General features: G+C 65.0%; 50 protein-coding genes, 1 tRNA gene and 1 pseudogene. 40 read left to right on the top strand and 12 right to left on the bottom strand.

The genetic code is table 11. From position 1 onward, the window contains the following. A partial coding sequence (locus tag AAGA68_22135) for a hypothetical protein (protein MEM9387770.1) occupies positions 1–186 on the bottom strand: 186 nt, incomplete at its 3' end. Positions 187–433: 247 nt separating this feature from the next. Between AAGA68_22135 and AAGA68_22140 the strand changes: the two genes are divergently transcribed. After that, a complete protein-coding gene (locus tag AAGA68_22140; GenBank protein ID MEM9387771.1) occupies positions 434–793 on the top strand; it encodes a metalloregulator ArsR/SmtB family transcription factor in 360 nt (119 codons plus the stop codon). Positions 794–853: 60 nt separating this feature from the next. Here the strand turns inward: AAGA68_22140 and AAGA68_22145 are convergent, their stop codons facing one another. After that, positions 854–1,558, bottom strand: coding sequence for a pirin family protein (locus tag AAGA68_22145; GenBank protein MEM9387772.1), 705 nt, complete (start codon positions 1,556–1,558; stop codon positions 854–856). Between the two features lie 144 nt (positions 1,559–1,702). Here AAGA68_22145 and AAGA68_22150 point away from each other — a divergent pair, with 144 nt between their 5' ends. The 3 genes from AAGA68_22150 to AAGA68_22160 all read left to right on the top strand — a co-directional run bounded on the left by AAGA68_22150 (position 1,703) and on the right by AAGA68_22160 (position 4,617). After that, entirely contained in the window at positions 1,703–2,629 is a 927-nt protein-coding gene (locus AAGA68_22150; GenBank protein ID MEM9387773.1) for a LysR family transcriptional regulator, read from the top strand. Between the two features lie 109 nt (positions 2,630–2,738). Further along, positions 2,739–3,734, top strand: coding sequence for a DnaJ C-terminal domain-containing protein (locus AAGA68_22155; protein ID MEM9387774.1), 996 nt, complete (start codon positions 2,739–2,741; stop codon positions 3,732–3,734). Beyond that, positions 3,727–4,617: a hypothetical protein gene (locus AAGA68_22160; protein MEM9387775.1), complete on the top strand. Its 891-nt coding sequence runs from the start codon at positions 3,727–3,729 to the stop codon at positions 4,615–4,617. Before AAGA68_22155 ends, AAGA68_22160 begins: the two co-directional genes overlap by 8 nt. Here AAGA68_22160 and AAGA68_22165 read toward each other — a convergent pair. Further along, a tRNA-Leu gene (locus AAGA68_22165) sits at positions 4,596–4,682 on the bottom strand. The genes AAGA68_22160 and AAGA68_22165 overlap by 22 nt on opposite strands. 189 nt (positions 4,683–4,871) lie before the next feature. Here AAGA68_22165 and rnr point away from each other — a divergent pair. The 7 genes from rnr (at position 4,872) to dnaB (ending at position 11,872) form a co-directional block, all read left to right on the top strand. Then, on the top strand, positions 4,872–7,160 hold the full coding sequence (gene rnr, locus AAGA68_22170; protein MEM9387776.1) for a ribonuclease R: 2,289 nt from the start codon (positions 4,872–4,874) through the stop codon (positions 7,158–7,160). Between the two features lie 32 nt (positions 7,161–7,192). Then, positions 7,193–7,990, top strand: coding sequence for a 23S rRNA (guanosine(2251)-2'-O)-methyltransferase RlmB (rlmB, locus tag AAGA68_22175; protein ID MEM9387777.1), 798 nt, complete (start codon positions 7,193–7,195; stop codon positions 7,988–7,990). Between the two features lie 212 nt (positions 7,991–8,202). Then, on the top strand, positions 8,203–8,679 hold the full coding sequence (gene rpsF / locus AAGA68_22180; GenBank protein ID MEM9387778.1) for a 30S ribosomal protein S6: 477 nt from the start codon (positions 8,203–8,205) through the stop codon (positions 8,677–8,679). A gap of 62 nt (positions 8,680–8,741) precedes the next feature. Then, a complete protein-coding gene (rpsR, locus tag AAGA68_22185) occupies positions 8,742–8,966 on the top strand; it encodes a 30S ribosomal protein S18 (protein MEM9387779.1) in 225 nt (74 codons plus the stop codon). A gap of 144 nt (positions 8,967–9,110) precedes the next feature. After that, entirely contained in the window at positions 9,111–9,929 is an 819-nt protein-coding gene (locus AAGA68_22190) for a hypothetical protein (protein MEM9387780.1), read from the top strand. A gap of 64 nt (positions 9,930–9,993) precedes the next feature. Next, a complete protein-coding gene (gene rplI / locus AAGA68_22195) occupies positions 9,994–10,446 on the top strand; it encodes a 50S ribosomal protein L9 (protein MEM9387781.1) in 453 nt (150 codons plus the stop codon). Between the two features lie 25 nt (positions 10,447–10,471). Further along, entirely contained in the window at positions 10,472–11,872 is a 1,401-nt protein-coding gene (gene dnaB / locus AAGA68_22200; protein ID MEM9387782.1) for a replicative DNA helicase, read from the top strand. 40 nt (positions 11,873–11,912) lie between these two features. Here the strand turns inward: dnaB and AAGA68_22205 are convergent, their stop codons facing one another. After that, positions 11,913–12,818, bottom strand: a complete 906-nt coding sequence (locus tag AAGA68_22205; protein MEM9387783.1) for an FHA domain-containing protein — start codon at positions 12,816–12,818, stop codon at positions 11,913–11,915. Positions 12,819–12,834: 16 nt separating this feature from the next. Continuing rightward, positions 12,835–13,659: a Stp1/IreP family PP2C-type Ser/Thr phosphatase gene (locus AAGA68_22210; protein ID MEM9387784.1), complete on the bottom strand. Its 825-nt coding sequence runs from the start codon at positions 13,657–13,659 to the stop codon at positions 12,835–12,837. 291 nt (positions 13,660–13,950) lie between these two features. Between AAGA68_22210 and radA the strand changes: the two genes are divergently transcribed. Further along, on the top strand, positions 13,951–15,318 hold the full coding sequence (gene radA / locus AAGA68_22215; GenBank protein ID MEM9387785.1) for a DNA repair protein RadA: 1,368 nt from the start codon (positions 13,951–13,953) through the stop codon (positions 15,316–15,318). 23 nt (positions 15,319–15,341) lie between these two features. Here the strand turns inward: radA and AAGA68_22220 are convergent, their stop codons facing one another. Next, entirely contained in the window at positions 15,342–16,655 is a 1,314-nt protein-coding gene (locus tag AAGA68_22220) for an HlyC/CorC family transporter (GenBank protein MEM9387786.1), read from the bottom strand. Positions 16,656–16,760: 105 nt separating this feature from the next. Next, on the bottom strand, positions 16,761–17,594 hold the full coding sequence (ccsA, locus tag AAGA68_22225; GenBank protein MEM9387787.1) for a cytochrome c biogenesis protein CcsA: 834 nt from the start codon (positions 17,592–17,594) through the stop codon (positions 16,761–16,763). A 138-nt stretch (positions 17,595–17,732) separates the two neighbouring features. Between ccsA and ffh the strand changes: the two genes are divergently transcribed. The 12 genes from ffh to AAGA68_22285 all read left to right on the top strand — a co-directional run bounded on the left by ffh (position 17,733) and on the right by AAGA68_22285 (position 30,848). Then, positions 17,733–19,091: a signal recognition particle protein gene (ffh, locus tag AAGA68_22230; protein ID MEM9387788.1), complete on the top strand. Its 1,359-nt coding sequence runs from the start codon at positions 17,733–17,735 to the stop codon at positions 19,089–19,091. A 141-nt stretch (positions 19,092–19,232) separates the two neighbouring features. Next, the gene (gene rpsP / locus AAGA68_22235; protein MEM9387789.1) at positions 19,233–19,520 is read left to right on the top strand and encodes a 30S ribosomal protein S16; all 288 of its coding nucleotides are present in this window, start codon (positions 19,233–19,235) and stop codon (positions 19,518–19,520) included. A gap of 30 nt (positions 19,521–19,550) precedes the next feature. After that, positions 19,551–20,087, top strand: a complete 537-nt coding sequence (gene rimM / locus AAGA68_22240) for a ribosome maturation factor RimM (protein ID MEM9387790.1) — start codon at positions 19,551–19,553, stop codon at positions 20,085–20,087. Between the two features lie 38 nt (positions 20,088–20,125). Further along, entirely contained in the window at positions 20,126–20,878 is a 753-nt protein-coding gene (trmD, locus tag AAGA68_22245; GenBank protein ID MEM9387791.1) for a tRNA (guanosine(37)-N1)-methyltransferase TrmD, read from the top strand. Positions 20,879–20,984: 106 nt separating this feature from the next. Then, positions 20,985–21,329 carry a 50S ribosomal protein L19 gene (rplS, locus tag AAGA68_22250; protein MEM9387792.1) on the top strand — a complete coding sequence of 115 codons (345 nt, stop codon included), beginning with the start codon at positions 20,985–20,987 and terminating at the stop codon, positions 21,327–21,329. 185 nt (positions 21,330–21,514) lie between these two features. Beyond that, a complete protein-coding gene (gene htpG, locus AAGA68_22255; protein MEM9387793.1) occupies positions 21,515–23,398 on the top strand; it encodes a molecular chaperone HtpG in 1,884 nt (627 codons plus the stop codon). 19 nt (positions 23,399–23,417) lie between these two features. Further along, a complete protein-coding gene (sppA, locus tag AAGA68_22260) occupies positions 23,418–25,310 on the top strand; it encodes a signal peptide peptidase SppA (protein MEM9387794.1) in 1,893 nt (630 codons plus the stop codon). Further along, complete coding sequence (locus AAGA68_22265; GenBank protein MEM9387795.1) at positions 25,307–26,623, top strand: efflux RND transporter periplasmic adaptor subunit; 1,317 nt, start codon at positions 25,307–25,309, stop codon at positions 26,621–26,623. The genes sppA and AAGA68_22265 overlap by 4 nt, the downstream gene beginning before the upstream one ends. Positions 26,624–26,675: 52 nt before the next feature. Next, positions 26,676–27,410, top strand: coding sequence for an ABC transporter ATP-binding protein (locus tag AAGA68_22270; GenBank protein ID MEM9387796.1), 735 nt, complete (start codon positions 26,676–26,678; stop codon positions 27,408–27,410). Further along, positions 27,407–28,564: an FtsX-like permease family protein gene (locus AAGA68_22275; protein ID MEM9387797.1), complete on the top strand. Its 1,158-nt coding sequence runs from the start codon at positions 27,407–27,409 to the stop codon at positions 28,562–28,564. Before AAGA68_22270 ends, AAGA68_22275 begins: the two co-directional genes overlap by 4 nt. A 2-nt stretch (positions 28,565–28,566) precedes the next feature. After that, a complete protein-coding gene (locus AAGA68_22280) occupies positions 28,567–29,748 on the top strand; it encodes an ABC transporter permease (GenBank protein MEM9387798.1) in 1,182 nt (393 codons plus the stop codon). Positions 29,749–29,780: 32 nt separating this feature from the next. After that, positions 29,781–30,848 carry a glycosyltransferase gene (locus AAGA68_22285; protein MEM9387799.1) on the top strand — a complete coding sequence of 356 codons (1,068 nt, stop codon included), beginning with the start codon at positions 29,781–29,783 and terminating at the stop codon, positions 30,846–30,848. A 14-nt stretch (positions 30,849–30,862) separates the two neighbouring features. Here AAGA68_22285 and AAGA68_22290 read toward each other — a convergent pair whose 3' ends face one another. Continuing rightward, a complete protein-coding gene (locus AAGA68_22290; GenBank protein ID MEM9387800.1) occupies positions 30,863–31,303 on the bottom strand; it encodes an HIT family protein in 441 nt (146 codons plus the stop codon). 29 nt (positions 31,304–31,332) lie between these two features. Here AAGA68_22290 and AAGA68_22295 point away from each other — a divergent pair, with 29 nt between their 5' ends. Next, positions 31,333–32,613: a hypothetical protein gene (locus AAGA68_22295; protein MEM9387801.1), complete on the top strand. Its 1,281-nt coding sequence runs from the start codon at positions 31,333–31,335 to the stop codon at positions 32,611–32,613. Here AAGA68_22295 and AAGA68_22300 read toward each other — a convergent pair. Then, positions 32,610–34,280, bottom strand: coding sequence for a GMC family oxidoreductase (locus AAGA68_22300; protein ID MEM9387802.1), 1,671 nt, complete (start codon positions 34,278–34,280; stop codon positions 32,610–32,612). The genes AAGA68_22295 and AAGA68_22300 overlap by 4 nt on opposite strands. Further along, entirely contained in the window at positions 34,270–34,896 is a 627-nt protein-coding gene (locus tag AAGA68_22305) for a gluconate 2-dehydrogenase subunit 3 family protein (protein MEM9387803.1), read from the bottom strand. The genes AAGA68_22300 and AAGA68_22305 overlap by 11 nt, the downstream gene beginning before the upstream one ends. Positions 34,897–35,018: 122 nt before the next feature. On the opposite strand from AAGA68_22305, the gene AAGA68_22310 reads away from it, so the two are divergent. The 8 genes from AAGA68_22310 to AAGA68_22345 all read left to right on the top strand — a co-directional run bounded on the left by AAGA68_22310 (position 35,019) and on the right by AAGA68_22345 (position 45,895). After that, the gene (locus AAGA68_22310; GenBank protein ID MEM9387804.1) at positions 35,019–35,615 is read left to right on the top strand and encodes a sigma-70 family RNA polymerase sigma factor; all 597 of its coding nucleotides are present in this window, start codon (positions 35,019–35,021) and stop codon (positions 35,613–35,615) included. Beyond that, positions 35,608–36,504, top strand: coding sequence for a hypothetical protein (locus tag AAGA68_22315; GenBank protein ID MEM9387805.1), 897 nt, complete (start codon positions 35,608–35,610; stop codon positions 36,502–36,504). The genes AAGA68_22310 and AAGA68_22315 overlap by 8 nt, the downstream gene beginning before the upstream one ends. Then, positions 36,501–38,063 carry a HEAT repeat domain-containing protein gene (locus AAGA68_22320; GenBank protein ID MEM9387806.1) on the top strand — a complete coding sequence of 521 codons (1,563 nt, stop codon included), beginning with the start codon at positions 36,501–36,503 and terminating at the stop codon, positions 38,061–38,063. Before AAGA68_22315 ends, AAGA68_22320 begins: the two co-directional genes overlap by 4 nt. Positions 38,064–38,212: 149 nt before the next feature. Further along, entirely contained in the window at positions 38,213–40,168 is a 1,956-nt protein-coding gene (locus AAGA68_22325; GenBank protein MEM9387807.1) for a GGDEF domain-containing phosphodiesterase, read from the top strand. A 49-nt stretch (positions 40,169–40,217) separates the two neighbouring features. After that, positions 40,218–40,640: a S4 domain-containing protein gene (locus AAGA68_22330; GenBank protein MEM9387808.1), complete on the top strand. Its 423-nt coding sequence runs from the start codon at positions 40,218–40,220 to the stop codon at positions 40,638–40,640. A 6-nt stretch (positions 40,641–40,646) separates the two neighbouring features. After that, positions 40,647–41,117 (top strand): NUDIX hydrolase, encoded by a 471-nt coding sequence (locus AAGA68_22335; GenBank protein ID MEM9387809.1) that lies wholly within the window; start codon positions 40,647–40,649, stop codon positions 41,115–41,117. A gap of 121 nt (positions 41,118–41,238) precedes the next feature. Next, entirely contained in the window at positions 41,239–44,454 is a 3,216-nt protein-coding gene (putA, locus tag AAGA68_22340; GenBank protein ID MEM9387810.1) for a bifunctional proline dehydrogenase/L-glutamate gamma-semialdehyde dehydrogenase PutA, read from the top strand. A gap of 85 nt (positions 44,455–44,539) precedes the next feature. Continuing rightward, entirely contained in the window at positions 44,540–45,895 is a 1,356-nt protein-coding gene (locus tag AAGA68_22345) for an L-serine ammonia-lyase (GenBank protein MEM9387811.1), read from the top strand. Positions 45,896–46,140: 245 nt separating this feature from the next. On the opposite strand, the pseudogene AAGA68_22350 reads toward AAGA68_22345, so the two are convergent. Together AAGA68_22350 and AAGA68_22355 are read right to left on the bottom strand one after the other, a co-directional pair. Further along, positions 46,141–46,287 (bottom strand): annotated as a pseudogene (locus AAGA68_22350) (integron integrase). Positions 46,288–46,784: 497 nt separating this feature from the next. Further along, positions 46,785–47,207 carry a hypothetical protein gene (locus AAGA68_22355; protein ID MEM9387812.1) on the bottom strand — a complete coding sequence of 141 codons (423 nt, stop codon included), beginning with the start codon at positions 47,205–47,207 and terminating at the stop codon, positions 46,785–46,787. 185 nt (positions 47,208–47,392) lie between these two features. Here AAGA68_22355 and AAGA68_22360 point away from each other — a divergent pair, with 185 nt between their 5' ends. From AAGA68_22360 to AAGA68_22390, 7 genes are all read left to right on the top strand, one after another. Next, entirely contained in the window at positions 47,393–47,914 is a 522-nt protein-coding gene (locus AAGA68_22360) for a hypothetical protein (protein ID MEM9387813.1), read from the top strand. A 109-nt stretch (positions 47,915–48,023) separates the two neighbouring features. Then, entirely contained in the window at positions 48,024–48,437 is a 414-nt protein-coding gene (locus tag AAGA68_22365) for a hypothetical protein (GenBank protein ID MEM9387814.1), read from the top strand. A 389-nt stretch (positions 48,438–48,826) separates the two neighbouring features. Next, entirely contained in the window at positions 48,827–49,132 is a 306-nt protein-coding gene (locus AAGA68_22370) for a hypothetical protein (protein MEM9387815.1), read from the top strand. Positions 49,133–49,271: 139 nt separating this feature from the next. Then, entirely contained in the window at positions 49,272–49,661 is a 390-nt protein-coding gene (locus AAGA68_22375) for a type II secretion system protein GspG (GenBank protein MEM9387816.1), read from the top strand. Positions 49,662–49,801: 140 nt separating this feature from the next. After that, a complete protein-coding gene (locus AAGA68_22380; GenBank protein MEM9387817.1) occupies positions 49,802–50,230 on the top strand; it encodes a hypothetical protein in 429 nt (142 codons plus the stop codon). A 213-nt stretch (positions 50,231–50,443) separates the two neighbouring features. Further along, positions 50,444–50,806: a VOC family protein gene (locus tag AAGA68_22385; protein ID MEM9387818.1), complete on the top strand. Its 363-nt coding sequence runs from the start codon at positions 50,444–50,446 to the stop codon at positions 50,804–50,806. 35 nt (positions 50,807–50,841) lie between these two features. Next, positions 50,842–51,393 (top strand): cysteine hydrolase, encoded by a 552-nt coding sequence (locus AAGA68_22390; GenBank protein MEM9387819.1) that lies wholly within the window; start codon positions 50,842–50,844, stop codon positions 51,391–51,393. The last annotated feature ends 1,420 nt before the right edge of the window (positions 51,394–52,813 follow it).

Below are 52,813 nucleotides of genomic sequence, written 5' to 3' on the forward strand. Positions count from 1 at the left end.
CGCGCTCGGGCTGCATTTGACTAACGCGGCGAGGGCGCCCGTGCTACTCGCCCGTCGGGTCTGCCCAGGGGCAGCGTCCGCGGCGTTGCATCGCTTGCCAATGGCGATGCCATTGGCTGCGCGACGCGCCTTGCTGACGCTGCCCCTGCGCAGACTGAGCGTTACCCTATATACCAAGCGGTCCACTAGCGCCCCGTTACCTCTGCGCAGTCGTTCCACAGCGACATAAGCGTCTTCGGCGCGCCCTCCCAAGATCGATTCGACCTGCGTGTAACCGTAAGGCGCTCTCGGACCACCTTGATCTGAGGATGCGGCGCGCTCCGCGTGCGCTTCGACCGAGTGGTCGCAAGCACCGTCGCCGATGGAGCCGACCTGCCAGTCGCTTCGGCGCCGCCGCATAGTTCCCACTGACTCGAACAGATGGACGGAAGTTATGAATGAGGAACGCGCTCTTGCGGCCCTGTCCGCGCTAGCCCAGCAGACGCGCTTGTCGGTGTTTCGCCTGTTGATCAGCGCGGGCAGCGACGGCCTTGCCGCCGGAGAGATCGCTCAGCGCGTAGGCGCCCGGCCGAACACCCTGTCCACCCACCTGCAGGCCTTGCTTATGGCGGGCCTGGTCTCGCGCGAGCGAAAGGGGCGCAGCATCGTGTATCGCGCGCATTTCGGCGAGGTCAGCAGGTTGCTGACGTTCCTGATGCAGGAGGCGTGCGGCGGGGAAGAGCAGATTTGGCAGCCGGTCAAGCAGGCGATGGACAGTCCTGCGCCGTCGCCCGCCCTGTACCAACCTGTTTGATCCGATAGGTGAAGGGGTGACGACGCCAGTCGTCGTCACCACCAGGATAGCTGGGGGCCCTTAGGGGGCCATGTCGAAGACCAACAATTCGGGCGAATCGGCGATAGCGCCGTAGGCGAGGCTCCGCTCATCGCGTAGAGCCGCGCCGTCTCCCGCCTTGAGCAGCTCGCCATTGACCTCTACCGTGCCGCTCACGATCTGCACCCACAGCAGGCGATCCGCACCCACCACGAGAGATCCATCGTCGCCCTCCATCAGCTTGCCGGCGTAGAGGTTGACGTCCTGACTCAGGCTGACGCTCCCCTCGTGCCCTTCACGACTGGCCACTAGGCGTAGGGCACCGGCTAGCTCCTCGTCAGCGAAGTGACGTTCCTCGTAGCTCGGCGATAGGCGCTCACGCTCGGGCATGATCCAGATCTGCAGCATGTGCACCGGCTGCTCCTGCGAGTGATTGAACTCGCTGTGAGAGATGCCCGTCCCAGCCGTCATGCGCTGGACGTCGCCGGGTCGTATTACGGACCCGGACCCTAGGCTGTCCCTGTGCTCGAGGGCGCCTTTGACGACGTACGTGATGATCTCCATGTCGCGGTGGCTGTGAGTGGGAAAGCCGGCGCCCGGGGCAATGTGGTCCTCATTGATGACGCGCAGCGGTCCGAACCCCATGTACTTGGGGTCGTAGTAGTGGGCGAAGGAGAAGCTGTGTTGGGTTTGCAGCCAGCCATGGTCCCCGCCGCCACGCGCCTCGGAACGTCGAACGTCGATCATCTCTTGCCTCCTGCTGTATTGAACGGCACGGGACACCAATGCCGCGCTCGCTCCACGGAAGTGGGGGCCCGATAGCCTGGAACAATGACGCCGCGCAGCCCCTCACCGTCGCGCATTCTGCGACAATCGCGCTGGGAGGTATCCATGGACAAGTTCTCGGCGCTGAAGGCATTTGTCGCCGTCGTGGAGCACGGCAACTTCGCCGCGGCAGCGCGTGCGTTAGGGCTGTCGCGCTCGCAGGTCAATCGTACGGTGATCCATCTTGAGGATGCGCTCGAAGTGCATCTGTTCAATCGCACCACCCGGGCCGTCGCCCTAACGCCGTCCGGCCAGGCTTTCTACGACCGTGTGAAGTCCGTGCTAGCTGATCTGAACGAGGCAGAACAAGCGCTCCGGGCCGATCACGAGGTGCCTCAGGGGGAGATGCGCATCAACGCGCCGATGTCCTTCGGCATCCGTTACCTGGGACCGGCGCTGGCGAGCTTCATGCGCGAGTACCCAAAGGTTCGGGTTCAGCTGTCCCTAAGTGACCGATTCGTCGATCCGGTCGCCGAAGGCTTCGACATGACCGTACGCATTGCCGAGCCCAGCGACTTGCCCTCGTTGATAGAGCATACGATCGTTCCCATTAGGCGCCTGATCTGTGCCTCACCTGCCTTTATTGCTGAGCATGGGAGACCCGAGTGCTTGTCATCACTGGCGGCGCTGCCGTGCCTGCACTACGGTAACCTACCGACGGGAAACGTGTGGCGTCTGCGCCGCGAAGGGGCACCTTGGGAGGACGTACGGGTCAACGGCGTGCTGTGTGCGAACAACGCCGAGGTGTTACGCGATGCGGCCGTGGGCGGTTTGGGCCTCGCCTTGCTGCCCACCTTCGTTGCGCCAGAGGAGCTTGCCGACGGCCGCCTGCAGGCAGTGCTTCGGGATTACTCAGCCGCGCCGATCGCCCTGACCTTGCTGTATCCGCCTAATCGCCACCTATCCGCACGAACGCGCCTGTTCGTGAAATTCATGCACGAGCATTTTGCTTCGCTGGACGAGGATGGCGCGGCTATCGCGCAGGGGGATTGAAATCGCTCTCCTGTGGCACCATTTCCTGCACATCTTTGGATTTGTGTCCCGCGGCGAGCCCCTCTCAGATGGGCGCTCGGGGCATTGGTGAACACGCGAGGGGGCACCCATGCAGTACAAGGACTACTACGCCATCATGGGCGTTGCCCGCGACGCCAGCGCGGATGACATCAAGAAGGCGTATCGCAAGCTAGCGGGCAAGTATCACCCGGACAAGAGCGACCATCCCGATGCGGAACAACGCTTCAAGGAGGTCGGTGAGGCGTACGAAGTACTCAAGGATCCGCACAAGCGCGAGGCCTACGATACGCTCGGGCCGAGTTATCGCCCCGGCCAAGAGTTCCGCCCGCCACCGGGTTGGGAGCAGATGTTCGGTGGCGGCGCTGGTCCGGGTGCTGCCGGCGGTGCCGAGTTTTCGGACTTCTTCCGCTCCCTGTTTGGCGGCGGTGGGTTTCAGGCGGGTGCCGGCCAGGCTGGCGGCTTTCGCCGCGGTTTCGGGGCTGGCCGCGCGGGTCCCTTCGGTGGCGCTGGTGGTGGGCCCTTCGAGCGCACCCAGCACGCTCGGCGGGGGGAGGACGCGCAGGCGCGGGTGCACATCGATATCGAGGATGCCTACGCAGGTAGCACGCGGCAGATCACCGTGAGCGGTAGCCCAAGCGGCGGAGGGCGCACCTTGAGCGTGCGCGTGCCAAAGGGGATTCGTGAGGGTCAACAGATTCGCTTGGCTGGCCAAGGGCAGAGGGGGCTCGGCGGTGGGCCAGCCGGGGATCTCTTGCTCGAGGTGGTCTTTCGCGACCATCCCTTGTGGAGAGTCGAGGGCAGCGATGTGCTGGTCGAGGTACCCGTGGCGCCGTGGGTGGCCGCGCTCGGCGGCACGGCGGCGGTGCGCACGCCCACTGGAGCGATAGACCTGCGTATCCCCGAGGGGTCTCAAGCCGGTCGCCGGCTGCGCCTGCGCGGCAAGGGACTGCCATCGAAAACACCCGGCGATCTCTACGCTGTGATCAAGGTGGAGCTCCCGCCCGCGCGCGAACCGGAGCAGCGAGCGGCTTGGGAGCGCTTCCGCGACAGCTTTGAGGCGCCGGAACAGGCCAGCGATGGCTGAGGGTGATCCCTTCCCGAGTATCGGCGAAGCGCAGGCACGCGGGGAGATTGCGGCGATCTATGCGGATATCCGCCGCACGCTAGAGGCTCCCCTGGTTAACCTGGTGTGGCGCGCTCTCGCCGCCGTGCCTGGCGCTTTGCCTTGGGCGTGGGGCAGTGTGAAGCCGCTGCATGGCAACGGGCGTGCTGCACGGGCTGCAGAGCGCCTCAGGAACACCTTGGTGCTACCGTCCGTGCGCACGATCAGCGCGTGCGATCTGCGAGTAAACGGCGTCTCAGAGATGGCGGAGCGACAGATCGTGCGGACTGTCGTCAGCTATGCTCGAGCGAACTTGATCAACGCGGTCACATTCTCCGCCCTTCAAGTCATGCCCGTTGGGGGGCAAGCGCCTTCAGCGTGGTTGGGTGCGCGGGTGGAGCGGGTCTCTCTGCGCGAAGTCGATGACGAGCCTTTGCCATCGCTTCTAGCGATGGGCGAGATGTCGCCCGCTACGGCCGAACAGGTTCGTCAGGTAAGTTGCCTCGGCAGGGACCCACGAACGGAGGAGGTTCAGGTGAGTCTGCCTCGCCAGCTCGCCCATTGGCCAGGATTCCTCGGGCTTTGGCTTGAGGCGTTCGCCGATGCTGAGCAGGACGGTTCGCTGCGTGAGGCTGCTGACCTGGCCGCGGACGCTGTGCGCACTGAGGGCGGGCGGTTGGCGCAGGGCGCTAGCGCGCTCACGGTGCTATCGGACCCGAAGGGGCAAGCGCAAGCGCGAGCGATCATCGAGGCGATCGTGCCGATGCCGATAGGGCGGATGCTGGTGCTGGTGGAGACGCTTCGCCGAGCACTGGGAGAGCGTGCTTTGCCCCCCCGGAGGAGTGGTGCCGAGGAGAGGACTTGAACCTCCACGGGGTTGCCCCCACTGGCACCTGAAGCCAGCGCGTCTACCAATTCCGCCACCTCGGCCCGCCCGCGGGCACGGCTGGCCGGCGCGGGAAGATCGAGAAAGATAGTGGCGACGTGTAAGCTTGTCAATCGCACCGTACGGGCCAGGGCCTAGTCCGTGGCCCACGCCGATTGTCGCGAGGCGATCGCATCCCCTGTACATCTAGTCAATTCGCCCGGCGCTAGCAATGGCCGCGGCAGGAGGACCATTTGGCGAACAAGAAAAAGAAAAAGATCTCAAAGAAGCGCGCGACGACGAGCAGCATCAGTAAGGGTGGCTGGCAGGAGCGAGATCCCAACTTCGCGCGCGAGCAAGCACGCTACGACGAGCCTATCCCAAGTCGAGAGCTCATCCTCGAAGTGCTTCGCGACTACGCGGCACCGATGAGCTTCGCCGCCCTCACCGGGGAGCTGCAGGTGAAGGGCCAGTCGCGCCGTCATGCGCTCAAGACCCGCCTGCGAGCGATGACGCGCGACGCCCAGATTATTTGTAATCGTCGCGACGAGTACTGCCTGGTGGATTTGATTCCTCTGGTCACCGGCCGCGTAAGCGGCCACCGCGATGGTTACGGTTTCCTCGTTCCGGACGATGGCAGCGACGACATCTACCTCTCGTCGCGGCAGATGCGCGAGGTCATGCACGGAGATCGGGCCGCCGTGCGCGTGCGCGGCTTCGACCGCCGCGGGCGACCGGATGGAGCAATCGCCGAAGTACTCGAGCACGCGAATACGCTGGTCCCGGGGCGCCTCGTGCGCGAGCATGGCGTTGGCTTTGTCATCCCAGACAACCCGCGTCTCACCCACCGCATCATCATCCCAAAGGGCGCGGCCGCCAAGGCGCGGGACCACGAGATGGTGGTGGCGCAAATCACCTCGCCGCCCACGGCCGAGGCGGAGGCGATCGGCCGTGTGGTCGAGGTGCTCGGCAGCCCCGACAAGCCGGGATTAGCCACGGAGATTGCCATGCGCAGTCATGGTCTGCCGTGGGATTGGCCTGGCGCCGTAGCCGCGCAGGCCGCCAAGCTCCCCAAGCGCGTGCCGAGCACGGCGAAGCGAGGGCGGGAGGATATGCGCGAACTGCCCTTAGTCACGATCGATGGGGAGGACGCGCGCGACTTCGACGATGCGGTGTACTGCAAGGCCACCAAGAGCGGTTTTCAGCTTATTGTCGCGATAGCTGATGTGTCGCACTACGTCCTGCCGGGCAGCGCCCTCGATGAGGAGGCTCACGAGCGTGGGACGTCCGTGTATTTCCCCGACCGGGTGGTGCCGATGTTGCCGGAAGCGCTGTCGAACGAGCTCTGCTCGTTGAAGCCAAAGGTGGATCGCCTCGCCATGGTCTGCGACATGCGGATCAGCGCGGAGGGTAAGGTCACGCGGGCGAAGTTCTCCGAGGCCGTGATTCGCTCCCATGCGCGCCTCACTTACACCCAAGTTGGCGCGGCGCTCGGCGGCGATCGAAAGGCGCAGAGCGCCCTCGAACCGCACGTGCGGAGCAACGTGCAGGCGCTGCATGCGATGTACCGCGTGATGGCCAAAGCGCGCCGTCGTCGCGGAGCGATCGACTTCGACATGCCTCAGCTACGCGCGGAACTCGATGATCAGGGGCGAATCACGGGCTTCGCTGTGGCTGAGCGGAACGATGCGCACAAGCTCATCGAAGAGGCGATGATCGCCGCCAACGTGCAGGCTGCGAAGTTTCTGAAGCGCCACCGTATCCCCGCCCTTTACCGTCGCCACGATGTGCCGGATGAAGATCGCATCGAGTCGCTGCGCGAGTTCCTGCGTTCCGTGAACCTACGGTTGGCCAGCACCTCGAAGCTCAAGCCCGGTGACCTGCGCCGCCTCCTTGAGCAGGCCCGCGGTAGGGAAGACGCGGAGCTGATCGAGACCGTGGTGTTGCGTTCTATGTCGCTAGCCATCTACCACCCGATCTCCGACGGGCATTTCGGATTGGCCCTGGCGGACTACGCTCACTTCACCTCACCGATTCGCCGCTATCCCGACCTGTTGGTCCACCGCGGCATTCGTCACGTACTGCGCGGAGGAAAGGCGCGGGACTTCGCCTACGACCGCCAGCGCATGGAGCAGCTCGGCAAACACTGCTCTGCCACCGAAAGGCGCGCCGACGAAGCCACGCGGGAGGTGATGGACTGGTTGAAGTGCGAGCTCATGGCGGACCACGTGGGGGATCACTTCGATGCGGTCGTTACCGGGGTCACCAACTTCGGCGTGTTCGTGCAGCTGGCGGACTCGCGGGTCGAGGGCCTAGTGCACGTGACCGCGCTTGGCCAAGACTACTTCGTGCATCAGCCAGAGTTGCACCGCCTGGTCGGGCGCAGCTCTGGCATGACCTACAGCTTGGCGGATCGCCTTCGGGTGCAGGTAGCCAAAGTGGACATGGAAGCGCGGCGCATCGACTTCGAGCTCGTGGAGGGCGGCGGGCGCTCATCGACGCGAGGGCGCGGCAAGCGTCGACGCGGCGCGCGCGGGCGGTGAGTGAGCGCGAGCGAAACCGCCATGCGCGGCATCTGCGTCGTGAGCGGCGCGGCGGCGCGGCGGTCGATGCCGACGTCGTGTTCGGTCTGCACGCCGTGCGTCACCTGTTGGAAGCGCAAGGTGAGGCGGCAGCTGGGCTGATCAGTCGCCTGCTAGTGCAGACTGGCCGAGAAGATGAGCGCTTGCGCGAGGTGATCGCCCTGGCATCGCAGGTCGGGGTGAGGGTTGATTCGGTGCCGCGTTCGGAGCTAGACCGACGCGTGCGGGGCCGACACCAGGGCGTGATCGCCTGCTACGTGGAGCGACCCACGCTCCCCTTGGACGCGCTCGCCGCCGAGCTGCGCCAACACGATGGCGAGCACCCGGCCCTACTTCTCGTGCTCGACGGCGTGCAAGATCCGCATAACTTGGGAGCTTGCCTACGCTCGGCCAATGCGGCGGGTGTCAACGCTGTTATCGTGCCCCGCGACCGCGCCGCCGGCCTCTCGCCGACCGTCCGCAAAGTCGCCTGCGGGGCGGCGGAGTCGACCCCGTTGGTGACCGTGACTAATCTGGCGCGCGCACTCGGCCAGCTCAGTGAGGCGGGGGTGCGCCTCGTCGGTACCTCCGATCAAGCCTCGGAGCCCTTGTGGCGAGCTGATCTTCAGGGGCCCACGGCGATCGTGATGGGTGGAGAGGCGAGGGGGCTGCGCCGGCTCACCGCGCAGGCCTGTGACCAGTTGGTGCAGCTGCCGATGGCCGGCGTCGTGGAGAGTCTCAACGTCTCAGTCGCGGCAGGTGTTTGCCTGTTCGAAGCAGTCAGGCAACGAAACGGGGCTACCAGTTTCTAGATTAAGTATCATAAAAAGTTCTTAAGCCCTTGTTTTATATATTCTTAAAACTTACCGAGGCGAGGGCGTTGAGCCCTAGGTGATGACCCGTAGACCGGGGCGCTTGTGAGCACCGGGAGGGGCGCGTATCATCCGCCGGCTTCCCGGGACCAGCCCGGGACACTCCTTGCCTCACCCAAACGGGGAGGCCGTCAGTCCGTGAGGAGACACTCTTGCGACATTACGAGATCGTTTTTCTGGTCCATCCGGATCAGAGCGAGCAGGTGCCTGCCATGCTCGAACGCTACCGCTCCATCATCGAGGGAGCCGGTGGCACCATCCACCGTCAGGAGGATTGGGGCCGGCGCCAGCTCGCCTTCCCAATCAATAAGGTTCACAAAGCACACTACGTGCTGCTGAACGTGGAATGCGAGAAGGCGACGCTCGATGAGATCGTCTCTGCCTTCCGCTTCAACGACGCCGTGTTGCGCCATCTGGTGCTAAATCGCGAAGAGGCCGTGACCGAGCCCTCGCCGATGATGCGCAAGGACGAGGAGAAGGACGGCCGCGAGCGCCGTCGGGATCGTCCGGAACGCGGTAGCCGGGAGGGTGACGGAGACGCGCCCGCGCCCCGCCGTGAGGAGGCAACGGCCGAGGAAGCAGCGCCGGCGGGCGACGCGGACGAGGCGGACGCGGACAGCACCGACTGAACCAACTTTCGAGGGCGTAGGCCGCGCAGTCGCGCACGCCCCACTGACCTGGAGGGATTCCCATGGCGCGTTTCTTCCGACGCCGCAAGTTCTGTAAGTTCACCGCCGAGGGCGTGAAAGAGATCGACTACAAGGATCTCAACACGCTGAAGGGCTACATCGGCGAGAGCGGCAAGATTGTGCCGAGCCGCATCACGGGCACCAAAACGCGCTATCAGCGTCAGCTCGCGGTGGCGGTCAAGCGGGCACGCTATCTCGCCCTTCTGCCCTACACTGATAGGCACTGATCACGGCGGTGACCTCACTGGGCACCGGCGCTGCTTCTGCGAGCGTCGGGCACGGGGTAGCGTCGCCTGACGGTCGTATCGGCCGGTCGTGCCACCGCTGACATGAAGGCGATAGCAGAGTGGCTGCTAGCAAAAGGTTGGCGCGTGCCGCTGACTTTCGTGCTGATGGCGGTGGTACCGGACCAAACGGGGCAGTGGCTCGCGCTGCTCTCAGCGATTGCAGGCACCGCGATCCTCGCCCTAGCTACGCTGCGAAGCGGCTTTGGCCGCGGCCTGCAGTTGAGCCTGACCGGCGTGCTAGCCGTGGCGGTCGTTTCGTATGTCATGCAACGGGTGGAGCCGGGCGTGGCGCACCCAGACCTGCTTACTCGAGTCTTGTTGTGGGCACCCGCGCTGGTGAGTGCAAGCGTGGTCAGGCAGACACGATCGCTGACGATGGGCCTGCAGGTCCTGTTGCTCCTCGGCCTTGGGGTGATGGGCTTGGTGTTCCTGCTCGCTGATCCCTACGGCTACTGGCTCAGCCGCGATGTGCCGCCTGAGGATGCGCGCTTGTCCACGGGGATATTCGCGGCCGCGTACGCCCTGTTCGTCGCGGCAGCGTTGTTCGCTGCCCACCACGGCGAGCGCAGCGGTAGGCCGCAGGAGGAGCACTGGGGCTTCGCGAGCCTGGCGATGGGTAAGGGCGTTGCCACGGTCAGCGCCGGCCTTATGCTCGTAGCGCTGCTTTTGCCGGGGTCGATCTACATCGCGAATGCGGTGATCGTGCTCGGCGTCGGCTTCGCGCTGCAGGGCCTAGCGGTGGCGAACGCTTGGATGGAGGGGCGCGGCTTCGCCGGCATGTGGGCGGTAGCCCTATACGCCGGCATGTTGCTTGCGATCATGGTGACCCTGCCCTTGTTGGTCGGCATAGGGTTCATCGACAACTGGCTGCAGCTGCGCCAACGCTGGCGAGTGCAGCGCTAGAGATTACGGCCGGCACCGGGGAGCCCTCGGCGGCGGTTGGTCACAACGAGAGAGGCTTGGAACAATGGAGCTCATTCTGCTTGAGAAGGTCGAGAATCTCGGCGACATCGGTGATCGGGTCAACGTCCGCGCGGGCTACGGCCGCAATTTCCTGCTGCCCCAGGGCAAGGCTGCGACGGCAACGGCCGAGAACATCGAGAAGTTCGAGAAGATCCGGGCTGATCTGGAAGCTAAGGCAGCTGCCGCCCTCGGCGCGGCGAAGGGCCGTGCTGAGAAGCTCGAGGGCCTCGCCGTGACCTTGCCGGCAAAGGCTGGCTCGGAAGGCAAGTTGTTCGGCTCGATCGGTCCAGCCGACATCGCGGACGCGTGCACCCGCGCTGGCGTCGACGTGGAGCGTCAGGAAGTGCGCATGGCCGATGGGCCCTTGCGCGCAGTAGGTGACCACGAAGTGGAGCTACACCTGCACACGGACGTAGACGTCACCATCACCGTGACGGTGGTGGCGGAAGAGGACTGAGGTTCACCCGCGGAGTGCCACGGCGGTGAGCAGCAGTGCCGGCGGCCTGCGAGTGCCGCCGAACTCGGTCGAAGCAGAGCGCTCGGTTCTCGGCGGTTTGCTGCTCGACAACGGTGCCTGGGAGTCCGTTGCGGAAACCCTTTCGGAAGGCGATTTCTACCGTCGCGACCACCAGCTGATCTTCCGCGGCTTCAGCGAACTGATCGAATCCGATCGCCCCGCGGACGCCGTCACCCTGGCCGAGTACCTCGACGCCCAGGGCCTCGCTGAGCAAACCGGAGGCCTCGCCTACCTCGGTCAGCTTACCCAGGACACCCCAAGCGCGAGCAACATCGCCGCTTACGCCGCTATCGTGCGCGACCGCTCCGTGCTGCGTCAGCTGATCGAGGTGGGCGGTCAGATCGCTGGTTGTGCCTACGACACGGAGGGACGGGCGCCCGCCGAGCTCATCGATGAGGCAGAGCGGCTCGTCTTCCAGATTGCCGAGCAGGGGCGGCGTACGGTCTCGGGCCTGCGCCCGCTGAAGGAGTTCGTTCGCAACACGGTCGATGCGCTAGAGGAGCTGCATCGCTCCACGGATCAGATCACGGGCCTGTCCACCGGCTTTACGGAAATGGACAACATGACCTCGGGCCTGCAGGCAGGGGACCTCATCATCATAGCCGGCCGACCGTCGATGGGTAAGACCAGCTTCGCCGTGAATATCGCCGAGCACGCAGCGCTGCACGCGAAGGTCAATGCCGCCGTGTTCAGTATGGAAATGTCGGCGGAATCGCTGGCCTTTCGCCTCATATCTTCCTTAGGCCGGGTCAATCACGGACGCCTGCGCAACGGGTCCTTTGCCGATGAGGATTGGCCGCGGATCACCCTGGCGATCGAACAGATGGCGAAGGCACCGCTGTTCATTGACGAGACCCCTGCCCTCACGCCTACGGAGCTGCGGGCCCGTGCACGGCGCATGGCGCGAGAGCATGGGCTCGGGTTGATCGTGGTGGACTACCTGCAGCTGATGCAGGGCACGAGTGCTGCCGCCGAGAACCGGGCGACCGAGATCTCCGAAATCTCACGCGGCTTGAAGGCGCTGGCGAAGGAGCTGTCGGTGCCGGTGATCGCCTTGTCGCAGCTCAATCGATCCGTCGAGCAGCGCCAAGTGAAACGCCCGCAAATGTCGGACCTGCGAGAGTCCGGAGCGATCGAGCAGGACGCGGACCTGATCTGCTTTATCTACCGCGAGGAGGTGTACGAGAAGGACACCACGCGCAAGGGCATCGCGGACATCATCATCGCCAAGCAGCGTAACGGCCCCGTGGGTGACTTTCCCCTGACCTTTCTCGGCGAGTACACGCGCTTTGAGAACTACAGCCCCGAGGCCGACTACGGTGCTGACGGGGGCGACGACGGCAGCGGCTTCGAGAGTCCCTTCTAGCCGCCTTTCTTCAGGGGCGAGGCCTAGCGGCCCGAATCCTCTAGACCAAGAAGAACCCCATCTTCACCCCCGCCAATTGCACCACGTCGCGGTCCTGCAGCTCGTGGGCCTGCGGTCCTATGGGCTCCCCATTCAGCAGGGGGAAGTCGTTCGCCTTGCCGCTTTCGACGTGCACGATGAAGTAGCCCTCGGCTCTTCGCGAGATGGCAGCCACTTGAATGCCGGGGCGCCCGAGGGTGGTGATCGCCTTCTTTAGCTCCAGTTCCTTGCCGGCGAAGGATCCGCTCAACACCTGGATCTTGCCCAGAGGCAGAGCGGCTGGGGCCGCGCGGCGATCTTCCGAGCGACGGCGCGGCGGCGCGCTCGCATCCAGCTCGCTCGCGGCCGCTGGCTTACGCTCGGGCATGCGCTGGCGCGCGCGCGCGGTCGGGTCATCGTCGAGGTCGTCAACCAGGGCACGGGCCGCGTTTCGCGCCGCCGCAGCGGCTGCGGGTGGCACGGACGGCGCCGGGGCGACCGGGGCCTTCGGCGTTGGCTTTTCGGTGGACGCTGAGTCGGCGACGGCGCGCTTGACAAGCGCTTCCACGTTGGCCGGCGAGTCCACCATGGTGTTCAACACCATGGTGCGCTCGAACTCGTCCGAATCCAGCTCCTCTTCGTGCTCGTCGATGAAGCGCAGCTCATGGCGGCCAATGCGCACCACGTCGTCGTGCTGCAGCGGGTGCTTGGCGATCCGCCGTCCGTTCACGGTGGTGCCGTTGGTGCTGTTGAGGTCTTCCAGGAAGGAGTCGTCAAGAATATTGATGACCAACGCGTGGTGACCGCTCACGCCCGGGTGGTCCAGACGAATGTCGTTGTCTGGAAGGCGACCGACCGTGTAGCGCTCTTTGGTCATGTTGTACTCGGCGAGTTCGCGCCCGTCGAGGCAGAGGACCAGTCTTGCCATAGCTTTCGCTTCCCTATCAGCCGAACCAGTTGACGACTTTGCTGAGCAATCCCCGGTTAGCCGGGAACGGCTTAAGAACTCTGACCATCAGCACCGACACGTTGTCGCGACCCCCGTTGTCGTTGGACAGCTGTACGAGCTGTCGCCCGACCATCCCTAGGTCCGTGTGAAAGGTGCTTATGGTTAAGTGTATGTCATCGTCCTCCACCATATCGCTCAGGCCGTCGGAGCACAGCACGAAAATGTCGTCGGGCTGGGCATCGACTTCCATGATGGCGACTTCGATGTCGGGTTCCACGCCAAGGGCGCGGGTGACGTAGTTGCGCTTGAGCTTGCGCTCTGCTTCCTCGCGCTCCACCACGCCACGATCCACCAGCTCCTGCAGGAGGGAGTGGTCCTGGGTGAGTTGCTCGAAGCGGTTCTGGCGCACGCGGTATAGGCGCGAGTCGCCCACGTGGGCGACGGACAGACGGTTGTCGTACATGAGGCAGCTTACGATGGTGGTGCCCATGCCGGCGCACTCTTCTTGGCTGCGTGCCGTCTGGTGGATGATCTTGTTCGCGCGCCGCACGGCGTCGCGCAGGGTGATGCTCTGGAGCATGAGACCCGTGTGGGGATCGAGGTCGCCGCGGCGATCCTGCGGCATGGTGTTCTGGACCAGGTCGACGGTGGTCTTGACGGCGATGCTGCTGGCCACTTCTCCGGCGTTGTACCCACCCATACCGTCGGCAAGCACGAAGAGGCCAAGATCGATGTCGTAACCGATCGCATCCTCGTTGTGCTCGCGTACACGTCCGGTATCGGTGAGCGCGATGTGTTCGATCTTTCCCTGAAGCGTCATGTGCCGGAAGCCTTGATGGTCAACCCCGTAAGTTCTAGATCTCACGTCCCACAGGCGCCCGCCTGTGCGCGAGTTCACGCCCCGTCAGGCGGGAGCTGGGCGCGCGCCTGGTCGCCTCCCTGGCGTCCCAAGATCGCCTGCCGCAGGACCCAGACCCACCTAGCGTGGCCAGCCTACCATCGCGGAAATTTTTGTCCGAGCGCTCCGTCACGTTTTGCTGGGGCAGGAGGGCTTAGGCGCCCTGGTCGGCGGGTGCCACGCCTCCATCGAGGCTCGCGTACCATCCACCCCATGGCTAAATCGAAGACCCACTACGTATGCGACAGTTGCGGCGCGAGCGCCCCGAAATGGCAGGGGCAGTGCCCTTCCTGTGGGGCTTGGAACACGCTCACGGAGCAGCAGCGTCCGGCGACCGGTGGACCGGCGCGCCAGGTAGCGGTGGGTTACGCGGGGGAGGCCCCACAGTTGCTGCGCGAGGTCACCGACGAGGCGGAGGCACGCTGGCCGAGCGGACTCGATGAACTCGATCGGGTGCTCGGCGGCGGTGTCGTGGCGGGGTCGGTGGTGCTGATCGGCGGCGATCCCGGCATCGGCAAGTCCACCTTGCTGTTGCAGGCGAGCGCCTCCCTGAACGCCAACTCGCGGGTGATCTACGTGACCGGCGAGGAGTCGCTGCGCCAAGTGAGTCTTCGCGCGCGGCGCTTGGGGTTGGCTGCCGAGGAGCTCGGCCTGCTGGCGGAGACTGCCGTCGAACGCATCCTGGCCACAGCCCGAGACCATCGGCCCAAGGTGTTGGTGGTCGATTCGATCCAGACCATGCACAGCGAAGCCCTGCAGTCGGCACCCGGCGCCGTGGCGCAGCTGCGAGAGACCACGGCCGCACTGGTGCGCTTCGCCAAACAGACTGGTACGGCGGTGTTTCTGGTCGGTCATGTCACCAAGGAAGGGCACATCGCAGGGCCTCGCGTGCTCGAGCACATGGTGGATACGGTGCTTTATTTTGAAAGCGATGCCGGGAGCCGCTATCGCATCGTGCGCGCGGTCAAGAATCGTTTCGGTGCGGCGAACGAAATCGGCGTCTTCGCCATGACGGAGCAAGGCCTTCGCCAGGTGCGCAACCCGTCAGCCATCTTCCTATCACGCCACGCGGAGCCCGTCGCCGGCAGCGCCGTATTCGTGACCCGGGAGGGGAGTCGCCCGCTGCTCGGCGAGGTGCAGGCACTTGTCGACGGTGCGTCTCACGGTAACCCGCGGCGCCTCGCGGTCGGTTTCGATCAGCAGCGGTTGGCGATGCTGTTGGCCGTAATGCATCGGCACGCAGGGGTGGTGTGCCACGACCAAGACGTATTCGTGAACATCGTCGGCGGTTTGCGTGTGGCCGAGACCGCGGCGGACCTGGCCGCGGTGGCGGCGGTGCTCTCGAGCCTGCGCGATCAGGCGCTGGCCGCCGGCACGGTACTGCTCGGGGAGCTTGGGCTAGCGGGCGAGATCCGTCCGGTGCCCTTTGGGGAGGAGCGCCTGATGGCGGCTGCCAAGCACGGCTTCACCCGAGCGATCGTGCCCAAGGATAACGCCCCGCGGGGGGCGGCAGGGGCTATCGACGGTCTTAGGATCGTGCCCGCTGGCAGGCTGGAGGAGGCGCTGGAGGCGCTGTTCTAGCGGTTTGCGGTCGCTCTGTCGGTCTAATCCTGCGCGTCTGCTGTCGCCTCGGCAGGTGCCGGTGCGGTGGGCACGGATGGTGGGGAGACGCGCACGGTTTTCACTGCGCTGCCCGAGGTTTGCATGATCTTCAGGGCGTAGCCGGCGAGTTCCAGTTCGGTACCGGGAGGTGGGATCGTCTCTAGGGTCTCGAGGATCAGACCGTTGAGCGTTTTCGGTCCGTCCGTTGGAAGCTGCCACTTCATGCTCCGGTTCAGGGAGCGGATCGTCGCAACGCAGTTGACCACGTAGGTGCCATCGCCTGCGTCGCGTACGTCCTTCGGCAGGGTGGCACCATCCGCGGAGAACTCCCCGACGATCTCCTCGAGGATGTCCTGCAGCGTCACCATGCCGAGGATGTCGCCGTACTCGTCCACCACCAGGCCGAGGCGGCGGCGGGAGTTTTGGAAGTTGATCAGCTGGCGGTTGAGGGAAGTCCCCTCGGGCACGTAGTAGACCTCGTCCACGACCTCACGAACCAGCTCCTTGCTCAGCTCCGCATTGGCACTGGCGCGCAGCAGGCGGCGCAGATGGAGCATGCCGACGACGTTGTCCACTGAGTCCTGCCAGACGGGGAAGCGCGTGTGGTGTGCATCGCGGATCTGCTCGAGGATGGCTGGCCAGTCGTCGCTGAGGTCGATGCCGACGATCTCGTTCCGCGGCACCATGATGTCGTCCACGGTCATCTGCTCTAGGTCGAGGATGCTGAGCAGCATCGTTTGGTGCTGGGAGGGGATCATGCCGCTCGACTCAGCCAGTACCGTGCGCAGCTCATCGCGTGAGAACTTCTTCAGGGCCCCTTCATCCGGGAAGCTCACGCCCACCAGGCGTAGGAGCGAGTTAGCGAACAGATTGATCAGCCACACCAGGGGGTAGCTGATGCGCAGTAGCGGGTAGTAGACGAAGGCCGCGGGCAGGGCCAAGCGTTCGGGGTGGATCGCCGCTAGCGTCTTCGGCGCCACCTCGGCAAAGATCAGCACCGTCAGCGTGAAGGCGGCGATGCCAATCGCTACGCCGCCGGACCCGCCGAGCTCCTGGGCGATGAGGGTGACTAGGGCGGAGGCGCTGAAGTTCACCGCGTTGTTGCCGAGCAGAATCAGTCCGATCAGGCGGTCGGGTCTGGCGAGCAGTTTCTCCGCCAGGGCAGCCGCGCGGTTGCCGTTGCGTGCGTTGTGGCGCAAGCGGTAGCGGTTGACACTCATGAGCGCCGTCTCCGTGCCGGAGAACAACGCTGACAGGATCAGCAGGACGACCAACGATGCGACCGCGATCGCCAGCCTCCACTCTTCGGTACCCAAGCTGGGGGTGCCCTCGTCAACTGCAATGAATAACAGGGTACGGGCTCGCGTGGCCCGGACTCAAGCGTCGCGTTCGCCTCGCGTGACGCAGGTTATCGCCGGTCCCTAGCCCCAGCGCTGGTGGAGCAGAAACTCGAGGATGATGCGGCTGCCAAAGTAGGCGAGGGCTAGGCTGAGGTAGCCGCCGATGGTCCAGCCGAGGGCCACGTGGCCGCGCCAGCCGAAGCGCCAGCGGCCGAGCAGCAGGATGCCGAAGGTCAGCCAGGCTACGATAGACAGCACCGTCTTGTGCGCCAGATGCTGAGCGAACACGTTCTCGATAAACATGATGCCGCTGAGGATCGAGAGGCTGAGCAGCAGAAAGCCGATGGTGATGGTGGAGAACAGCGCTCGCTCGGTAACATCGAGCGGCGGAAGGAGGTTGGTGATGCCGCCGAGGCCCCCGCCGAGGCGCCGAGTGCGCAGGCGCTGGTGCTGAATTGCCATCAGGATCGATAGGCCGGCGCCTAGGGTCAGTGTGGTCCAGGCCACTAGGGAAAGGGCGATGTGGGTGCGGGTTGTCCAAGCGTAAGCCTGGGAGGTCGTGGCATCGCCTGCCCAGCCCGTGGCCAGGGCCATGAGCCCCGCCAGGGGCAGAAGCATCACGGCGAGCCCACGCAGGCCTGGCCGGGTGAGTAGCCATAGGCCCACAGCAGCCATCAGCACGCCTGTCAGGGACAGCGTATCGGTGACACTCAGGGCGCCGTGGCTGGAGGTAGCACGGGCCAGCAGGATCGCGTGCAGAAGCAAACCCAGTGCCGCGGCGATAAGGGGCATGGATGCGGCTAGGCCCGCTGCTTCCCCTTCTGCCGCTGCGGTGCCCGGGCGCAGCTGGCGCCAGGTGAGGATCGAGGCTACCGCGTAGGCGGGCAGCACCAGCAGGGCGGCGAGGGCGGTCACGGCGGCGGGATCCTCCTGGTCGGGCTGGTAACTTGGCGATGCGATCGGGGCGGGTGCCTGGCTGGCTGCGTCCCCGATGGCCAAGGCTGCATAGTAAACTACGAGGCTTTACCCTGTTGCCCGGCGAGGCCCTTGCCCGTGTTCGACAACCTCAGCAACCGTCTCACAACTGCCCTTGATGGCCTGCGCGGCAAGGGCCGTCTCACCGACGACAACATCAAAGACGCCTTACGCTCCGTTCGTATGGCGTTGCTCGAGGCCGACGTCGCTCTGCCCGTGGTCAAGCGCTTCATCGACCACGTGCGCGAGCGGGCCGTGGGCGAGGAAGTCGCGCGCAGCCTCAAGCCCGGACAGGCCTTGGTGAAGATCGTCCACGACGAGCTCGTGCAGATCATGGGCGGGGGCAATCAGGCACTCGATCTGCGGGCTCAGCCCCCAGTCGTCGTCCTTCTCGCTGGCCTACAGGGTGCCGGCAAGACCACGACGGCTGGCAAGCTAGCGCGGCGGCTCATCGAGAAGGAAAGGAAAAAGGTGACGGTGGTGAGTGTGGACGTCTACCGTCCGGCTGCCATCGCCCAGCTAGAGACCGTGGCCAGTCAGGTGGGCGCTGGGTTCGTGCCTAGTGAGGCCTCGGACGACCCGGTTGAGATCGTCGAGCGAGCTCTCGATGCGGCGCGGCGTGCGGTCGTCGACGTGCTGATCGTCGACACGGCCGGTCGGCTGCACGTGGATGAGGGCCTCATGGCGGAGGTGCAGCGCGTGCACGCCGCTGCCTCACCGCAGGAAACACTTTTCGTGGTCGACGCCATGGCCGGTCAAGACGCAGTGAAATCGGCCAAAGCCTTCGACGACGCCTTGCCGTTGACCGGGGTAGTGCTGACCAAGGCCGACGGCGATGCTCGAGGCGGTGCTGCCCTATCGGTGCGCGAGATCACGGGTAAGCCGATCAAATTCATCGGACTCGGTGAGAAAAGCGACGCCTTCGAGCCCTTCCATCCCGACCGCATGGCCTCGCGCATTCTCGGCATGGGCGACGTGCTCACGCTGGTCGAGGAGGTTCAGGAGAAGGTCGACAAGCGAAAAGCGGCCAAGCTGGCACGCAAGGTTAGCAAGGGTAAGGGTTTCGATTTCAGTGACTTGCGAGATCAACTTCAACAAATGCAGAGCATGGGCGGCATGGCAGCCCTGCTCGACAAGCTGCCGGGCGCGGGAAAGATTCCCGAGGCAGCCAAGGCGCAGGTGGATGACAAGCAGATCCGCCGCCAGATCGCCATCATCAACGCTATGACGGAGCGGGAAAGGCGCTTCCCTAAGCTCATCGACAGCTCCCGCAAGCGGCGGATTGCCGCCGGCTCCGGATTGCAAGTGCAAGATGTGAACCGACTTCTCAAGCAGTACACGCAAATGCAGAAAATGATGAAGAAAATGGCCGGCGGCAATATGAAGAAAATGATGCGTGGCATGGCCGGTCGCTTGCCGCCGGGAATGATGCCCTGAGGCTCGCGCACGCAGCGCACTGAGAGCTAGCAATCGCAAGACTTTTGGGTAGAATGGCGGGTTTACAGTCGGCTCGTCACGCATCTTCCTGCGTGCCCAGCTTCCAACCGAATACCTGACTCGCAAGGACCTACCTAAGAAATGGTCAGCATCCGCCTCACGCGAACCGGCGCCAAGAAGCGTCCGTTCTACCACATCATCGTGACCGACAGCCGCAGCCGCCGTGACGGCCGCTACATCGAGCGCCTCGGCTTCTTCAACCCAGTGGCCCGCGGCAACGCTGAGTCCCTGCGCGTCAATCTCGAGCGCGCCGAATACTGGATCGGCCAGGGCGCTCAGCCTTCTGAGCGCGTGACCAAGCTCCTCAAGCAGTGGCGCAAGACCTCCGCTGCCGAGATGGGAGCTGCGCCGGCCGAGCCCGCCGCCTAAATCTCGATCTCCCAAGGAGAGGATGGCTCCGTGGGGAGTGACGCCACACCCAGCGCCGACGAGCCGCTGGTGGTGGGGGAGCTGGCCGGGGCCCACGGGGTTCGCGGCTGGGTGAAGCTTCGGTCCTTCACGGAACCGGCCGAGAACCTCGTTCACTACGCGAATTGGCGTTTGCTGCTGCCGAGCCCCGGCGCGGCCACCGGTTCGAGCGAGGCCCGCCTCGCCGAGTGGCGCTGGCACAGCGAGCGCCTCATCGGTCGCCTCGAGGGCGTTGCCGATCGGGACGCCGCGGCGGCGCTGACTGGCGCTCAGGTGGTGGTGCCGCGGAGCGAGCTGCCCGTGCCGTCGGACGGCTGGTACTGGGCAGACCTGATGGGCTTCGAGGTGCGCAACCTTGAGGATCTGGTGCTCGGTAAGCTGCGCGACGTGATGGACAACGGTGCCCAGGACGTGATGGTCGTGTCGGGCACTCGCGAACGACTCATCCCCTTCGTTCGCGGCCCCGTGGTACACGGGGTGGATGAGGCCGAGCGCCGCATCCTGGTGGACTGGGGAGAGGATTTCTAGCAGCGAGCGCGCCGCGAACGGGTGAAGGCGACGACGACATGAAGGTCTGCGTAGTCACCCTCTTCGAGGGGCTGGTGTTGGCCGTAAGCGAGCACGGTGTGCTCGGTCGCGCCGTCGAGCGAGGCCTCGTGTCGGTGGACACGGTGGACCCGCGGGCCTTCGCCACCGACGTGCATCGCACAGTGGACGACAGGCCTTACGGCGGCGGGCCCGGCATGGTGATGCGGGTTGAGCCCCTACGCACGGCGATAGCGCAAGCGAGGCGCCGCGTAGGCGGGCAGAGACCGAAGACGATTTATCTCGGCGCGGCGGGACAACCGCTGACGCACGAGGTCGCCGTGCGATTGGCGCGAGAGCCGGCGCTGGTGCTGGTAAGCGGGCGCTACGAGGGCGTCGACCAGCGTTTGCTGGACGTGGAGGTGGATGAGGAGCTGTCGATCGGCGACTACGTGCTGAGCGGCGGCGAGTTGGCAGCGATGGTGTTGATCGACGCGGTAGCCCGCCTGTTGCCGGGCGCCCTCGGCAACGCCGCATCGGCGGGCAGCGACTCGTTCGTGGATGGGCTACTCGATTGGCCCCACTACACGCGCCCGGAGGCGGTGGATCTTGGCGATGGCGAAGTGGCAGTGCCCGAGGTGCTTCTAGGTGGTAACCACGCGGCGATCGAGCGCTGGCGCCGCAAGCAGGCGCTGGGGCGCACCTGGGCGCGGCGGCCGGAGCTGCTGCAAGGATTGACGCTGAGCGATGAGGATCGCCAGCTGCTGAGTGAATACCAGGCCGAGCAGGCCTAGGACCGTGCGACGCACGCGGGTGCGCGCAACGGAGGCATTTACAAACGCCGAACCGCCCGCCTGCGGGCTTGAAAGGTTCGAGATTGATGAGGGTTAGAGGTGCGCCGTGAGCAATATCATCGAACAGCTCGAGAAAGAGCAGCTAAAGACTGACGTTCCCGCTTTCGCCCCTGGCGACACGGTTGTCGTGCAGGTGAAGGTGAAGGAGGGCAATCGCGAGCGCCTCCAGGCCTACGAGGGTGTGGTCATCGCGGTGAAGAACCGCGGCCTGAACTCCTCCTTCACGGTGCGCAAGATCTCCCACGGCGAGGGCGTGGAGCGTGTGTTCCAGACTCACAGCCCGGCGATCGAGTCCATCAAGGTGAAGCGTCGCGGCGATGTGCGTCGCGCCAAGCTCTACTATTTGCGCGGTCGCACCGGCAAGGCTGCTCGAATCAAGGAAAAGGTCTGACACCGAGCGGCCGCTGGCACCCTCGCTGGCGGCCGCGTCTTTCTGGCCAGCGTCCGCATCTTCTTCATCGGACGCGGCGAAAAATTCCCAGCCCTGCCTTTCACGCGGTGCAGCGTTGGTACGATCCGCGGTGTAGGCAGGCCGTCCTGCGATTTCTCTCAAGCACCGAGTAAGCCGATCGACCTATGACAGAGCAAAACCGCGAAACCCACGCCTTCCAGACCGAGGTGCAGCAGCTGCTGCACCTGATGATTCATTCGCTCTACTCCAATCGCGAAGTGTTTCTCCGAGAGTTGGTCTCGAACGCCTCCGATGCTTGCGACAAGCTGCGCTTCGAGGCGCTGACGCAAGACGGGCTGTTCGAGGACGATCCGGAGCTTCGCGTCACCATCACCTACGAGCCTGAGGGTGAGTCGCTGACCATCGCCGACAATGGCATCGGGATGTCGCGCGAGGAGGTGATCGAGAACCTGGGCACGATCGCCCGCTCCGGCACCCGACGCTTCCTCGAGCAGATGAGTGGGGATGCGGCGAAGGATGCGAGCCTAATCGGCCAGTTCGGCGTGGGCTTCTATTCGGCCTTCGTGGTGGCCGACTCGGTGGAGGTGGAGACCCGTCGCGCCGGCGCCTCGTCCGAGGAGGGTGTGCGCTGGGTGTCCGACGGCACGGGCGAGTTCTCCGTGGAGAGCATCGAGAAGGCCGGCCGCGGCACGGCGATCACGCTGCACCTGAAGGAAGACCATCGCGATCTTCTGAACGGCTTCACCTTGCGCAACATCCTCACCAAGTACGCCGATCACATCGGCCTGCCCGTGCAGATGCCGGTGGAGAAGGAAGGCAAGCCGGTCGAGGACGAGCTCGAGACCGTCAACCAGGCCTCTGCCCTGTGGGCGCGTCCCCGCAAGGACATTACGGACGACGAATACAAGGCCTTCTACAAGCACGTCTCTCACGACTTCGATGACCCCCAGGCTTGGACCCACCACCGCGTCGAGGGCCGCCTGGACTACACGGCGCTGCTCTACGTGCCCAAACGCCCGCCCTTCGACCTCAACGATATCGAGCGCCAGCGTGGGGTGAAGTTGTACGTGCAGCGCGTATTCATCATGGACGATGCGCAGCAGCTGATGCCGCGCTACCTGCGCTTCGTGCGCGGCCTGATCGACTCGAACGATCTGCCCCTGAATGTCTCGCGCGAGCTACTGCAGTCGAACAAGGTGGTCGACAGTATCCGCGGCGGCTGCACGCGCAAGGTGCTCGTCCTGCTCGAGGACATGGCCGCGAAGGAGTCGGAGGACTACCAGACCTTCTGGAACACCTTCGGCAACGTGCTGAAGGAAGGTACGGCGGAGGATGCAGGCAACCGCGAGACCCTCGCCAAGCTCCTGCGCTTCGCGTCCACGCAGAACGAGGGCGCGGCGCAGACCGTGAGCCTCGCGGACTACGTCTCGCGCCTGAAGGGTGGGCAGGAGCACATCTACTACATCACTGCCGATAGCTACGCCTCGGCCTCTGCCAGCCCACACCTAGAGATGTTCCGCGAGAAGGGCCTCGAGGTGCTGTTGCTGCACGATCGCGTAGACGAATGGGTGGTCGGCCACCTGACGGAGTTCGAAGGTCACGAGCTGCGCTCAATCAACCGCGGTGAGGTACCCCTGGGCGAGGCGACGGACGATGAGAAGAAGGCGCAGGAGGCGATCGAAGAGGAGCACAAGGAGTTCGTTGCCCGGGTTGAGTCGATCCTGCGCGAGCGGGTGGAGTCGGTGCGCGTCTCCCAACGCCTGACGGACTCGCCCTCGTGCGTGGTCACGCCGGAGGGCGCGCTCGGTGGTCGCCTTGAGCGAATGCTTCGCGATGCGGGCCAGGAGGTGCCGCAGAGCAAGCCGATCCTAGAGCTCAACCCCGCGCATCCTGTGGTGCTAAGGGCGCGCCATGAGGAGGATAAGGCGCGCTTCGCTCAATGGGCGAACGTGCTCCTGGACCAGGCGCTGCTGGCGGAGGGCGATCAATTGACCGATCCCCAGGGCTTCGTGAAGCGGCTCAACGAGCTGCTGGTGACCCTCGCATGAGCGACGGAGCGCGCACCTGATGGCAAAACGCTTCTGGTTGTTCAGCCTCTTCGGTGGCCTGTGGCGCGGGCTCGACGGGGTGCGCCGCATCGTGCATCTAGTGCTGATGCTCGGCATTCTCGCCATCGGCGTAGTGGCGCTGGTGGAGACCCCGCCTGGTGTCATGAGCCCGGGCGCGCTGGTGCTGGCACCCGTCGGCAATCTCGTCGACCAGCTCGACGGCGATGCAGCCACGCGGGCCTGGCAGGAGTTCCTCGGATCGCGGGTCGACCAAACGCTCACTCGGGATCTGATCGAGTCGATCGACTACGCAGCTCGTGATCCCCGCATCAACGCTCTGGTGCTGCAGCTCGGCGCCATGGGCGGCGCCGGTATGGCCACCTTGCGCGATGTTGCGGATGCCATCGAGCGATTTAAGCGCAGCGGTAAACCCGTGGTGGCGATCGGCGATAACTACACCCAAGGCCAGTACTACCTGGGCGCGTTCGCGGACGACATCTTGATGCATCCTGAGGGCGTGGTGTTTCTGCAGGGCTTCGGCGCGTACCGCACCTACTACAAGGCGGCGCAGGAGAAGTTCCTAGTCGATGTGAACGTGTTCAAGGTGGGCGAGTACAAGTCCTTTGTCGAACCCTACTTGCGCGATGATATGTCGCCCGAGGCCCGGGAGAACGCGCTCGAATGGCTCAGCGGCCTGTGGGAGATCTACCAGGCGGACGTGACCACGGCGCGTGCCATGGACAGCACGCTGATCGATCGCTACACGCAGCAGCTGCCACGCCTGCTAGACGAGTCGGATGGTGACTTCGCCTCCGTCGCCCTGTCCATGTCACTGGTCGATCAGCTCGCGACCCGCTCGCAGATGGACGCCCATCTGATCGAGATCACCGGCGTGGATCCGCGCGACAAGGGTTGGCGCGGCACCTATCACCAGAACTACCTCGCGGCACGTCGCGCAGAGTCGCCCGAGCGTCAGCGCCCGGCGCGGGTGGGCGTGGTGCTAGCTAAGGGAGACATCGTCGATGGGACCCAGCCGCCTGGCATGATCGGTGGTGACTCCACCGCTTCCCTGTTGCGCCGAGCACGCCTAGACGAGGCGATAAAGGCGGTTGTGCTGCGCGTGGACAGCGGCGGCGGCAGCGCCTTCGCCTCGGAGATCATCGCCGAGCAGGTGCGTGAGCTGCGAGAAGCGGGCAAGCCGGTGGTCGTGTCAATGGGCAACGTCGCCGCCTCCGGTGGGTACTGGATCAGTATGGATGCGGATGAGATCTACGCCAGTCCCGTGACGATCACGGGCTCGATTGGCATCGGCGCGGTGTTTCCCACCTTTGAGCGAGGCCTCGACTGGCTGGGCGTGCACGTGGACGGCGTCGGCACGACCCCCTGGGCCGGTGCCCTGCGACCGGACCGCGGCCTCAACGAAGAGACGCGTCAGGTCCTCCAACGCTCGATCGAGAACGGCTACGCTGATTTCATCGGTCGCGTCGCCAACGCACGCGAACTGCCCCTGGCCGACGTGGACGCGGCTGCTCGCGGGCGCGTCTGGTTAGGCGCGGCCGCATTGGACCTCGAGCTCGTCGACGGCATGGGCAGCCTACAGGAGGCGATCGGCGCCGCGGCGCGCCGAGCGGAGATCGCCGATGACTACAGCGTGGCCTATGTGGGCCAGGAGATCGGCATCCGCGAAGCACTGATCATGCAGTTCACCCGCGCCGGAACGCGCCTAGCAAATCGCCTTGGGTTGCGTGTTGGTGAGGTGCTTGAGCTGCGGACCCGGCGTCGCGACGCGAGTGGTTTCGCCGTGCAGCTGGACCGAGTCACGGAGCAGTTGCGCAACGACTGGGAGCGCATGCAGCAGTGGAATGATCCTCGCGGGATCTACCTCTACTGCCACTGTAGCCCGCAGCTATGAGCGATGACCGCCAGGCTCTGCTGCGCGAGCTGAGCATTGAGCGCGCGGAGCCGGCGGCGCGTAGCGGTGGTGGCGGCCTGTCCTTGTGGGCGGTGCTGGCGCTCATGGTGCTCGCCGGGGTGATGGGCGCTGCGGCGAGCTGGTGGTTCAACCGTACGCCAGCGCCGGTGACTGTGCGCGTGGCGTCGGTGGAGCGACTGGGCGAGGACGGCGTCGGTGCGCCGCTGAGCGATCCAACGCAGTCCGTGCTCGACGCCACGGGCTACGTCACCGCCCGGCGTCAGGCCACCGTATCTTCGGAAGTCACCGGCAGGGTTGTGGAAGTGCTGGTCGAGGAGGGCATGGCAGTCGAGGAAGGGCAGCTGCTCGCGCGCCTCGATGACACCCTGCTCGTGGCCGCCGTCGAACTCGCTCAGGCCCAGTTGGCTGCGAGCCAGGCAGCTCTCGAGGAAACCCGGGCTCAGCTGCGCGAGGCGCAGCGCAATCTCACACGCATCGAAGATCTCCAAGGCCGCGGTCTCGCCAGCGAGCAAGAGCTCGATGCGGCCCTCGCCGACGAGGACACCTTCACCGCGCGCCTCGCGCGCCAGCAGCGCGATGTAGAGGTGTCGGCTAAGTCCCTCGCCGTACAGGAACGGCAGCTCGAGGACATGCGGATCGTGGCCCCCTTTGCGGGAGTGGTAATCGACAAGGCGGCACAGCCGGGGGAGATGATCTCGCCGGTCTCCGCCGGTGGCGGCTTCACCCGCACGGGCATCTGCACCCTAGTCGACATGGATTCCCTGGAAGTGGAGGTGGATGTCAACGAGTCCTTCCTCGGTCGGGTCAGCGCCGGCCAGCCCGTGACGGCCACCCTCAACTCCTACCCCGACTGGCGCATCCCGGCCGAGGTCATCACCATCATCCCGGCGGCCGATCGAAATCGCGCCACCGTACGTGTGCGCATTCGCCTGCTCGAGCGCGATGCGCGCATCCTGCCGGACATGGGGGCGCGGGTAGCCTTCTTGGCCGGCCAGGGCGAGCAGACCCCTACACCCTCTCGGATCGCCTCGAAGGACGATGATGAGGGGGACGTCCGAGCGGGCCTGTACGTACCGAGTGATGCCATTTACCGTGACGGAACACGCGCCGTAGCTTACGTGGTGATGGGCGCGCGGGCCGAGGTGCGGGAGCTGCGTGTGGGCGAGACTCGGGGCAGCCGGCGTCGCGTGCTCGGCGGCGTGGAGGCAGGCGAGCAGGTTGTGCTCGGCGTCGACGAGGCGCTGGTGCGCGCCTTCGACGGCGGCGCCAGCGTCATGGTGGCGAACCCCTAACGGTAGATGAAGGAGAATCAGCGTGGGTAGCAGTAGCGAGTCGGCAGTGCCGATCGAAGCAGCCGGTCGAGGTGGTCGTTCACCCTCGGACCGTGCGCTCGGCGATTCGATCGTGAGCCTGCGCGAGGTGGGTAAGGCCTACCGGCGCGGCCGCCAGGAAGTCGCCGTGCTACATGGCCTTGAGCTGGATATCGCACGCGGCGACTTCATCGCCCTGATGGGGCCTTCCGGTTCCGGCAAGTCCACCCTACTGAATCTGATCGGTGGCCTCGACCGACCGACTCGAGGCACGGTCACGGTCGACGATCAGCGCATCGACCAGATGAAGGGCGCGCAGCTCGCGCGCTGGCGGGCCGACAACGTCGGCTTCATCTTCCAGTTCTACAACCTGATGCCCGTCCTCTCTGCGCTGCGCAACGTGGAGCTGCCCCTGCTGCTGCAGAAGATGTCGGGCAAGGAACGGCGACGCCGGGCGCAGACGGCGCTCGAGATCGTGGCGCTTTCTGAGCGCGCCAAGCACCGGCCGGCGGAACTCTCCGGAGGTCAGCAGCAGCGCGTCGCCATTGCGCGGGCCTTGGTGACCGATCCGAAGCTGCTGATCTGCGACGAGCCGACCGGTGATCTGGACCGTGCAACGGCCGATGAGATTCTCGCCCTCCTGCGCACCCTAAACGAGGAGTTCGGCAAGACCATCATCATGGTGACGCACGATCACAAGGCTGCGGAGCAAGCTCGTCATACCTTGACCTTGGACAAGGGGCAGCTGCTGGCGGAGTCCTCCGCATGAAGTTCCTTGGGCTGATTCTGGCCGGCGTGTTTCGCTACCCCGTGCGCGCAGGCCTCACGCTAGGGTCCCTGTTCGCTGCCTTTTTCCTGTTTGGCGTTCTGCAGGCGGTTAACACGGCATTCACAGCGGGGGTGGGCATCGACGGCGCAGACCGCATGATCACCACGGGCCGATACTCGATCATCGATTTGATGCCGGTGTCCCATGAGGCGCGCATCGCCGCCGTCGAGGGTGTCTCAGGCGTCACGCACTCGACTTGGTTCGGCGGCGTCTACCAGGACAAGAGCAATTTCTTCGCCAAATTCCCCGTCGACCCGGAGGGATATTTCGAGCTATACGATGAGGCCATCATCAGCGATGAGGCCAAGGCGGCATTTCGCAATCAGCGCACCGCAGTGTTGGTCACGCGCGACCTGGCAGAGCGCTACGCCTGGAGCGTTGGTCAGCGAATTCCGATCATTGGTGATATCTGGCGCACGCCGGACAACGAACCTTGGTTGTTCGATCTGGTCGGCACCTTCGAGTGGCCCAAGGGCAGCACCAACGGTCCGCTAATGCTCATCAACTACGACTACTTCGACGAAGTGCGCGGCGATGGTGCACGCGGTCTCGTCGGCTGGTTCATCGCGCGAATGGAGGACCCGCAGGTGGCGGAGGACACGGCAGCGGCGATCGACCAGGTGTTTTTGAACAGCGACAACGAAACCAAAACGGCCACGGAGCGAGACTTTCAGCTGAGCTTCGCGCGGCAGCTTGGCAATATCGGTTTGATCGTCTCGGCGATCCTGGGCGCGGTGTTCTTCACCATCGTGCTGCTCACGGCCAACACGATGGGTCAGTCCGTGCGCGAGCGGACATCCGAGTTCGCTGTGCTCAAGACCTTGGGTTTCACCAATGGCGGCGTACTGGCCTTGGTGCTAACGGAGTCCGTGCTCATCGCGCTGATAGGCGGTGGTGCGGGGCTGTTGGTGGCGATGGGCCTCGAGCCGGCCGTGGCTGGCGCGCTCTCCGGTGTGCTGCCCGGGTTTGCGCTCACTACCCAGTCCGTGCTGCTTGGGCTCGCGCTCACGGTGGCGCTTGGTCTAGGTGTGGGGCTGCTGCCGTCTCTACGGGCGATGCGCCTGTCGATCGTCGACGCCCTGGGAGGTCGCTAGCGATGAGCAGTCTGCTAGCCGTCGTGTGGATGAACCTGCGCAGCATTCCCTCGCGCTTCGGATCCTCCATGGTGATCGTGGTGGGCGTCGCCGGGGTGGTTGGGGTGTTGACTGCCCTGTTGTCCCTGGCCGTAGGCTTTCGCGCCACGATGCAGGGAGCGGGCAGCGACGACCGCGTGCTCGTGCTGCAGAACAGCTCGACTACCGAACTCACCAGTGGGCTGTCGCGTGAAGAGCTGGATGTGATTTCGAGCGCGCCTGGGGTGGCCCGGGATAGCGACGGACGTCCCCTGGTCAGCGCCGAGGTGCTGGTGGTCGCAGACGTGCCGAAGCGGGCGAGTGACTCCACGGCCAATCTCTCCGTGCGCGGCGTTGGGGAGAGCGGGCCGCTGTTGCGGGACAGCTTCGAGATCGTCGAAGGACGCATGTTCAACAGCGGGCGAGCTGAGATGATCGCCGGGCGCTCCGTGGCCGGACAGTTCCAGAGCCTGGCCGTGGGCGATGTGCTCAAGGCCCGCAACTCCAATTGGGAGGTAGTGGGCATCTTCACCACTGGCGGCGATGCCTTCGAGTCAGAGGTGTGGGTGGACGCCCCCGTCGCCCAGTCCGCGTTTCGCCGTGGCAACAGCTATCAGTCGGTGCGCGTACAGCTCGAGGATGCGGCGGCCTTCGACGGCTACAAGCAGGCGCTCGACGATGATGATCGCCTGCGCGTGGATGTCTTCCGCGAGTCTGCCTACTACCGCGAGCAGAGCGAGGCCAACACGGGCCTGTTCATGGTGTTCGGCGTGGTGGTAGGTGCGATCATGGCCTTCGGGGCCATCTTCGGCGCGTTGAACACGATGTACACGGCCGTCTCCACACGCACGGTAGAGATTGCGACGCTGCGTGCCCTCGGCTTTGGCTCGGGGGCCGTCATCATGTCCGTGATGGTGGAGGCGCTGGTGCTCGCCCTCTTGGGTGGCCTGCTCGGGGCGGCGATCGCCTACGTGCTGTTCGACGGCTTCACGGTGTCGACCTTGAACAACACCACCTTCAGCCAGGTGGCCTTCGCCTTTGCAGTGACGCCGCAGCTGCTCGTCACGGGCCTGGTGCTGGCCTTGGGTCTCGGCTTCATCGGCGGCTTCTTGCCGGCGCTACGGGCGGCCAGCCTGCCCGTGACGGATGCCCTGCGCGAGCGCTAGCGCTCGCGAGGCTGGCCACGGACGTGTTGGGCGTGCTCGCGGTGCTCGTGCTGTGGGCAGGGTTCGCCTGGGTGGTCTTCTACGACCTGCGAGACCTGCGGCATCTGCTACGGCTCGCGCGGGCGACGGGTCGGCAGGCTCGTGCCCAGGCCCCGCCGACAGCAGCCAGCGGGCACCCCAGCGTAGATGTCGTCATCCCGATCTACAACATGGGCGACTCGGTGGGGGAGACGCTGACCTCGATCGAGCGCTCGAGCTATCCATCCCGTCAGGTGATCGTGGTGGACGATGGATCTACGGACGGGCAGACCTGGCCTGCCGTGCAGGCCCTAGGAGATCGTATCGACGTGCTCGCGCAGATCGATCACGGCGGCAAGGCGGCGGCTGCCAATCACGGCGCCGGCCTCGGGCAGGGCGATGTGCTGTTGTTCCTGGACGCTGACAGCTACGTCAGCGAGGACTTCATCGAGCGCACTCTGGCCGTGTTCGATGCGCATCCCGAGGTTGGGGCGATCGACTATGTGCAGCGGGTCTCGAACCCTAAGGAGAGCTTTTGGACCCGGCAAGCCACCTTTGAGCGGGCCTTGCTGGCGCTGCGACCAGATAACTTCGGAGCCCTGTTCGCGATGCGTCGTGAGATCTTTGAGCGCTTCCCATTTCGCGAGGGGCTCTCGCCTCAGTTCGATATCAACGCCCGCCTGCGTAGGGCCGGATTGCTGCGCATCGATCCGCAAGCACTCGTGTTCTCTGAGGAACCGCGAGACCTCGGCTTGACCTTCCGCCGCAAGCGGCGCTGGACCTATGGGTTTCTGGAGGCGCAGGAACGTCAGGGGCATGGCCTGGACTACCACCTTCTGGTGCCGTTCGCGGACCTCGCGTTTCTCGCCACCTTACCCCTTGCACTGGTCTGGCCGGCGCTCATGCCATTTGCGCCGCTGCTCTACGCCGTGTGGACAGTGAAGTCGCTAGGGTTGGCGAAACCCCTGGAGCTCTCGCGCCGAGATGCACTCGGCTACGGGGTTTACATGACCGTGGTCAACGCCGCCGTGGCCGCCGGTACGCTGGCCTTTATGGCTAAGCGACAGGTGGTGTGGCGGTGAGGCGGGCAGCTGTATCAGGCGATCTGCTCGGCGATCTGCTCGGCGAGGGTGCGGTAGGCGGTTTCGTCCGCCAGGGGTTGCGACGCCTCCACGGGCCAGGGCGGGCCGCCCCAATTCGGGTCATCTTCGCGTCTCGGGATGATGTGCCAGTGGACGTGGCCAACGACGTTGCCGAGCAGGGCCTGGTTCATGCGATGGGCCCGACCCACCACGGCTACGGCGCGGGACAAGCGCCGCATGTCCTCGCCGAAGGCGGCGAACTCGACCGCCGTGAGCGCATCGATGGTGTCCTCGTGGCGGTCGAAGATCAGCACGGCGCGGCCACGGTATCGTTGATCGACGTTGAGGATGGCGAGGCCGCTGCGCAGGCGAGCGATGGCTGCGGGGTGGTCCATGCCCTGGCGAAGCAGCTCGCAGAAGGGGCAGGGCTCGGCTGGGTCGATGCGGGCGCTCATCGGGCGACCCTAGCACGGCGGGGACGATCATGAGCGCGCGCGTCGAGGGACGTTTCGAGCAAGTGTTCGTGCTGTGCACGGGGCGCTGTGGGTCGCTCACCTTCGCCCACGCCTGCGAGCGTTCTATCGACAACTACACGAGCGGTCACGAGACGCGCCTCGCGCAGGCGGGTGCGCAGCGACTCGCCTATGCGCCGGGCCATATCGAAGTCGACAACCGCCTGAGCTTCTTTCTCGGTCGTCTGCACGAGCGCTTCGGGGATGCGGCCTGCTACGTCCACCTGCAGCGCGATCGCCACGCTACCGCGCGCAGCTATGCGAGGCGCCGTGCCCTGGGGTTTTTGCTGCACGCGTGGACGCGGGGGGTGTACGTGGGTCTTGATGATAGGCCCGACTTTGAGGCAATGGCGTTGGACTTGGTGGACACCGTCAACGGCAACATCAGGCATTTTCTTCGCGACAAAGCACATCACCTTAAGGTGCACCTGGAAAACGCGACCGAGGACTTCCGCCGCTTTCGCGAGCGAATCGGCGCCGTCGGCGCTGAGGCGCTGGGGGACGACGCCTGGACCCGGCCACTGAACGCCTCCATGGCCACGAGCGCGGCGGCGGTCATGCCGCCGGCGGATCGTCCTCGCGTCGTGCCCGCTTTTGCGGCCAACAAACCGCTGCCGGATGGGGTGCGTGCACTCATGGCGCAACGCTTAGCAGGACATAGCTCGCCCATCTCGGTGACGGGACGAGAGCGCAGTCTCGATGCACAGCTGGAGGCCATCCGCGCGGACTTCGATGGTGCATCGGCGCTTTGCCTGCGGGTAGCGGAGCTGGTGGTCCACCTGCGTCGCGGGGTGGATTTAGATGCCACGCGAGGTGCCCTGTTCGCATTGACGCTACACCCGGAGACGGGTGATTTCTTGGCGCGTGAGCTGAGCTTGCGCTGGCTGGTCTCGGTGCTCGACAGCTACGCCGACCATGCGCCCCTTGGCCACGCGGCCGGTGCGCTGGGCCTGTCGGTGCTCGTGAACGCTGTCAAGCTGGCGGAAACGGAGCGCCTCATCGTGGGCGATCCCGCGCACGACGAGAGCCGTCGCGCGCAGCTCGCGGCGCGCTTCCCAACGCCGCTGTTTGGTGGCGTCAACGCCTTTCGCCTCGAGTCCGGCGATATGGTGCGCAATCTCTTCGAGCGCCTGGAGACGGTGCTCCAGGACGAGCCCTTCCTCATTGCCGCCTGTGAGCGCGTGCGCCGTGAGCTGCGCGAGCAACCGAACCTACTGAGCCGCCTGTCGGTTTACCATCCAGCGTTGTTCTAGATCTCCCCGGCGCGCGCGGCCTTGGTCATGTGTTCGGCAGCGCGGAAGGCGAGCGCCTGAATGGTCATGGTCGGTTGCCCGCGGCCTGAGGTGACGAAGTTGCTGCCGTCGACTACGAAGAGGTTGTTCACCTCGTGGGCGCGGTGGTAGCGGTCGACCACGGAGCGGTCAGGGTCGTCGCCCATGCGGCAGGTGCCGAGCAGGTGCGGGCCGCCCGTGGAAGGGCGTACCTCGTCGCGCCACAGGCGCTGCGCTCCGGCTGCTTCCAGGATGGCAACGGACTGGTCCTGCATGAAGCGTGCGGTGGCCAGATCGTCCGGGTGATCCTCGTAGGTGACGCGCACCGCGGGGCGGCCGAAGACGTCCTTTAGCTCTGGGTCGAGACTGATGCTGTTGCGCTCCATTGCCAGCGAGGTGCAGTTGCCAAGCACGCTCATGTTGCGGGTGAAGTAGCGCTCCAGCAGACGCTTGTACTCGGCCCCCCAGGTGGGCAGGCCCGGAGCGATGCCGCCCATGGCGAAGAGGATAGGCCAGGAGTTTACGAGAGGGCGAGCGTCGATGCCGCCGCCGCCGTAGAAGCCGCGCTTGGGGTCCGTCTCGTAGAAGTCGTGAACGATGCGCGTGCACTGAACACTTTTGAACTCGTTGAGTGGCTCCTCGAACCAGGCGTGGGTGGCGGAGTGGGCGTTGAACATCAGGTTCTTACCGACCATGCCGCTGCCGTTGGCCATGCCGTCGGGGTGCTGGGCGCTCTGCGAGAGTAGGAGTAGGCGAGCGGACTCGGCGCCGTTGGCGCTCAGCACCGCGGCGCGCGTGCGCTGGGCTTGCTCGACGCCGTTCTCGTCCAGGTACACCACATCGCGGATGCGCCCGCGCTCGTCGTGCTCCAGGCGCATCACGGTGCAGCCCGTGCGGATCTCGCAGCGGCCCGTGGCCTCCGCTTGGGGAATCATGGCGGCTAGGGTGGAGGACTTGGCGTTCATCTCGCAGCCAAAGCCCAGACAGAAGCCGCAGTGAATGCAGGCGGGTCGGCCGTTGTGAGGCTTGGAGAGGATGGCCATGGGAGCAACCTGAGGATGCAGGCCCAAGGCCTTCGCGCCGCGTTCCAGGATGGCGCCCGAGGATTTGAGCGGCAGGGGCGGCACGGGGTACGGCCGGGAGCGTGGCGGGTCGAAGGGCCCCGGCGCGCCGGACACACCGATCTCCCAATCCACGCGCGTGTAGTACGGTTCGAGCTCCTCGTAGGTGAGGGGCCAGTCGGCGAAGGTGGTGCCTTCGATCTCGCCGAGCAGTGACCTTTCCTTGAAGTCGACCGGGCGGAAACGCCAGTAGTTGCCCGTGAAGTGCACGCTGGAGCCGCCGACTCCGGCGGCGTACCAAGCCGGAGGCAAGCCGGCGCCTTGCGGTGGCACTTCGGCATTCTGCTCCGGACGGGCGCGGAAAGTCTGCGGGTGCTCCGCCGGGTCGAGCGACAGTTCTCCTTGGAACACCACCCCGATCTCGTCGTGCGTGAAGTCATGGGCCCTGCGGTAGGGGCCCTGCTCGAGCACCACCACGTTGAAGCCGGCCACGGAAAGCTCTCGTGCCATCACACCGCCGGCAGCGCCGGAGCCGATTACGACGAAGTCCACAGCCTCGCGGGTCGGATAGGTGGGACTACCGGCCATGGCGTTGAGGCTCGCTGTGCTGCCTCGGCGCGGGCGCGGCGGCCCTGGCCTCGTGGTGGCCAGCATCGTAGTGACCGAAGGGCGGGAACCAGACGTGGCGATGATCGAAGCCGATCAGTGCCCAGCCAAGGCGGTTGCGGTTGCCGCCGTAACTCGGCAGGGCGAAGCAGCCGCACAGGGTCATGAAGCGAAGTGTCTGGAAGAGAGGACCCGCTTCGATCTCGCCGAGCAGCGCGTCCTGCGCCTCGCCATCCAGAAGGTGAAAGTGCTGGGCGCCGTAGCGTTCAGTCACCGTGGCGTTGAGGTCTGCTAGCGCTGGCCTGAGCATCTGCTCGACGCCTTCCATCCAGCCGCCGATGGCGGTATCGATGTAGTAGATGACGCCGATTTCGCGCGCCCCTGGCGTGTCCGTGGTCGGCACGATGCGGGCGGCGATGGCCTCGAAGTCCTTGGCCTCCGCGGTGCCGAGGTGTTGGAAGGGCCTTTGCGAATCCCGAGCCGCCGCCGCCTGCTCGGCGGCCTTTAGCGCGAGGGGCCACTGGGCGGCAAGCCAGCTCGCGCTGACCGCGCCGGTGCCGGTGTGCAGGAAGCGACGCCGGGACTGGTCCGTTTGCATCAGGGAAGATCCGTCGTAGTTTTGGGCCTATAAGATCAACTTAACTGGGCCCAGGGGCCTTGAGAAGAGCCAATCCGCCCCCCGGTGCTAACCAGGCGCCCGTTCGTTGCATCGAAGGCTCCATGGAACAGCCAGAAGCCCAACTTGCCCGCCGTGCCGCTGAGGGCGACGAGCATGCCTTCCGCATGCTGGTGAATGGGCACGCTCCGCGCGTCTACCAGGTGTGCCTTCGCATCACGGGCGACGCACACCGGGCGGAGGACGCCATGCAAGAGGCGTTTTTGAGTGCACACAAGGCCTTAGGCGCCTTCGAGGAGCGCAGCCGCTTCTCCACCTGGCTGCATCGGATTGCCGTCAACGCGGCGCTCCAACTGGTGCGGCGCGAGCGCACGTGGGACGAGCGGCGCGCGCAACCGATACCGGTGGCCGACAGCGTAGCGCTCGACCCCTTGGACACGGTGGCGGCTGAGGGGGTGGCGGACCCTGAGCGTGAGGCGGCGAGCGAGCTCGCCGGTGAGGCGACGGCGCGGGCCCTGCACCAGCTCTCTGGCCTGGAACGCCTCGCCTTCGTGCTTCGCCACTTCGAGCAGATGGCCGTGCGCGAGGTGGCTGAACAGCTGGCTGTCAGCGAGAGCTCGGTCAAGCAAGCGGTGTTGCGCGCAGTGCGTAAGCTCCGCGTCTCGCTCGCGGACCACCAGGAGTTGGCGAGCCATGCCTGATCAACCTAATCCAAACGGTCCCGCAATGGACGACGATCTCATTCTCTACTTTTACGATGAACTCCCGCCGGAGCGTAGACAGCAGGTGCGCGCGCAGCTGCTCGATCCGGGTCTGCGGGCGCGCTACGACGCCCTCTGCGCCGATCTCGGCACGGTTGAGCAGCGCTGGGAGTCGCACGATCGCGCACAGGTACCCGAGGACATCGCGAGCCGTGCATGGGACAGCGTCGCGGCCAAGCTACCGCCGACGTCGGCACCTGCGCCGAGCGAGGCTGCCACCTACGTGCCCCCAGCCGGCACGGAAGCGCCGCGCCAGGCGCTATGGATGGCGCTCGCCGCGAGCCTGCTCGTGGCCGTGGCCACAGTGTCCTTCCAAGCAGGCCAGCGCAGCGCCCTTCGGGCGCCTTCCGGGGCGGTGGCCACGGCTTCACCGGAGAGCGCCTCGAGCGCTCCCAGCGTCGATCCGCAGGTGCGCGAGCGGGTCTTGCTCGCCCAGGTACAACGCCACCTAGGGGCGAGTGAGCGCTTGTTGGTGGATGTCTCTAATGCGTCGGCTCTGCAGGCGAGTGCCCTAGGGGGCACGCTGGGCATGACTGACGAGGCCCTGGAGGCCGAGCGCCAATGGGCGCGCACGCTGCTCACAGCGAACCGGTTGTATCGCTTTGCTGCCGAGCGGGCGGGCCAGGAGCGGCTTAGCAATCTGCTAGGTGACTTGGAACCTATTCTAATCGATTTGGCCAATGGTCGAGGTGGCGCGTCGCCGCAGTACGTGGACGCACTGCGAGAGAGCATTGCGACGCGCGAGCTGCTGCCGCGCGTGCGGGCGCAGCAAGCGGACGGCGCGCGTGCCCTCTCACCCATCGAATTCTCGCAGGAGGAAGCATCATGAAGACCCTGGGATGGACCCGAGCGTTTGCGGTCGCCGTCGCCTTGAACGTGGGTGCACTGCCACTGACGGCGCTGCACGCGCAACCCGACCCGCAGAGCAACGTGCTGCAGGATGAGCGGGCCGAGATCCAACGCGAGGTGCGCGAGCTGGCTCGCGAGGAGGCGCGTCAGGCTCGCGAACGGGCGCGTGAGGAGCGAGATCGCGTGCGCGAAGAAGCACGCGCCGAGCGTGAGCGCCGGCAGGCCTTTGACGAAGCCCTGCGCGATGCGCGGCGAGCCCTGGACGAGGGCCGTCTGGAGGTGGCACGGGAGCGATTCCGCGCCCTGAGTGAGTCGGAAGAGCTGAGCTCGGGAGCGCCTCTTTACTGGCTCGCGTACGTGGATGCGGAGAGTGGTCGCATCAGCGATGCGCTCGAGTCCCTGAGCGATTTCTTCCGGCGCTTCCCGCGCGATGTCTTCTTCGATGACGCCCTGGCGTTGCGGGTGGAGCTGGCGCGTAAGTCCGGCGATGTGCAGGCGCCGCCGAAGCCGCCGAAGCCCCCCGAGGCGCCGTCTGAAGTGCTTCGAAATCTCGGCCTGGGCGAGGCCTTCGACGAGGTGATGAACGAGCTTGCCAGCATGAACATCGGCACGGAGATCGAGCAGGTGCTCGCCGAGGCTATCGAGAGCTTCGAAGAGAGCTGGGAGGAAGCCTGGGAGGAGGAGCAGAGCATCAGCGTAGAGGAGGAGCTGCAACTGCTGGCGCTCGACGGGTTGATGGAAACCAACCCTGATCGAGCGGTGAACTACCTAAGGGAGTTCATTACGGGCGATAGCAGTTCTCCTGCGCGTCGCCAGGCGCTAACGCTGCTCAGCCGCACGGATCACCCCGATACGGCTGAGATTCTCCTCGAGGCAGTGCGCAGCGCCGACGATGAGGAGCTACAACGCGAGGCCTTGCGCTTGCTGGGCCTGTCCGACGGGCCGGAAGCGGGGGCACGTGCCTTGCTGAGCGTCTACGAGGAGCTGGACGACGTTCAGTTGCGCCGTGCGGCGATCGAAGGCTTGATGCTGAGTGAAGATGTGGATGGGTTGCTCGCGGTGTACTCGCGAGAGCCCTCGGCTGACCTGCGGGCCCACGTGGTTCGCCATCTGGGCATGCTCAGTGCCCTCGATGAGCTGCGCACGCTCTATCGCGACGAGGAGTCGCCGCGCGTGCAAGCGGCCATCCTCGACGGCTTCGCTCTGGCTGGGGACACGCAGATGCTGGTCGACATCGCCTTGGGTAGTGACGACCCGGGTGTGGTCAAGCGGGCCGTGCGGGCCTTGGCCGTGGTTGGCAACACGGCAGAGACGGCGCAGGCCCTGGACGATCTCTTCATTCGCTACCGCGGGTCGCCGTCGGTGCAGCAGGTTATCGCCGACACGCTCGTGTCTATGGACGATGGTGACACGCTCGTCAGCCTGTATCGCCGGGCCGACGATACGCGGGAGCGAGCCCTCTTGGTGGAGCGATTACGTCTAGTCGGCGGTGACGCTGCCGAGGCGGTCTTCCTGGAGATCCTAGACGCTGGCTCGTAGGGGGAGAACCCGCAAGAGTGTGATGGGCGTCTCGGTGACGCTCATCTCGGTGCTGACGCCTGTCGGGTCCTTGACGTAGTCGCAAGCAGGGGCGGCGAGAAGAGCGCACGGTGGCCGCTTTACGAGGATAGCGAGCGTCGAGGTCACCTATGCCGTCCCGCAGCCTGCTTACGATCATGATTATCGCCTTTGCGTTAAGCGCCGTGTGCGCCCTGGCACTGGTGCAGGTGAGCAGCGACGGGGCCCGGGCGCTCGCCGCCCAGCGTCCCACCCAAGCCGTGGTGGCGCTTCAAGAGGCGATGATGCCTGGCCAAGTGCAAGCGCTTCGCGTGGAGGAGCTGAGCGGGGTGCTGCGTGAGGTGGAGCGCGAGGCTAGCAAGTGTCTCGCTGCGCTCTCGCCCACGACGCGGGTCCTGCTTGCCCCGCAGGGACAGGGACGCGTACTCAATGGCCTGTGTAGCGAGCGGGCCAGCGCCGCTGAGGCGCTGATCGCTCAGCTTCGCTCGTTGCCCACCGGCGACGTTGCGCTCGGCACCTTGGAGCCGCGATACGTAGCGGCAATCAGCGCTCAGGCGGCCTTGATCGGCGCCTTGACGCGACGCTACGACGCGGCGCTAGCGGGCGCCTACCAGGTGGCACTCACCTCGCTGCTCTCCACGATCCTCGTCCTCGGGGCCGCCGTGCTGGTGGTCGCCGGGCTCACCCTGCTGCGCATGCTGCGCGCGGTCGTGGCGGTCACCTCGGCAGCCCTGACCCAGATGCGCGAGGTACCTGCCCTGGCGCTGGTGGGACGGCGCGAGCTTCGCACCAAGCTGGAACGCGCCCTTGACGTCGGTACGCGCCGAGCCCCCGGAGAGGGGCCTTCGGTGCTCTACTTCTTCACCCTGGAGCGACCTGGCTGGGCCCACGGCGATGACGGCGCGGGTGAGCGCTGGCGTGAGGTGCTGAGCGGTGCCCAGCAGCGCTTGGCCGAGCGGGTGCGCGGCGACGATCTGGCCTGCGCTCTGGTGAGTGACGAACTCGTCCTGTTGGCGCGGCGCGTGACCGATCTGGACCAAGCGACACTCCTAGGTAAACGCATAATGGACTGCCTCGACGTGCCCTGCGAGGTAGACGGAGAACGCTACGCGCCGGATGTCCATGGCGGGTTTGCGCTCTATCCCGATCACGCGGACGATGCCGATGCGCTCGTGCGCGGCGCGGAGAAGGCTCTGCGCGAAGCGCGGCGTGAGGGCCATCGGCACCTCGTGTGCTTCAGCCGTGACAACGATGAGCAACGCATGGACCAGCGCGCCGCAATCGAGGCGGAGCTTACGCACGCGCTCGCGCGCGGTCAGCTATCCCTCGCCTACCAGCCTGTGGTGAATCTGCCGAAGCAGAGCGCGCAAAGCGTCGAGGCGCTGCTGCGCTGGCAGCATCCTACGCTGGGCGGTGTGTCGCCAAACACGTTCATCCCCGTGGCCGAGCAGTCGGACCTGATCTTGCCGATCGGCGAATGGGTGCTGACCGAAGCGCTGCGTCAGGTACGCGCCTGGCGTGACGAGGGGCGAGAGGGCGTGCGGGTGGCGGTGAACGTGAGCGTTCGCCAGCTTCTGCGTCAGGATGTTGCCGCACGCGTGAGCGACACGCTGGCACAGTTCGATCTCGGCGGCGACGCCCTGCTGCTGGAAGTCACGGAGGCAGTGCTGATGCAGGAGCGCGAACGGGCCTGGAACGCGCTGGCTCGGGTGCGAGAGCTGGGAGTGCAGGTGGCGATCGACGATGTGGGGACGGGGTACTCCTCCCTCGGACAGCTAGTGAGGATGCCGCTCGACTACCTCAAGATCGACCGTTCCTTCATCAGCGGAGCAGGGCTGACCGCGGAGGCCCGGCAAGCGGTAATCCGCTCGGTGATCGGCCTGGCCCAGGGGCTGGGCGTGCAGGTGGTGGCCGAGGGGGTGGAGGACGAGACGGTGGCAGCGTACCTGGCCGATGCCGGCGTGCGCTTCGCTCAGGGCTACCTGTTTTGTCATCCCGTGCCCGCCAGCGAGGTGGACTGGGAGGCGGACTACTCCGCTTGCCTGCCGCAAGAGGGCAACGTGGAGCGCTTGCTAAACGTCTGGTAGAGCCTCCCGCGCGTTTTGACTTCCGGCCGCGGCGCGCTACGGTGCCCCCATGGCTGACGAGGCGAAGCCGCAGGAAGATGCACGCCTGCGCATCGACAAATGGCTCTGGGCCGCTCGATTCTTCAAGACCCGCTCCCTGGCCAGTGAAGCGGTGAGTGGGGGGCGCGTGCACGTGGAGCGCGAACGAGTGAAGTCCTCTCGCCCAGTGAAGGTGGGCGACCGGGTGATGATCTCGCGCGGCTCGACCATGATGGAAGTGGTGGTGGAGGCGATCAGCGAGCGACGTGGGAGTGCGACGGACGCAGCCAAGCTCTACAGGGAGACCGACGAGAGTCGTGAGCGCCGGGAGCGCGAAGCGGCGCAACGGCACCTCGCCCGCCAGCTCGTGGCGGCACCGCAGCGCAGGCCCGATAAGAAAGAGCGTCGTCAGCTCGCTCGCATCCGCCGCGGCGGCGATACGCCGCCCGAATAGGCCGCCATGCCGAGACCGCGAACACCGGAGATTGCCGTGGACGTGGTGATCGAACTCGTGGACCGACCCGATGTCCCCATCGTGCTGATCGAGCGCGCCCACGCGCCGCCGGGCTGGGCGCTGCCGGGAGGGTTCGTCGACGTGGGGGAAACGCTCGAGGAGGCGGCTCGGCGCGAGATGCTCGAGGAGACCGGTCTCGAGGTGCGTCTGCACGCATTGCTGGGTCTTTACTCCTCGCCCGCTCGCGACGCGCGGGGGCACACGATCGGAGTGGTGTACGTGGGCACGGCCCACGGAGAGCCCCTCGGGGGCGACGATGCGGCCATCGCGTGCGCCTTCGCCGCGGACGCGCCACCGCCGCTCGCCTTCGATCACGACACTATCCTTTCGGACTATCGGGCCGTGCGTGACCATCTCGATCGCAAGGCCCGCGTGGCGCCCCGCATCGGCACCAGCCTGGCCATTCCTGCGCGCTGATTCAGGCCACCTGCGCCCCCCTCTACGAGGCGGGCTGAGCGCGCTTCTCCTGTACAATCCGCGTCTGCTCCACGGCGCACCCTGCCGCGCAGTGTGAGCACGCCCAAGAGGTGGAACGGAGATGACTATGGCAACCCACGATCCCCTGACGCCGACGGCCCCGACGCCGCTCGTGCTCTGCGCCAATGCCCGCCCCTGGCCGAGCGTGCACGAGGCGCTGCGCGGCGAGTATCTGGCGGATGAGACAGCGTCCGTGCAGGCCCTGGTCGCCCTCGCACGCCCGGAGGACGGGCTGCGCCGAGAGGTGCGCGAGATCGCCATGCGCCTGGTGGAGGCGGTGCGTCGCACGCGGGGATCCTACGGCGGCATCGACGCCTTCCTGCAGGAGTACGACCTCTCCTCGCAGGAAGGCATCCTCCTTATGTGCATCGCCGAGGCGCTGCTGCGCATTCCCGACGCCGACACGGCGGACAAGCTCATCGCCGAGAAGATCGGTGCCGGCAACTGGGCCGGGCACCTGGACGGGGAGAGCTCCACCTTCGTCAACGTCTCCACCTGGGGTCTGATGTTCACGGGGCGCCTGCTCGGCTCGGACACGGATGCCGTGGTGCGCGAGCCGCGCCAGCTGATCACGCGCCTGGCCGGCCGTGTCGGCGAGCCCGTGGTGCGCCAGGCCATGCGCCAGGCGATGCGCATCATGGGCCACGAGTTCGTGATGGGCCGCACGATCGGCGATGCGCTTAAGCGCGCCCGCGGCCGCGACAACGCCGCCTATCGCTACTCCTACGACATGCTCGGCGAAGCCGCCCTCACCGCCGAGGACGCAAGCCGCTACTTCGACGCCTACGCCAGCGCCATCGAGGCGATCGGTCAGGCCAAGGAAACCGGGCAGAGCGAGATCACCGCACCTAGCATTTCCGTCAAGCTATCTGCCCTGCACCCGCGCCTCGAGCTGGCCCAGCGAGAGCGCGTGCTCGCGGAGCTCACGCCGCGGGTGCAGTCCCTCGCCGAGCAGGCCTGCGAGGGCGGCATTGGCCTGTGCATCGATGCGGAGGAGGCCGAGCGGCTGGAGCTGCAGCTCGAGGTGTTCGAACGGGTCTTCCGCGAGCCGTCGTTGAACGGGTGGAACGGCTTCGGCCTTGCCCTGCAGGCCTATCAGAAGCGGGCGCTGAAGGGCGTCGGCTGGCTGGAGGCTCTGGCGGCCTCGCAGGGCCGGCTGATCCCCGTGCGACTGGTCAAGGGCGCCTACTGGGATACGGAGATCAAGCGTGCGCAGGAGCGAGGCCTCGACGGTTACCCCGTGTTCACGCGCAAGGCCTCGACGGACATCAGTTACCTAGCCTGCGCACGGCGCCTGCTCCTAAAGAGCCCGCACCTCTACCCGCAGTTCGCCACGCACAACGCCCACACGCTCGCCAGCATCTACTGCATCGCCAAGGCGCGCCCGGGCGCGCCCGCTTACGGCTACGAGTTCCAGCGCCTGCACGGCATGGGCGAGGAGCTGTACCAGGAGGTGATCGGCGAGGATCAGTTGAACGTGCCGTGCCGCGTGTACGCGCCCGTCGGCAGTCACGCCGATCTGTTGCCCTACCTGGTGCGACGCCTGCTCGAGAATGGCGCCAACACCTCCTTCGTCAACCGCATCGTGGACGAGCAGGCGCCGGTGGATGAGATCATCGCGGAGCCCGTCGACGTGATCGAGGCCGCGCGCACGATTCCCCATCCGCGGATCCACCTGCCCGAAGCCATGTTCCCCGATCGGCGCAACGCGCCCGGTATCAACCTGCACGACCCCGAGGAGCTCGGCCGTCTGGCGCAAGAGATGAGCGCCGCGATGGATGGGCGCTCGCGCCAAGCGCCGGCGCTGGTAGACGGCCAGGCCGTGGGCACCCGCGAAGTGGACTCGACCGATCCCAGCGATGCTCGGCGAGTGATCGGCCAGGTGCACTTCGCCGACGACGCCGGCGCCGATCGCGCGCTCGAGGCGGCCTACCGCGCGCATCCCGAATGGGACCGCACCCCCGCCGAGGAGCGTGCTGCGATTCTCGAGCGGGTGGCCGACGCGTTCGTCGAGCATCGCGGTGAGCTCCTCGCCCTGTGCGTGCGCGAGGCCGGCAAGACCATCCCCGACGCAATCGCCGAGTGGCGCGAGGCGATCGATTTTCTTCGCTTCTACGCGGCCCAGGCCCGGCGCGAGTTCGCCGCGCCCACGGTTCTGCCTGGCCCCACCGGCGAGAAGAACACGCTGCAGCTGCAGGGCCGTGGTGTGTTCGTTTGCATCAGCCCGTGGAACTTCCCCTTGGCGATCTTCACCGGCCAGGTGGCGGCAGCCCTCGCGGCGGGCAACGCGGTCATCGCCAAACCCGCGGAGTCCACCTCGCTGGTCGCGGCCCGCGCCACGGAGCTGATGTACGACTGCGGCGTTCCTCACGCCGTACTCGCGTTCCTGCCAGGTGAGGGCAGGGTGGTCGGCGCGCGCCTCACGCAGGATCCGCGCGTGGACGGCGTCGCCTTTACAGGGTCCACGCAGACCGCCTGGGGCATCTCCCGCGCGCTCGCCGCGCGCAACGCCCCCATCGCCGCACTGATCGCCGAGACCGGCGGCCAGAACGGCATGCTCGTCGACAGCTCTGCCCTACCCGAGCAGGTGGTGCTCGACGTGGTGCAGTCGGCCTTCAACAGCGCCGGCCAGCGCTGTTCCGCCCTGCGCGTGCTCGCCCTGCAGAAGGAGATCGCCCCGCGCGTGCTCGAGCTGCTCGAGGGCTATACGCAGCAACTCGTGATCGGCGACCCCGGCCTGCTCTCCACCGACGTCGGCCCCGCCATCGATCGCAGTGCGCAGCAGATGCTGTGCGGGCACATCGATCGCTTCGCCGCCGCCCGGCGGGTGCTGTTCCGTCGTCGTCCGGGCGCCGCCGTGGAGCACGGTCACTACGTCGGCCCCGCCGCGCTGCAAATCGAGAGCATCGACGAGCTAGAGCGAGAGGTGTTTGGCCCCGTGCTCCACGTGCTGACCTATGAGTCCGGCAAGCTCGATACGGTGCTTGATTCCCTCAACGGCACCGGTTATGGCCTCACGCTAGGCGTGCACTCGCGCATCGACGGGATGGGTGAGTACGTCGCCAGTCGCGTGCGCGCTGGCAACGTGTACGTGAACCGCAACATGGTGGGCGCAGTGGTGGGCGTGCAGCCCTTTGGTGGTCGCGGCCTCTCCGGCACCGGTCCGAAGGCCGGCGGTCCGCACTACCTGCACCGCTTCGCACACGAACATACGGTCACCATTAATACCGCCGCCGTGGGCGGCAACGCGAGCCTGCTCTCCTTGAACGCAGAGTAGAGTAGAACGGCGTCGCGAGCGCGAGGCCCTCGCGCACGCCGGCGACGTTCGATCGGCTGAGTCGGCAGACAGGGGAGTTCGCGCCGTGAGCATCAGCGTTTTCGATATCTTCAAGATCGGCATAGGCCCCTCCAGTTCGCACACGATGGGCCCGATGAACGCAGCCAGGGAGTTCGCCTCGGGCTTGCTGGCGGACGGCCTGCTGGGCGACGTCAATCGGGTAGAAGTGCTGCTCTTCGGATCCCTAGCGCTCACGGGCCGTGGTCACTGTACCGATCGCGCGGTGCTTCTCGGCCTAGAAGGCGCCGCCCCCGCTACGATCGACCCTGACACGATCGAACCTGTCTTGGCACGTATCCGCGGGGACAAGTGCCTGCGTCTAGCTGGGGAGCGCGACATCGCCTTCGAAGAGGCCAACGACCTCGTCTTCATAGGCAGCGAGCAACTCCCACGCCACCCCAACGGCATGCGCTTCGTCGCCTTCAGCGCAGAGCGCCAGACCCTGCGCAGCGAGGAGTACTACTCGATCGGCGGCGGCTTCATCACGCGCGGAGAAGCTTCCCTAGAGCAGGTAGTGGGCCACACGGTCCAGATCAAATACCCCTTCCACAGCGCCAGCGAATTGCTTAACCTCGCCGAGGCCGACGGCCTGCGCCTCGATCAGCTCGCCATGGTGAATGAAACCGCTTGGCGTACGGAGGATCAGGTCAACAAAGGCCTTGATCAGATCTGGCAGGTGATGCAGAACTGCGTGCAGCGGGGCATGTCGCGGGAGGACGTGCTACCCGGCTCCTTGGCTGTGCGACGCCGCGCCGCCAAGCTCGCCGCGCGCCTACTCAAAGGCGACGCCGACAAGTCCGACTGGGTCAACGTGTTCGCCATGGCGGTGAATGAGGAGAACGCCGCCGGCGGCAAGGTAGTGACCTCGCCCACCAACGGCGCTGCCGGCATCGTGCCCGCCGTGCTGCACTACTACTGGCAGTTCGTCGACGGCGCCGACATCGAAGGCGTGCGTCGCTTCCTCTTAGTCGCCGGCACGATCGGCATGCTGTACAAGATGAACGCCTCTATCTCCGGCGCCGAAATGGGCTGTCAGGGCGAGGTAGGCGTCGCCTGCTCCATGGCCGCTGCCGGCCTTGTCGCCGCCAAGGGCGGTTCTAACACGCACATCGAGAACGCCGCCGAGATCGGCATGGAACACAACCTAGGGCTCACCTGCGACCCCATCGCCGGCCTCGTGCAGATCCCGTGCATCGAGCGCAATGCCATGGGCGCCGTCAAGGCGATCAACGCCACGCGCATGGCCATGCACGGCGACGGCGTGCAAAAGGTTTCCCTTGATCAGGTGATCGCCACGATGCGCCAGACCGGCGAGGATATGTCCCATCGATACAAGGAAACCTCCCTCGGTGGCCTCGCTGTGAACGTCATCGAGTGCTAATGGTCGGGTCAGTCGCCGGACTTCCGGTTCAGTAGATCTTCCAGCTGACCCAGCAGTCTCCGTAGCAGGGTAGGGGAGCTGTCTATGGGCGTAGGGTCCGTGAGTGCGTTGCTCGTATGCGTCGTGTCGGTGGGCGTCGCCTCGGTGGGTAAGGCCACCCGCGTCGCGTTCTTCTGGGGCGGCTGCGAGGGCGTCGGAGTGGTCGCGTAGGAGCGTAGGGCATCGGTCGGACGCTCGCTCGGCGGGAGATCTGAGAGCGGCGAGCGGACGTTGATCGCCCCGCGGTCTACCACGTGGGTGTAGATCTGCTTAGTCCGTACGCAGCGGTGGCCCAGTTGTTCCTTCACCGTGCGGATATGCGCACCACGCTGAAGCGGGTGAGTGGCGCTTGACCCGAGCACCACTCCGGCCGTCGCCGGAGCGGCCCTCGCCGGAGCGGCCCTCGCCTCAAGCGCATCTGTGCTAGAGCGTTTAGGCGGCCCATGAGGCGGGGTATCACAGTACTTCTTTTGCTGGTCGCGGCGACAGATTCGCTAGCGAGTACCGAGTGTCCGAGGCACGCGCTTGAGGTGCCGGTGCTTGATCCGGGTGGCTGGGCGGACCGCTGCTTCACTGCTGTAAACGGGCGTCGCCCTGATCCTGAGCGACCGGTTGAGTCCGATAGTGCTCTGAAAGATCTTGATCTCGATGGTGTGGCTGAGCGTCTTGAGATTCGAGGCGTCGGAAACGCGGCTAAATCAATCTACGTATTCGAACCGCTAGAGCAAGGTTTTCGCTACCTTGGCGCCTTTAACGCCCATCCGACATTCGATGTGGCTCGGAACGCATCCGGAGTTCCAGTGATCTCCTACAGTCATCGCCTCGGAAGCGAGGAACATGTTCTGGTGCGTTACCGTTGTGACGGTACTCGGTTTGTGCGTGCGGAGTCGTAGATATTGGAATCGGCGCGGTGAAGTGCTTGTAACGCTTGTGCGTCGACCGGCTTAGTCGGGACGGACAGGATCGCTGCATTCTTATCGGCTTCGAGCATCGCTAGGCAATCGGCACGATCGGCTTTGTTGCGGCGCCGATAGGGACGGATGTAGAGGGCGGGGAGCATCCGAACGTTGTGGCCGTGCGCGGCCATCAGGCGCGCCCAGTGGTGCGCGCCGCCACAGGCTTCGAGGACGAAGCGGGACCTCTCATGAGAGACGATGAACGACTGGAATTCATCCCGAGACAGGCGCATCGACCTGCGCTTTGGCTTTGTATCGATGACGATTTCGAATACGAGCTTTGCGGTGTCTACGGCGATCGTCGTAAGCTTCTGCACTTGGGCTCCTCCTGGCGTACAGCTCGTGAATTCAACAGCACTAGCTTGGCACATTGATGCCGAAAATCGGTGGGAGGAGTCCATTCCATCACAGCAGTGGTTGCTGGACCCCGTCACCACGGCGGCTCCCGCCGACGCGGCGTCGGCTTCAAGCGCCACTGTGCATCGTCGATAGGCGGCTTCTTATGAAATTTCGCGTTGCTTTCCTCTTGGCTGTTGCTTTTTTCCTCGCCGCCGCTCAGGGAGGCGCCGACGAAATCGATCTGACGGCGGTGCTCCCGGATCTGCCAATCCAGTATCGACCAGCGAGTCTTGATGTTTCACCGTCAGGGGACTCCCCTTACCCGAAGGTCGCGGTAACGCTTTCTGGACGCCGCAACGAATTGCCTGTCTGCATCTCGCGGCTCTTCGCTCTCCCCCGTGGCGTGCAATGGAGCATCGAGGCTTTGGTAGCGGAGACTAACCGCGTTCTGCCTCCGTATTTGCTCGTGAAGCTGCCGCAGATCAGCGACGATAAGGGGAATACGCTTGAGGGGGTGCACCTCCTGTTCGGCTTGGCCAGTGGTGCGCTCTGGTATGTAGGGGAGCATAGGCCGGGGTCGGCGATGCTCCGATCCCCAGATGAGTTCTGTAGTCGCTCCGAGTTGGGGCAGCTGCGGTGGGAGAAGCAAGCGCTGTTCCAGCTAGGGAGCGAAGATGACGCCTAACAAATGAGCGGTTGAGTTCGACACTTGACAGCTCTATCCCTTCGCTACCCCTCCGGGCGGTCGCGGTCAAGTGCAGCTCACCGTAGGTGTTAGGCGTCACGGAGACGAGATGAACGAGTTTCAACGGCTATTGCGTGGGCTCGGGGCGATGTTTCTGGCTTCGGCGCTGCTTGGTCTTATGCCTCGTCCGAAGTGGACTGTAGACCCGGCGTTGTTCTTCTACGGAGGACCCGCAGCCGTGACCTGGGCCGCGCTGACGGCTTTCGTCAGTGGCCTGCTTGGGGGATTCATTGGTGGAAAGGGTTTTCCCGTGGTGGCGCTGGCTGTGGACACTCTGATCTACGTTGTGATCTTCGGATTGCTGCATTCGATCGCTGGTCCGGGGGACCCCGTTGAGATGAGAGAGCTTGTGGCGAGAAACATATGGCCCTTCGGAGCCTCGCTCATCTGTGTGTACATCGGTGCGGTGGTCGGTACGCGGTTTGGGGCGAGGCACCCTCGCTCCTGGAGTTTGGTCCGTTGACCTCGCCGCAGGCGCCGCCCAACCATCATTGCTGCAGTCGCTTGACCCTGTTACCACGCCGGCTGCCGCTGGCGCGGCGTCAGCGTCAAGCGCAGCAGAACTTGTGCGGTTAGGCGGCTTGTTATGACTCGAGTAGCTACTCAGCTCTTCGAGCGTCGGGGCTGAGGGTGACCGAAGTTCCCCAATACCTGAGAGTCATTAGCGGAGCAGACAGTCCCGAGGCAATACTGCATCGTGCGGTGTTCAGCATACTCAGGGACTTGACTCGCTGCGGGAGTGAGTTTGACGTATTGGCGCGGGTCGCGCGCTTCGGGGTATCCGAGAGCTCGCTGCCTAAGCTAGAAGCCTACGCGTCCGTCGCAGTTGCGGCTGTTGATGCATTCGATTCGATGGGTTGGGCTGACATCGCTCGGCGGCGGGAAGAACACCGAACGGTACCGGGGCTGGCCCGTGCGATCGAATCTCATCAGGAACGGTTGGCGGAAGAAACGCGAACTCAGGTTGATCGAATCGCCGAGATCATTGGCGTTGCCGAGTGGGAGGAGCTTCGCGCTTGGGTGCTTGAGCAGCGGGTGCCCAATATGACCTTCACCGACTGGAGCGACTTTGAGCGTCTGATTGAGGATCGCGGCGGTGTTGAGGCATTTCTGGACAGTCTTTGCGAGAGCTTTGGAGAGGGTAGCGATCGTGTTTAGCACTACTGAACACACAAAGCGGATCGAGCCGATGCACAGTGTATCGTGTCGTCTCGTTGATCGGCGCGCCGGGCGCAATCGCAGGTGTTAGGTGTCATAGCAGGATATGCGTACTGTGCCCCATTGTAGGGTGGGATTCGTGTCGTTGGTGACCTTGGCTGCGCTGCTACTCCCCAATGCCTTGGCGGCGGATTCACGGGTCATCAGCGTCAAGGCAGAGGTGTATGCGTTGGCATCCGCGGTGAACCTGTTCATCATTGACCATGGGAGGTTCCCGGCGGACTTGCGAGAGCTCGTGGAGCCGCCTGAGGGGACGATTCGCCCGTACGTAGCGCGCCTGCCATTGGATCCGTGGGGAGCGCCATACGAGTATTCCCTGGAACGGCCGAAGGGGTGCGATGTCGAGCTGGATTTTTACGTTTGGAGTAATGGTTCCGACCGCCAACCCGGAGGCGAAGGGTGTGCCAAGGACTTTGGTAACTGGAGTCGGGGAGGGAACTGCCCTCGCAAGCCGTGGTGGAAGTTCTAGGTGGGGGTATGTTCGCCGCGATGCACCTAGGCACGAGCAGCAATGGCCACGTGACCCGGTAGCCACCCCGAGTGTCACCTCAAGCGCCGCTGTGCATAGACCTTAGACGGCTCGACTAGATGATCATTTGCGGGGTTCGCATGAAGTACCATCGTATGAAGATCCTCCCGCCACCTTGGCTCGTGCCGTTCGTGGCAGCGGCAGGGGAAAATCGCGGCATCGATGCCCTTGCTCGACTCCTAAGCGAGCCTGTGTTAGCGAGCAACTTGGATCCCCCGACGCACGATCCGATGGGGGCTAGGGTGAACGCTCTGGTGTCGAGCGGACTAGATCCGGCCGCGGCGAGCGATGCTGTCGCGGGATTCACTGTCCAGACGACAACGTGCGTGCTGATGTCGGTTTTCGAGGTGCACAGTCAGCACGGTGGGAGCGAACGAGAGCTGCTCTCCCTCTTTCGGGAGCGCCTTGACTCTCGCGCGGATGCCAATGCTGCGTTTGAAGGTCGCTCGATGAGTCGGTTGGCAGACGCGGCGGAGCGCTCTGAAGCGTGTCAGTTGGTGGCAGCGTAAGGGTTCGGTATTACCCCGGATGTGGCTTCCAGCGATTGGAAGCGGAGCGGTATCGAGTGCTGCCCAGCAGTCTCAGGTGTGAGGTGCAACAGTAAGATCGCATAGCATTCGAGCAGCGCCACCACGTTCTGGCGCGAGCCGCGGGAAGAGAATCCAGTTGCCTCTAGGTGCGTGGATCAGCCGTGGAGTTTGTCATGCATCCTTGGAGTGAGTGTGTTTGATCACGTGGTCATTAGCACGGCCGACTATGAGGCGAGTAAAGCGTTTTTCCTAAGAGCCTTAGAGCCAATCGGCATAGAAGTCGTTTCCGAGGGGGCGCTCGGGATTGAGCTTAGCTCTGATGGCAAGTCGTCGCTGTGTATCCGTCGGGCCGAGGAAACACCAACACACCTTCATCTAGCGTTCATTGCACAAAACCGCGAGCAAGTTGATGAATTTTATCGGGCATCTCTGGAAGCCGGAGCAAAGGATAATGGCGCGCCGGGCATCCGTACGCAGTATAGTGGAACTTACTACGCAGCGTTTGTTATCGGGCCAGATGGCCACAACATTGAAGTGGTGTGTCACAAAGCCTAGGCGCTCCCCTATCCGAGGACTTAGTGTTGGCCAGCGTGCTTCTAGTTGTCGACATGCAAGAGGACTTCTTCCTGCATGAACGGCTTGCAAACCATCGGTCGATGCTCACTCAACGTACAAACGAGCTGGCGGGGATCTGTCGGGCCGCTGAATGCCAAGTGATTTGGGTAAAGCAGGAGTTCGCTGCCGATCTGCATGACGCCCCACTAGACCTTCGCGCCAAGGGCACCCCCATTGTGGTGATGGGCACGCCGGGTGCGGCGCTGCTGGCGGAGCTTAAGCCCGAGGATGGTGATGCTATCGTAGTGAAGAAGCGATACAGCGCGTTCTACGGTACCAGGCTTGACGCACTTCTCGGTAGCCTGCGTCCCAACAGATTGCTGATCGCCGGCATTAATACCCACGCATGCATCCGTAGCACAGTCGTCGATGCCTATCAGCGAGACTACCAGATCGTCCTGGCCAGGGAGTGCATCGATTCTCATGACGCGGAACACCATGACGTATCGTGGCGCTATATGAATGGGAAGCTCGGTGCGGGGTTGAGCAATGAGCATGTGCGAAGCCTGCTGGCGAATGACGCTTGAGAGCTCTCTCTTCGCCCGCTCCGGCTGGTCGCCTTCGAGCGCAGCTCATCGAAGGTGGAGGCGGCAAGCCAATCCCTGTTAGGCAAGCATCTGTTAGCTCTAATCGGTAGTCGCGCGCCCGCACGTGGCTCTTGATCTGTTTGGTTGGATGCACCAGCGAAGCTGGTTGCGACTATCGAGATCGCAGAGGGGTGCTTGTTCACTGGGAGCAAGCAGGGCCAGCAGGCCTGCTGCGTTGGCAGAGAAGCTATCACCATACTGGAAGTCGCGGGGGAGTCGACTAGGTGGACACTTGCTGTTGGAGACTAGAGCGGCGCTCCTGTTCGCTTCGGAAGCCAGAGGGGGTACCGCGTGGCGAGGAGTGCCGCAGTGACTGGACCCTGCCACGACGGTGGCCACGCCTACGCGCCCCTAGCGTCAAGCGCCCACAGCTCAGCGAGAGGCGGCCGGAATGCGACTCGCGCTAGTCGTCAGAGTTGCTCTGATGCTGTCGATTACGTCGGGGGCTGCGGAAGCAGCGGTTCGATGGTGTGATCCGCACGATCCTGGGGAGTGCAAGGACTTTGGGTCCGAGCAGGAGCTTGACGCCTATCTACAGGAACACATGGACTCGGAACGGCTAGCAGCGCAAGCCCTGTCAAGGCCTCTTCGTGAGCTCGTTGTCGCTGTATTGAGTGAGGCGCATAGTGGCCCGGAACCATACTGCCTCTGGGTGTTGGGCCGGAAGTCCAGCACGGGGCTGCGCAGGCAGCTGCGGTCGATCGGACACACTGTGCGTTGCAAGCGCAAGACACGGTTGACATTGCTGATCAATCGGGTGCGGGAGATTGACTCGGGGCGGTTCATTTTAACGTACGCGTACCACTGTGGTTCGCTGTGCGCCGGAGAAGTGGAGTACGTCGTGGAAGGTAGTCCAGGCGAAGCACTGCGGGTCGTTGATCGGATATCGAAATGGGTCTCTTGACCGAGAGCGGGTGAGAGGACTTAGGTATTGCCGTTACGCTTAGGATCGAGGCGAAGAGCGACAGCAGTCGGATTGCACGGCATTCCGGCGGCACCCTGTATCCGAGGCTCTTCGGCGGCGTCGGTTGAGCTTGGTGGGTTGGTGAATTGGACCCAGTGGGATGGGGCTGCTCTACAAGATCGAGCCCAACGCTCAGCGGATGAGCGATGAGGAACGTTACCGTTTTCATCACGGATCATCATTTAATCGCGCGAGGAGTTGACTGAGTTCCGCCACAAGATCTGGGGACCACTGTTCTGCAGTTGCCTGGTTGAGGTGTGCTAGTTCCGACTTGATCTGACACCTGACTTGAAAAAAGTGAGGGTTATCGACTTTGATGGAAGTGCGAACTTTCAATCAAAACCATGGAGATAACCCTCGTGATTGAGTCTACACAGAGGATCATTCGAAACAAAA

The organism is Pseudomonadota bacterium (assembly GCA_039193195.1).
Taxonomy (GTDB): domain Bacteria; phylum Pseudomonadota; class Gammaproteobacteria; order Steroidobacterales; family JBCBZW01; genus JBCBZW01.

What these genes read in the sequence shown, in the direction of transcription:
- AAGA68_22150 (MEM9387773.1), top strand. Translation starts at nt 1,703, where the DNA reads ATGGACAAGTTCTCGGCGCTGAAGGCATTTGTCGCCGTCGTGGAGCAC.
- rpsP (MEM9387789.1), top strand. Translation starts at nt 19,233, where the DNA reads ATGGTCAGCATCCGCCTCACGCGAACCGGCGCCAAGAAGCGTCCGTTC.
- sppA (MEM9387794.1), top strand. Translation starts at nt 23,418, where the DNA reads ATGGCAAAACGCTTCTGGTTGTTCAGCCTCTTCGGTGGCCTGTGGCGC.
- AAGA68_22305 (MEM9387803.1), bottom strand. Translation starts at nt 34,896, where the DNA reads ATGCAAACGGACCAGTCCCGGCGTCGCTTCCTGCACACCGGCACCGGC.
- htpG (MEM9387793.1), top strand. Translation starts at nt 21,515, where the DNA reads ATGACAGAGCAAAACCGCGAAACCCACGCCTTCCAGACCGAGGTGCAG.
- AAGA68_22310 (MEM9387804.1), top strand. Translation starts at nt 35,019, where the DNA reads ATGGAACAGCCAGAAGCCCAACTTGCCCGCCGTGCCGCTGAGGGCGAC.
- AAGA68_22330 (MEM9387808.1), top strand. Translation starts at nt 40,218, where the DNA reads ATGGCTGACGAGGCGAAGCCGCAGGAAGATGCACGCCTGCGCATCGAC.
- AAGA68_22370 (MEM9387815.1), top strand. Translation starts at nt 48,827, where the DNA reads ATGGGTTGGGCTGACATCGCTCGGCGGCGGGAAGAACACCGAACGGTA.
- AAGA68_22360 (MEM9387813.1), top strand. Translation starts at nt 47,393, where the DNA reads ATGAAATTTCGCGTTGCTTTCCTCTTGGCTGTTGCTTTTTTCCTCGCC.
- rplI (MEM9387781.1), top strand. Translation starts at nt 9,994, where the DNA reads ATGGAGCTCATTCTGCTTGAGAAGGTCGAGAATCTCGGCGACATCGGT.
- AAGA68_22300 (MEM9387802.1), bottom strand. Translation starts at nt 34,280, where the DNA reads ATGGCCGGTAGTCCCACCTATCCGACCCGCGAGGCTGTGGACTTCGTC.
- AAGA68_22315 (MEM9387805.1), top strand. Translation starts at nt 35,608, where the DNA reads ATGCCTGATCAACCTAATCCAAACGGTCCCGCAATGGACGACGATCTC.
- AAGA68_22365 (MEM9387814.1), top strand. Translation starts at nt 48,024, where the DNA reads ATGAACGAGTTTCAACGGCTATTGCGTGGGCTCGGGGCGATGTTTCTG.
- AAGA68_22295 (MEM9387801.1), top strand. Translation starts at nt 31,333, where the DNA reads ATGAGCGCGCGCGTCGAGGGACGTTTCGAGCAAGTGTTCGTGCTGTGC.
- AAGA68_22380 (MEM9387817.1), top strand. Translation starts at nt 49,802, where the DNA reads ATGAAGTACCATCGTATGAAGATCCTCCCGCCACCTTGGCTCGTGCCG.
- AAGA68_22140 (MEM9387771.1), top strand. Translation starts at nt 434, where the DNA reads ATGAATGAGGAACGCGCTCTTGCGGCCCTGTCCGCGCTAGCCCAGCAG.
- AAGA68_22265 (MEM9387795.1), top strand. Translation starts at nt 25,307, where the DNA reads ATGAGCGATGACCGCCAGGCTCTGCTGCGCGAGCTGAGCATTGAGCGC.
- AAGA68_22160 (MEM9387775.1), top strand. Translation starts at nt 3,727, where the DNA reads ATGGCTGAGGGTGATCCCTTCCCGAGTATCGGCGAAGCGCAGGCACGC.
- AAGA68_22290 (MEM9387800.1), bottom strand. Translation starts at nt 31,303, where the DNA reads ATGAGCGCCCGCATCGACCCAGCCGAGCCCTGCCCCTTCTGCGAGCTG.
- AAGA68_22205 (MEM9387783.1), bottom strand. Translation starts at nt 12,818, where the DNA reads ATGGCAAGACTGGTCCTCTGCCTCGACGGGCGCGAACTCGCCGAGTAC.
- trmD (MEM9387791.1), top strand. Translation starts at nt 20,126, where the DNA reads ATGAAGGTCTGCGTAGTCACCCTCTTCGAGGGGCTGGTGTTGGCCGTA.
- radA (MEM9387785.1), top strand. Translation starts at nt 13,951, where the DNA reads ATGGCTAAATCGAAGACCCACTACGTATGCGACAGTTGCGGCGCGAGC.
- AAGA68_22275 (MEM9387797.1), top strand. Translation starts at nt 27,407, where the DNA reads ATGAAGTTCCTTGGGCTGATTCTGGCCGGCGTGTTTCGCTACCCCGTG.
- AAGA68_22210 (MEM9387784.1), bottom strand. Translation starts at nt 13,659, where the DNA reads ATGACGCTTCAGGGAAAGATCGAACACATCGCGCTCACCGATACCGGA.
- putA (MEM9387810.1), top strand. Translation starts at nt 41,239, where the DNA reads ATGACTATGGCAACCCACGATCCCCTGACGCCGACGGCCCCGACGCCG.
- rpsR (MEM9387779.1), top strand. Translation starts at nt 8,742, where the DNA reads ATGGCGCGTTTCTTCCGACGCCGCAAGTTCTGTAAGTTCACCGCCGAG.
- AAGA68_22155 (MEM9387774.1), top strand. Translation starts at nt 2,739, where the DNA reads ATGCAGTACAAGGACTACTACGCCATCATGGGCGTTGCCCGCGACGCC.
- AAGA68_22335 (MEM9387809.1), top strand. Translation starts at nt 40,647, where the DNA reads ATGCCGAGACCGCGAACACCGGAGATTGCCGTGGACGTGGTGATCGAA.
- AAGA68_22280 (MEM9387798.1), top strand. Translation starts at nt 28,567, where the DNA reads ATGAGCAGTCTGCTAGCCGTCGTGTGGATGAACCTGCGCAGCATTCCC.
- AAGA68_22325 (MEM9387807.1), top strand. Translation starts at nt 38,213, where the DNA reads ATGCCGTCCCGCAGCCTGCTTACGATCATGATTATCGCCTTTGCGTTA.
- AAGA68_22320 (MEM9387806.1), top strand. Translation starts at nt 36,501, where the DNA reads ATGAAGACCCTGGGATGGACCCGAGCGTTTGCGGTCGCCGTCGCCTTG.
- AAGA68_22145 (MEM9387772.1), bottom strand. Translation starts at nt 1,558, where the DNA reads ATGATCGACGTTCGACGTTCCGAGGCGCGTGGCGGCGGGGACCATGGC.